Here is a 55,785-nt window from a genome sequence, read left to right as displayed (position 1 = left end):
ATCGTCTCCACCGAGGGCAGCCACAGCAGGTCGCAGCCGGCCGCGCGCAAGCCCTCGGCATCGGCCTCCGGCGTGCGCGGATAGCGGGCGAAGTCCTCGTTGGGACCGAACTGCGTGGGGTTGACGAAGACGCTGGCGACGACGCGGTCGGCGTGGCGGCGGGCGAGCTCGACCAGGGAATGATGCCCCGCGTGCAGATTGCCCATGGTCGGCACGAAGCCGATGCGCAGGCCTTCGCGCTTCCACGCCCCGATGCGGGCGCGCAACGCGTCGAGCGCGGTGACGGTCTCCAGGCTCATTCGTAGGAATGTTCGGGGCCGGGGAAGCTGCCCTCGCGCACCGCGGCGACATAGGCCTTCACCGCGCCGGCGACGGAGCCGCCCTCGCCCAGGAAATCCTTGACGAACTTGGGACGCCGATGGCCGGTGTGCAGGCCGAGGAAATCGTGCAGCACCAGCACCTGGCCGTCGCAATGCGGGCCGGCGCCGATGCCGATGGTGGGGATTACGACGGCGGCGGTGATCGCCTCGGCCAGCCCGGACGGCACGCATTCGAGCACCAGCAGCGTCGCGCCGGCCTCCGCCACCGCGGCGGCGTCCTCGCGCAGGCGCCGCGCCACGGCGTCCTCGCGTCCCTGCACCTTGTAGCCGCCCAGGCGCAGCACCGACTGCGGCGTCAGGCCGAGATGCGCGCAGACGGGAATCTCGCGCTCCACCAGGAAGCGGATGACCTCGAGCTTGTGGCCCGCGCCTTCCAGCTTGACCATCTGCGCGCCGGCCTGGAGCAGGCGCGTGGACGCCTCGAGCGCGCGCTCGGGCGTGGCGTCGGCCTGGAACGGCAGGTCGGCGACCAGCAGCGAGCGCCTGACGCCACGGGCGACGATGGCGGTGTGATAGACCATGTCGTCGACGCTGACCGGCAGCGTCGAACCGTGCCCCTGCACCACCATGCCCAGCGAATCGCCGACCAGCAGGATGTCGGCGCCGCTCTCGTCGAAGACGCGCGCGAACCCGGCATCGTAGGCGGTGAGCATCGCCAGCCTGTGTCCGCCGCGCTTGGCTTCGGCCAGCGCCGGGACGGTCAACGGCTTGCGGTCATCGGGAGCGTACATGGCGACGACATCCGTTTGGTGCGGTGCATCAGAGTACCGCTTCGATGCCCTCGTCCGCCACGGCGACACGCGCGGCACGGACCGTTCCGCGCCCGGGGATGCGCGCCTGCGGCGCGATCTCCGCCAGCGGCACCAGCACGAAGGCGCGCTCGTGCAGGTGCGGATGCGGCACGTGCAGTCCGGGCTCGTCGATCGCCGCCTCGCCGTAGAGCAAAAGATCCAGATCCAGCGTGCGCGGTCCCCAGCGCCCGTCCTGGGCGGCGCGTTCGCGGCCGAAGCCGCGTTCCAGGCCCAGCAGCGCCTCGAGCAGCGCCCGCGCGGCCAGGCCGGTCTCCAGCGCGGCGGCGGCGTTGACGAAATCCGGCTGGTCGCGGCGTCCCCAGGCCGGGGTGCGGTACAGCGCGGAAGCGCGCAGCAGGCGCGTGTGCGGCAGGCCGTCCAGCGCCCGGATCGCCTCGCGCAAGGTGCGCACCGAGTCCCCGACATTGCTGCCGAGGCCGACGTAGGCGACCTGCGCCTGGCTCATTCGGCTGCGGAATGCGCGGCGGCAGGCTTGCGACGGCGGCGACGGCGCTTGCGCGGGCCGGAAGCCGCGCCTTCGGCGCCCTCCTCCTCCGTCTCGGCCGCGTCCTCCACCGGATGCAGGGCGATGGCGTTGTCCGGGTCCTGCTGGGCGTCGCGCCAGAACGCCACGTCCTCGGCATGGCCGTCGGAGGCGGCCTGGCGCAGCACCAGGAAATCGAAGGCGGCGCGGAAGCGCGGGTGCGCAAGCGTGCGCATCACCCGCTTGCGCTGGCGCTGGCCCGAGCGCGCCTGCATCAGCCGCGCCTGCATCAGCCAGATCTCCTGCATCGGCAGCGAGAAGCGGCGCGGCAGCGCGATCGAATCCAGCTGGTGCACGGTGACCCGGTCGGCGGCGCGGCGCTGCGCCTCGGTCAGGTGCACGCCCTGGGATTGCAGGGTCATCAGCGCGCGGCAATAGGCCGGCCACAGCAGCACCGCGAACAGGAAGGCGGGCGAGACCGGCTCGTCCGCGCGCACCCTGGCATCGGTGCTGCGCAGGCCGGCGATCACCATGCGGCGCAGCGCGCCGCTGCGGTTGGCGGCAAGCGCGGCGGCCGTGTCCGGGAACAGCGCCGGCAGCAGGCCGTAGCGCTCCAGGCCCTCGAAACTGGCCTCGGCATGGCCGTACAGGAACAGCTTCAGGCAATCCTCGAACAGCCGCGCCGGCGCGGCCTCGCGCAACAGGGGCGCCAGGCGCGGGATCGGCTCGGCGGTGGCCGGATCGATGCTGAAACCGAGCTTGGCGGCGAAGCGGATCGCGCGCAGCATGCGCACCGGATCCTCGCGGTAGCGGGTCTCCGGGTCGCCGATCAGCTTCAGCACGCGATTGTTCACGTCCTCGAAGCCGCCGACGTAGTCGCGCACCGAGAAATCTTCCACCGTGTAGTACAGGGCGTTGGCGGTGAAGTCGCGCCGGACGGCGTCGTCCTCGATGCTGCCGTAGACGTTGTCGCGCAGCAGGCGGCCGTCGTCGTGGACCTGGCGGTCGCCGCTGCCGTCGTCGCTGTTGGCGCGGAAGGTGGCGACCTCGATGATCTCGCGCCCGAACACCACGTGCGCCAGGCGGAAGCGCCGCCCGATCAGCCGGCAGTTGCGGAACAGGTGCTTGACCTCCTCCGGGGTGGCGCTGGTGGCGACGTCGAAGTCCTTGGGGTGGCCGCCGGTCAGCAGGTCGCGCACGGCGCCGCCCACCAGGTAGGCGTCGAAGCCGCCTTCGCGGAGGCGATAGAGCACGCGCAAGGCGTTGGCGCTGATGTCCTTGCGCGAGATCGTGTGCTGCTCGCGCGGGATGACGCGCTGGGCGATGGAATTGGCTTGGGTCGGGTTGGGCATCGGAGTCTGTTGGATCGGCTGCCCTTCCGGCACCCGCGATGAACGCGGATCCTTCCGCGAGCCCGGGTCGTCAACAACCGGGCTTTCTACGATATACTAACAAGCTGCGCCGGGCACCCGCCCTGCCAGCCGGTCGTCCAACCGGCGTCGGCCTAGCGGCCGGCAACCCCAGCTCCCTTCGTCTAGAGGCCTAGGACGTGGCCCTCTCAAGGCTAAAACACGGGTTCGAATCCCGTAGGGAGCGCCATATCCGCGGATTTCCGCACGCAAGACCCGGCCCCGGCCGGGTCTTGTTTTTTCCGAGGCCGGTTTTCCGCGGCCGGTTTTTGGGCGGCCGACCCGTCGCCGGCCGGCGAGCCTTCGCCGCGCTTCGGACAAGCCGCTAGACTATCCATCAAGCCCGACAGCCATCGCCCCATGCCCTTCGTCGTCACCGAAAACTGCATCAAGTGCAAGTACACCGATTGCGTGGAGGTCTGCCCGGTCGACTGTTTCCATGAAGGCCCGAACTTCCTGGTGATCGATCCGGACGAGTGCATCGACTGCACCCTGTGCGAGCCCGAGTGCCCGATCAACGCGATCTATCCCGAGGACGACGTCCCGGCGGGCCAGGAGGAATTCGTCGCCCTGAACGCCGAGCTGGCCAAGGCCTGGCCGGTGATCACCGCGCGCAAGGAAGGCCTGGCCGACGCGAAGGAGTGGGAAGGCAAGACCGGCAAGCTGCCGCTGCTGGAACGCTGAGCCCAGGGTGCGTTGTTGCATCAAATGACAATGGGCCCGAAGGGCCCATTTGCGTGTGCGGTCCGTGGCGCGGCGATACTGGCTTCGGATCGCCCGGCCCGACCTTCCCTGGCGCGGCATCCGGGCCCACGGGCCGATGCCGGCACGGGCATCGGCCAAGCGTGGCCCTCAGCCGCCCAGCGCGCCCTTCAAGGCGGCGATCAGCTTGGTCGGCGCCTCGCCGCTGGCCGGCAGGCCGCGCGGATCGACGGCGGACACGTACACGCCGGCATCGACCTTGGTGACGCGCACCAGGAACTTGCTGCCCTCGTAATCGACGTCGTAGGTGCCGAGGATCTGCGCCTTGCTGGCGATGACCACGCCCGTGGTGGCCGCCAGCGCGTCGCCGACCTTGGCGAAGACCGCGTCGCGCTCGCCCTGCACGGTGAAGCCGCTGGCGCTGCTCGCCGGCCCGACCGGCGCGGCGGTCGTGGGCGCCGTCGGCAGCGAGGAGCGGCTGACCGACTGGCCCTCGCCGCTGCCCAGCTTCATCGCGCCCGAGGTGTCCGGGAGGTTGAGGTCCGGCGGGACTTCCAGCGGACGGCTCTCCGGGCTCATGGCATAGAGATCGTTCTTCTTGCGGAACCAGCTGCAGCCCGAGCTGCCGAAGACGGCCACGGCCACCAGGGCGACGACGAGGGGACGGAGCGGAACCATCTTGGGGAGGGGCATGGAAAGGCGCATCGGGTTCTCCTGCGGATCAAGCCGCCAGTGTATCGCGAGTGAGGACGGTGCCAGGCTTAACCGATGCCCTCTCGGCGTCGGCCGCGGCGCCGGGTGTCCGTCATGGGCGGCCGGACCGGTCGATCCGAAACCGGCATCGCCCGGCCGCGGACGGCCGGGTCAACGGGTGGCGGCGCCTTCGGCCTCCAGCGCCTGCACGGTCGCCAGCATCTGCTCGGCCAGGGCGGTGTGCCCGGCCGAAAGCGCCGTCAGCGGCAGGCGCAGCCCCGTGCCGATGCCCTGCCGGGCCAGCAGCGCCTTCACCGGGATCGGATTGGGCTCGACGCCGAGGAAGTCGTAGAGCGCGTGCATCCGCGCATCCAGGGCCTGCGCCGACGCCGCTTCGCCGCCGCGCGCCAGATCGCCCAGGCGGCGGAACGCGGCGGGCACCACGTTCGAGGCGACCGAGATCACGCCGTCGGCGCCGGCCAGCATCGCGCGCGCCGCGGTCGGGTCGTCGCCGCTGAGCACGGCGAAGCCGTCCGCGCGCAAGGGCAGCAGCGCCTGCATGCGTTCGGGCTCGTTGCGCGCCTCCTTGAGGCCGACGATGCGCGCGTGCCCGGCCAGCGCGGCGGCGGTCTCCGGCAGCAGGTCGCAACCGGTGCGCCCGGGAACGTTGTAGAGCACGATCGGCAGCGCGCCGTCGTCGGCGAGCGCCCGGTAGTGCGCAAGCAGTCCGGCCTGGGTCGGGCGCACGTAGGGCGGCGTCACCACCAGCGCCGCGTCCGCTCCCAGCGCGGCGGCGCGTCGGGTCTGCTCGATGGTCTTGGCGGTGTTGGACAGGCCGGTGCCGGCGAGCACCGGGATGCGTCCGCCCAGCGCTTCCACCGCGATGCGCAGCAGGCTGTCGTACTCGGAGTCGAGCAGCGCCGCCGCCTCGCCGGTGGAGCCGGCCACCACCACGCCCTGGGTGCCCGCCGCCAGTTGCGCCTGGAGCAGGCGCCGCCAGGCGTCGAGGTCAAGTTCGCCGGCGGCCGTGAACGGTGTCGCCAGCGCAGTGATGCTGCCGGAAATTCGCATATGCGCAGATGCCAAGGTTGGGAGAGGTGACCGGGGAGTCGAGCAACCGATTGAAATTCGCGGCAAATCCCGCCACGCGGCGATCGCGCCCGCCTTCGGCCTCCGGTCTTTCCGCGCCAACTTTACTTGCGGCCCGAAACCGCGGGCAAGTATGCTGATCGCCGTCCCGGTCGCCGTGCCGGACCGCCGCTCATCCCCGTACGCCATACCCATACGCTTCGGACGCCGCCTTGACCGATTCAGACAACGCTGCGCGGCCCGCGCCGAACGAGAACTACCTGCTGATCAACGCCTATTCGACGCATCCGCAGTCGCCGCTGCTTCCGGTCACGCGGCGCATCTCCGACAGCGGCTGCAACCTGGTCGACACGCGCCTGTCCACCGTCGGCCGCGACGTTTCGGTCACCGCGCTGGCGACCGGCTCCTGGGACTCGGTGGCCAAGCTCGAGGCCATGCTGACCCGCCTGGAGCGCGAGGAAGGCCTGAAGCTGGTCTGGTACCGCACCGGACCGAAGCCGGTACAGTCCAACCTGCTGCCCTACGTGGTCGAAGTGGTGGCCTCGGACAAGCCCGGCATCCTGTTCCAGCTGGCCGATTTCTTCGATCGACAGGGCATCACCATCGAGAGCCTGCACTGCTCGCGCTACCGCGCCATGCAGACCGGCGCCGACATGTTCTCGGCCCAGGTCACCATCGGCGTGCCCTCCGACATGCACATCGCCGCGCTGCGCGACGATTTCCTCGAGTTCTGCGACCACCTGAATCTCGACGCCATCATGGACCCGATGAAATTCTGATGTCCCTCGACCGCGGCGACCCGATTCCGAAGAAACTGCGGCTGGCGCTCTCCGGCGGCGACGACGCCACCCTCGAGGACTATGCCGGCGGCTGGCTGGTGCTGTACTTCTATCCCAAGGATTCCACGCCCGGCTGCACCACCGAGGGCATCGACTTCAACGCCCTGCTGCCCAAGTTCAAGAAGCTGGGCGCCACCGTGCTCGGCGTCTCGCGCGACTCGCTCAAGTCGCACCAGAACTTCTGCGCCAAGCAGGGCTTCAGGTTCGAGCTGGTCAGCGATCCCGACGAAACGCTGTGCAAGGCCTTCGACGTGATCCGCGAAAAGAACATGTACGGCCGCAAGGTGATCGGCATCGAGCGCAGCACCTTCCTGATCGACCCCAAGGGACGCATTCGCGAAGCCTGGCGCAAGGTCAAGGTCGCCGGCCACGCGCAGGCGGTCCTCGACGCCCTGAAGGCGGCGCAATCCCAGTGACCCCCCATTCCGTGCCACCGGCCCACTGCCCCGCCCCGCGGGCCGCGGTGGCCCGCGCGCGGGCTTCCCGATGCTTTTCCCCTCAAACGATCCGGACGTTCAGGACGACGCGATGACCAAAGGCAAGCGCATCTACGTGCTCGATACCAATGTGCTGATGCACGATCCGACCGCCTTGTTCAAGTTCGAGGAGCACGATGTGTTCCTGCCGATGCAGGTCATCGAGGAGCTCGACAACGGCAAGAAGGGCACCTCGGAAGCCAGCCGCAACGCGCGCCAGGTCAGCCGCTTCATCAACGAGCTGATCGAGACGCAAGGGGCCGACAAGATCGCCTCCGGCCTGACCCTCACGCGGCCGCAGGGACTGCAGCTGCGCTCGGCCGAGAGCATCGGCCGGCTGCAGTTCCAGACCGGCTCGCTGGAAACGCGCAAGCGCGGGGACGACAAGGCCGACAACGACATCATCAACGCGATCGTCGCGCTGAAGCAGGCCGAGCCGGGCGCGCCGGTGGTGTTCGTGTCCAAGGACATCAACCTGCGCATCAAGGCGGCGATCGCGGGCATCGCCTCCGAGGACTACGAGAACGACCGCGCCCTCGACGACTTCAACCTGCTCTACACCGGCGCCACCGCGCTGGCGGAGGATTTCTGGCAGCGCCACGGCAAGGACCTGAAGTCCTGGACCGACAAGGGCCGCACCTTCTACGAGCTGACGCTGGAGGACGACGAGGACTGGCACGCCAACCAGTTCCTCTACCTGCCCGGCGACGAGCAGACCGAGCTGCGCGTGGCCAAGGTCGAGGGCGGGCGCGCGACGCTGCAGATCGTCGACGATTACCGCAACCAGCAGCACGCGGTCTGGGGCATCAGCGCGCGCAACCGCGAGCAGAACTTCGCGCTCAACGCGCTGATGGATCCGGAGATCGACTTCGTCACCCTGCTCGGCACCGCCGGCACCGGCAAGACCCTGCTGGCGCTGGCCGCGGGCCTGGCGCAGACCATGGACGCGCAGCGCTACCGCGAGATCATCATGACCCGCGCCACGGTCAGCGTCGGCGAGGACATCGGCTTCCTGCCCGGCACCGAGGAAGAGAAGATGACGCCGTGGATGGGCGCGCTCACCGACAACCTCGAAGTGCTGATGCCCAGCAACAAGGAAGGCGGCAGCTGGGGACGCGCGGCCACCAACGACCTGCTCGCCTCGCGCATCAAGATCCGCTCGCTCAACTTCATGCGCGGCCGCACCTTCCTCAACCGCTGGCTGATCCTGGACGAGGCGCAGAACCTCACGCCCAAGCAGATGAAGACGCTAATCACCCGCGCCGGCCCCGGCACCAAGATCGTCTGCCTGGGCAACGTCGAGCAGATCGACACGCCCTACCTCACCGAGACCACCTCCGGCCTCACCTACGCGGTCGACCGCTTCAAGAACTGGGCGCACAGCGCGCACGTCACCCTGCGTCGCGGCGAGCGCTCGCGCCTGGCCGACTACGCCTCGGAAGTGCTGTAGCAGGCGATGGGGGTGTACCTGCCGCGATGGGTGTGGGTCGGCGCGGGAACGCTGGCCTGCATCGCCGGCATGGTCAACGTCACCGGCTTCCTGGGATTCGAGCACCAGGCGATCACCCATCTCACCGGCACCGCCACCCTGCTCGGGGCCGCGGTCGCTGGCGGCGACGCGCGCGGCATGGCGCACCTGGCGGGGATGCTGCTGGCGTTCCTGCTCGGCGCGGCGCTGAGCGGCATGATCGTGCAGGACAGCACCTTGCGCCTGGGGCGCCGCTACGGCGTCTGCCTGGCGCTGGAATCGGCGCTGCTGTTCGCGGCGGTGCCGCTGTTCCACCGCCATTCCCTGCTCGGCGCGCTGTTCGCGGCGGCGGCCTGCGGGCTGCAGAACGCGATGGCGACCGCCTACAGCGGCGCCGTGGTGCGCACCACCCACATCAGCGGCATGTTCACCGACCTGGGGATCGGCATCGGCCACGCCTTGCGCGGCACGCCGCTGCAGACGCGGCGCCTGCTGCTCAGCGCGCTGATCATCTGCTGCTTCTTCGCCGGCGCGGTGGCCGGCGCCTGGCTGTACGCGCGCATCGGGTATGCCTCGCTGCTGATTCCGGCCACGCTCACCGGACTGGTGGGCGCGAGCTACGTCTGCTACCGCCATCTGCACCGCGGCGACGCCTAGCGAGGAACCGCCGCCGGCCATCGGCCGGCATCCGCGAGACACCCTCGACCAGGCACGGCACAATGCCGGCATGACCGCTCCCCGCCCCCTTTCCGTCCTGACCATCGCGGGCTCCGATTCCGGCGGCGGCGCCGGCATCCAGGCCGACCTGAAGACCTTCGCCGCGCACGGCGTGCACGGCCTGTCGGCGATCGCGGCGCTGACCGCGCAGCACACCCGCGCCGTGACCGCCGTGCACGTGCCGCCGGTGGCGTTCCTGCGCGCGCAGATCGACGCCTGCTTCGAGGACTTCGACATTGGCGCGGTCAAGCTCGGCATGCTGGCGACGGCGGAGGTGATCGATGCCGTCGCCGACGCGCTGCAGGCGCACCGTCCCGCGCACGTGGTGCTGGACCCGGTGATGGTGGCGACCTCCGGCGCCAAGCTGCTCGCCGACGACGCGCTCGAAGCCATGCGCGGACGCCTGCTGCCCCTGGCCGGCATCGTCACGCCGAACATCCCCGAGGCGGAACTGCTGCTCGGCACGCCGATCGCCGACGGCGACGCCGCCGACCGCGCGGCCGCCGCGCTGCGCGCGCTCGGCGCGCGCGCGGTGCTGCTCAAGGGCGGCCACCTCGAGGAAGGCGACCAGGTGATCGACCGCTACCGCGACGATGCCGAACGCAGCGTCTTCGCGCATGCGCGCATGCGCATCGACGGCCACGGCACCGGCTGCACGCTGGCCTCGGCGATCGCCGCCAATCTCTGCCGCGGCCTGCCCATCGCCCAGGCCTGCGCGCGCGCCACCGACTACGTGCATGCCGCGCTGCGCGCCGGCTACCGGCCGGGGCACAGCGACGTCCTGGTCCTGGGCCATCTGCACGCGGGCGTGGCGGCATGAACGACGGCGCCTCGCCTGCGGCCCTCGAACTGCCGCTGCAGGCCCGCGACGGCCACCGCTTCACCCTGCTGGCGCGCATTCCCGCCGATGCCCGCCGCAGCCTGCTCTGGCTGCCGGCGCTGGGCGTGGCGGCCAGGCACTACCTGCCCTTCGCCGAATCGCTGGCCCGGCGCGGCGTGGCCGTATTCCTGCACGAATGGCGCGGCCTGGGCAACAGCAGCCTGCGCGCAGGCCGCGCGACCAACTGGGGATACCGCGAACTGCTGTTCGACGACATCCCGCTCAGCGAAGCGGCCGCGATCGAAACGGGCGCCTCGTTGCCGCGGATCGTCGGCGGCCATAGCCTGGGCGGGCAGTTCGCCTGCATGCGCCTGGGATTGGCGCCGGACTACGCGCGCACGCTCTGGCTGGTGGCCAGCGCCGCGCCCTACTGGCGCGCCTATCCGCTGCCGCACCGGCTGGGACTGCCGCTGGCCTACCGCGCCGCGCCCTGGTACGCAGACCGCCATGGCCATCTGCCCGGACACAGGTTCCGCTTCGCCGGCAACGAGGCGCGCCAGCTGATCCGCGACTGGGCCGGCACCGGCCTGAGCGGCCGCTATGCCGTCGCCGGCATCCCCGAGGATCTCGAGGGGCGCATGGCCGCGCGCGGCGACGTGGACGCGCGCGCGGCGGTGATGGACGAGGACTGGCTGGCGCCGGAGCGTCCGGTGCGCTTCCTGCTGTCGAAACTGCCTCGCGCGCGCGCGAGGCTGCAGCATTTCGATGCCGCGGCGCTGGGCGTGCGCGCCGACCACTTCGCCTGGATGAAGGCGCCGGAGCGCGTGGCCGCCTGGCTGTGCGAATGAGGCGGCGCTTGCCGGACGCGATGCCGGCGCGCCGTGCTTGCGGCCAAGCGCCGCCGCAATCTCTTCAACCCTTGCGATTTCGCGTACCCTAGCCGCGCCCATGTCCGCGCACCCGCCCGCCAGAGACGACCTTCGCATCGCCGTGATCGGCCTGGGCTACGTCGGCCTGCCGCTGGCGGTCGCCTTCGGGCGCCGGCACGACACGCTCGGATTCGACATCGATGCCGCGCGCATCGCCGAATTGCGCGCCGGGCGCGACCAGACGCTGGAGGTCTCCGCCGCGGAGCTGGCATCGGCCGCCAGGCTGACCCTGGCCGACGATGCCGCCGCGCTCGCCGGCCGCAACGTCTTCATCGTCACCGTGCCCTCGCCGATCGACGCCTACAAGCGCCCCGACCTGCGCCCGCTGGAAGCGGCCAGCCGCAGCGCCGGCCGCGCGCTCGCCCGCGGCGGCGTGGTGATCTACGAATCCACCGTGTACCCGGGCGCCACCGAGGAGATCTGCGTGCCGATCCTGGAGCGCGAATCCGGGCTGCGCTGCAACGTCGATTTCTTCGTCGGCTACAGCCCGGAACGGATCAATCCCGGCGACAAGCGGCACCGGCTGGAAAGCATCCTCAAGGTGACCTCCGGCTCCACGCCCGAGGCGGCCGACTTCGTCGACGCGCTGTACGCGGACATCGTCGAGGCCGGCACGCACAGGACCTCGAGCATCCGCGTGGCCGAGGCCGCCAAGGTGATCGAGAACACGCAGCGCGACGTCAACATCGCCCTGATCAACGAACTGGCGCTGATCTTCCAGCGCCTCGGAATCGACACGCACGAAGTGCTGGAGGCCGCCGGCACCAAGTGGAACTTCCTGCCGTTCCGGCCGGGCCTGGTCGGCGGGCACTGCATCGGCGTGGACCCCTACTACCTCACGCACAAGGCTCAGCAGATCGGCTACCAGCCGGAGATGATCCTGGCCGGGCGCCGCATCAACGACGGCATGGGACGGCACGTCGCCGAACGCACGGTGAAGCTGATGCAGCAGCGCGGCATCCAGACCGCGGGAGCGCGGGTGCTGGTGCTGGGGTTGGCGTTCAAGGAAAACTGCACCGACCTGCGCAACACCCGCGTGATCGACATCGTCGAGGAGCTGCAGAGCTACAGCATCGACGTCGACGTCCACGATCCCTGGGTGGCGCCCGCGCAGGCGCAGGCCGAGTACGGGCTGGCGCTCGCCGACCCGCGCCCGGGCCGCTACGACGCGGTGATCCTGGCGGTGGCGCACGAGCGCTTCGTCGCCCTGGGCGCCGACGGCATCCGCGCCTTCGCCAAGCCGGGGGCTGTGCTCTTCGACGTCAAGCACGCACTGCCGCACGGCAGCGCGGACGCTAGCCTCTGACCTCCGAGATCGCGGCCGGGCGGCGCTCCGGCGACTGATCCGCGCCACGGCGGCCGTGCCCGGGGCTTACAATCGGCGGCAATCCCCCTTCGCGTCCTTTCATGCGCATCCTGGTCACCGGCGCCGCCGGATTCATCGGTTCCAAGCTCAGCGAATGCCTGCTCGCGCGCGGCGACGAGGTGCTGGGCTACGACAACCTCAACGACTACTACGATCCGCGGCTGAAGCAGGCGCGGCTGGCGCGGCTGCAGCCGCTGGCCGGCTTCCGCTTCGCGCACGCCTCGCTCGAGGATCGCGCCGCGCTGGAGCGCGCCTTCGCCGATTTCGCGCCGCAGCGCGTGGTCAACCTGGCCGCGCAGGCCGGCGTGCGCTATTCGCTGGAGAATCCGCGCGCCTACGTCGACAGCAACGTGGTCGGCTTCCTCAACGTCCTGGAAGCCTGCCGCCACGGCGGCATCGAGCACCTGGTCTATGCCTCGTCCAGTTCCGTATACGGCGCCAACCGCAAGCTGCCGTTCTCGGTGGAGGACAGCGTCGACCACCCGGTAAGCATGTACGCGGCCACCAAGAAGGCCAACGAGCTGATGGCGCATACCTACAGCCACCTGTTCGGCCTGCCGACCACGGGCCTGCGCTTCTTCACCGTCTACGGACCGTGGGGCCGCCCGGACATGGCGCTGTTCCTGTTCACGCGCAACATCCTTGCCGGACGGCCGATCGACGTCTTCAACCAGGGCCGCCACAGCCGCGACTTCACCTATATCGACGATATCGTCGAGGGCGTGGTGCGCACGCTCGACCGCGTCCCCGGGCCCGATCCGCAGTACGACCCGATGGCGCCCACGCCCGCGAGCTCGGACGCCCCCTACCGCGTGTACAACATCGGCAACCACCGCCCGGTGGAGCTGCTGCGCTACATCGAGGTGCTGGAAGATTGCCTCGGCCGCAAGGCGACGATGCGCCTGCTGCCGATGCAGCCGGGCGACGTGCCCGACACCTACGCCGACGTCGAGGCGCTGCGCCGCGACACCGGCTATTCGCCGTCGACGCCGATCGAGGTGGGCATCGAGCGCTTCGTGGCCTGGTACCGCGAGTTCTACGGGGAATAGGAGTTCTGCGGAAGCCACAAAACGAAAACCCGGCCGAGGCCGGGTTTTCGTTTTCGTATATGGCGCGCCCGGAGAGATTCGAACTCCCGACCCCCAAGTTCGTAGCCTGGTGCTCTATCCAGCTGAGCTACGGGCGCGTGATGCAGAAGCGGAATTGTGCCGAATCGGTGGCACCTCCGTCAATCCGTCTTTTTCGTCTGGACCTCCGCGCCTGGGTGGCGGGGCGTCCGGCGGAGCAACCCGCCTGAGTGGCGGAGACTGAGGGATTCGAACCCTCGATGGAGCTTTTGACCCCATACTCCCTTAGCAGGGGAGCCCCTTCGGCCTCTCGGGCAAGTCTCCGGGTGCGGTGCGCATGCCGGACGGCATGCGTCCGAAACGCGTGCGAAGAATACCGGTTCAGTCGGAATGCGGCAAACCCTGGTGAGGGGCGCGTTCCTCTCCGCGCTGGATGCGCTCGTAAATCTCTTCCCGGTGCACGGCCACGTCTTTGGGCGCGGTGATGCCGATGCGCACCTGGTTGCCTTTCACACCGAGCACCGTCACGGTGACGGTATCGCCGATCATCAGGGTCTCACCGACGCGGCGAGTCAAAATCAACATTGCTTGGAATCTCCATGGGTCGGCGGGAAACGTTCTCGCCAGACGGCTTTCGGACACGGGCAGCCGAAAAACGCTTGCAACAAACGGAGGATGTTACCGGTTGCTGACGGGCCTCAGCAAGCAAAAAACCGCTGTTCCGGCAGGGGTTCAGGCGCGGTTCGCCCGGACCCAGTCGGGTACCTGCGTGAGGGCAGCATTCAGGTCCGGGCCGTCCGGACCGCCCCCTTGCGCGAGGTCGGGTCGGCCACCGCCCTTGCCGCCGATTTGCTTGGCGATGTGCGACAACAGATCGCCCGCCTTGAGTCGGCCGAGCGCCGCGCCGCTGACGCCGGCCACCAGCGCCGCCTTGCCGTCGTCGGCACCGGCCAGCACGATCACCGCATCCCCCAACTGCTGTTTGAGACGGTCGATTGCATCGCGCAGCGCCTTGGCGTCGAAGCCCTCCAGGCGCACCGCCAGCACCTTGATGCCGTCCACGTCCACCGCGTTCGCGGCCAGGTCCGCGGCGGCGCCGCTGGCGGCCTTGGCCTTGAGCGATTCCAGCTCGCGTTCGAGCTTCTTCTGCCTGTCCAGCAGCGCGCGCAGCTTGTCGTTGACCTCGGCCGAGGTGCCGCCCAGCAGGCGCGCGGCATCGGACAACTGCCGCTCCACGGCGGCCACGTGTTCCAGCGCGTCGTGTCCGGTCAAGGCCTCGACCCGGCGCACGCCGGCGGACACGCCGCCTTCGGACACCAGCTTCAGCAGGCCGATCTGTCCGGTGCTGGCCACATGGGTGCCGCCGCACAACTCGACCGAATCGCCCATCTTCACCACGCGCACGCGTTCGCCGTACTTCTCGCCGAACAGCGCCATCGCGCCGGAGTCCAGCGCCTGCTGCATGTCCATCTGGCGGATCTCGGTGGGATGGTCGGCGCGCACCTCGACATTGATGCGGCGCTCGATCTCCGCCAGCTCCTCCGCCGTGACCGGCTGGAAGTGGGAGAAGTCGAAACGCAGGCGGTCGGGCGCCACCAGCGAGCCCTTCTGCTGCACGTGGGTGCCGAGCACGCCGCGCAGCGCGGCATGCAGCAGGTGCGTACCGGAGTGGTTGAGCACCGTGGCGCCGCGGCGGGCGCCGTCGACCGAGGCGACCAGGCGATCACCGCGCTTGAGGCCGCCGGCCTCCAGGCGGCCGACGTGGCCGTGGTACTGGCCGGCGTACTTCTGGGTGTCGGCGACGCGGAAGCGCACGCCCTGCTCGTCCAGTTCACCGGTGTCGCCGACCTGGCCGCCGGACTCGGCGTAGAACGGCGTGCGGTCCAGGAAGACCACGCCCTCCTCGCCGGCCTCGAGAGCGTCGACCGGACGGCCGTCGCGCAACAGCGCGACCACTTCCAGTCCGCCCGCGGTCAACAGGTCGTAGCCGAGGAATTCGGTGGGCTGCAGCTGCGCCACCAGATCGGCCGGCAGACCGGTGCCGGCGGAGAATTTTCCGCTCTTGCGCGCGGTCTCGCGCTGCTGCGCCATCGCCGCGTCGAAGCCGTCGGTGTCCACGGTCAGGCCGCGCTCGCGGGCGATGTCGGCGGTGAGGTCGAGCGGGAAGCCGTAGGTGTCGTACAGGCGGAAGGCGTCGGCGCCCGGGATGGCGCCGGCGCTGCGCTTGGCGACCTCGTCGAAGATGCGCATGCCCGAGTCCAGCGTCTCGGCGAAGCGCTCCTCCTCCGCCTTCAGCGCGCGCTCGACCAGTTCGCGCTTGGCGCGCAGTTCCGGATAGGCCTCGCCCATCAAGGCATCGAGCGTCGCCACCAGCCGGTGGAAGAACGGCTGGCGCGTGCCGAGCATCCAGCCATGGCGCAGGGCGCGGCGGATGATCCGGCGCAGCACGTAGCCGCGGCCCTCGTTGGAGGGCAGCACGCCGTCGACGATCAGGAACGAGCAGGCGCGGATATGGTCGGCGATCACGCGCAGCGACTTGTTTTCCAGGTCCTGCGTGCCGGTGAGCTCGGACGCCTTCCTGATCAGTGCCTGGAACAGGTCGATCTCGTAATTGCTGTGCACGTGCTGCAGCACCGCGGCCAGGCGCTCCAGGCCCATGCCGGTGTCCACGCACGGCGCCGGCAGCGGCACCAGGGTGCCGTCGGGCTGGCGATCGAACTGCATGAACACCAGGTTCCAGATCTCGATGTAGCGGTCGCCGTCCTCGTCCGGCGAACCGGGCGGACCGCCTGCGATGTGCTCGCCGTGGTCGTAGAAGATTTCCGTGCACGGCCCGCAGGGCCCGGTGTCGGCCATCTGCCAGAAGTTGTCGGAGGCGTACGGCGCGCCCTTATTGTCGCCGATGCGCACGATGCGCTCGGCCGGCAGGCCGATCGTGCGATGCCACAGATCGTAGGCCTCGTCGTCGGTGTGATAGACGGTGACCAGCAGCCGCTCCTTGGGCAGCTTCCAGACTTCGGTCAGCAGCTCCCAGGCCCAGGCGATGGCGTCCTTCTTGAAGTAGTCGCCGAACGACCAGTTGCCGAGCATCTCGAAGAAGGTGTGGTGGCGCGCGGTGTAGCCGACCGAATCGAGGTCGTTGTGCTTGCCGCCGGCGCGCAGGCAGCGCTGCACGTCGGCCGCGCGCACGTAGCTGCGCTTCTCCGCGCCCAGGAACACGTCCTTGAACTGGACCATGCCGGAATTGGTGAACAGCAGGGTCGGATCGTTGCCGGGCACCAGCGGCGCCGAAGGCACGATGGTATGGCCCTTGGACTGGAAGAAGTCGAGGAAATCCCGGCGGATGTCGGAGGTGGTCTTCATGAAGCTCGGTTTGGAAGATGGACGGCAGGCCGGCGCCGACCTCGTGTCCGCGCCGGTCGCGCCCGCAAACGCCCGGCCGCGACGCCGGGCGGGATGCCCGAAGCCGGCCCGCGCGCCGAGGGACGACGAACGAATCCCGCAATGGGCGCGATCAGGCCCGCGATACCGACAAGATGCGGCCGCGGGGGCATGAGGGCAACCCGGGGATTCAATAGGTTAACAGGCGTGAACGCCCTGTGCTCGGCCCGCATCCGGGGCTTGGCGTCTGCGGCCGCGGCATCGGCGCGCGGCGAAGGGAATGCCCGCCCGAGGCATCGATCCCGGCGCAGGAGGCGGCGCTTTTCCGGTCGCCCCGCCGGACCGGGAGGAGCCTCGGGCGAGCGCCCTACTCTTCGATGTCCTCGCTCACCGCCGCCCGGATGTGCTCGGCGGCAAATCCCCGCCGCAGCAGGAAATCGGCGGCCTTGCGCCGTACGGCAGGGTCATCGACGGCGGCCGGGCCGTAGCGGCGGCGGACGAGGTCGCGCGCTGTCTCGGCCCAGCCGCCGTCGAGGTCTCCCAAGACTTGGCGGATGGCGTCTTGCTCCAATCCATGGGTGGCCAGCTCGGCGCGGATGCGCACCGGTCCATAGCCGTTGCCGGCGCGGCTGCGCGCCAGCATTTCCGCGAAACGGCTGTCGTCCTGCCAGCCGTCCTGCGCCAGCCGGTCGACGGCCGCCGCGGCCGCGCCGGCATCGATGCCGCGCGAAGCGAGTTTGCGGGCGAGCTCCTTGCGGGAGTGCTCGCGGCGAACCAGCATGCCCAGCGCCTGCTGGACCGGGGTCCGTTCGCCCGCCGGCCGGCGCTGCGCTTTCGGCCGCCGGCGTTCCTCCTCCGTCATCCTTCCTCTCCCGCGCGCCGGGGTGAAATCCGGCACGCACTCAGTCCCTGGGGGCCGCAAGCGCGCACTCGTGGAGGAGTCGGCGCGACCCTCCCTCCGGCAGCAGACGCGACGAAGAAGGACTCAACGGGGGAAGAGCGGAGGCTCAGGCCTCCTCCTCTTCCTCGGCGTCCTGCTGCGAGGCTTCCTGCGGCACGAACCTGGCGCGCAGCTCGGCTTCCAGCCGGGTGGCGATGGCCGGGTTGTCCTTGAGGAACTGGCGGGCGTTCTCCTTGCCCTGGCCGATGCGCTCGTCGCCGTAGCTGTACCAGGCACCCGCCTTCTCCACCAGCTTGGCGTCCACGCCCATGTCGATCAGCTCGCCTTCGCGGCTGATGCCCTCGCCGTAGAGGATCTCGGTGACGACCTGCTTGAACGGGGGCGCCATCTTGTTCTTGACCACCTTGATGCGGGTCTGGTTGCCGATGATCTCCTCGCCCTTCTTGATCGAGCCGATGCGGCGGATGTCCAGGCGCACCGAGGCGTAGAACTTCAGGGCGTTGCCGCCGGTGGTGGTTTCCGGGCTCTGGCCGGGCATCATGATGCCGATCTTCATGCGCAGCTGGTTGATGAAGATCACCAGGCAGTTGCTGCGCTTGATGTTGCCGGTGAGCTTGCGCAGCGCCTGGCTCATCAGGCGCGCCTGCAGGCCGGGCAGCTGGTCGCCCATCTCGCCCTCGATTTCGGCCTTCGGCGTGAGCGCGGCGACCGAATCGATCACCACCATGTCGACGGCGTTGGAGCGCACCAGCATGTCGGCGATCTCCAGCGCCTGCTCGCCGGTGTCCGGCTGCGAGACCAGCAGGTCGTCGACGTTGACGCCGAGCTTCTGCGCGTAGGTCGGATCGAGCGCGTGCTCGGCGTCGATGAAGGCGGCGGTGCCGCCGCCGCGCTGGCACTGGGCGATGGCCTGCAGGGTCAGCGTGGTCTTGCCGGAGGATTCCGGGCCGTAGATCTCCACGACGCGGCCCTTGGGCAGGCCGCCGATCCCCAGCGCGATGTCGAGCATCAGCGAGCCGGTGCCGACCACCTCGGTGGCCTCGACCGTGCGATCGCCCATGCGCATCACCGATCCCTTGCCGAACTGCTTCTCGATCTGTCCCAGGGCGGCGGAAAGCGCGCGCTTCTTGTTCTCGTCCATCGTGGCGGTCCTCGTCATGTGTTTTGAATCATGTGTTTTGAATCTGGGCGGCAGTGTGGCTGCGGCGGATCGCAAAGGCTGCGACTGCCGCGTCCGTCGCCGAAAAATTTACCGGGGCGGCGCATGGCGGCATATCGGAAGCCGCGGGCGCCGCCCGTCGGGAAAGCCCGTACCGGGCCGTCGGCGGATCGAACGCCGCCCTCACCGGTTCGGCCTGACGAGGCCGCAGTACAGGCCTTCGATGGCGAAGTCCTGGCCCGGCTGGATCTCGATCGGGGCGTAGTCGGGATTGCGCGGCAGCAGGCGGATCTTCTGTTGGCCCGCGGGGTCCTTGCCGATCTTCAGCAGCTTGACCGTGACCTCCTCGTCGATGCGCGCCACCACGATCTGGCCCGAACGCGCGTCGCGGGTACGGTGCACGCCGATCAGGTCGCCGTCGAAGATGCCCTCGTCGCGCATCGAGTCGCCCCTGACCTTGAGCAGGTAGTCGGGCGCCGGCGCGAAGAAGGTGCGGTCGAGCAGCACCACCTGCTCCGAGCCGATGTCCGCGCCGATCGGCACGCCGGCCGCGACCTGGCCCAGCACCGGCAACTGCAGCACGTCGTCCCCCGCCGCCGGCAGCGGCAGGGCCTGCTGCGGCGGTTCGGGCATGCGCACCACGCGGATGCCGCGGGCGCGGCCGGGCATGCGCTCGATGACGCCGGCCGTCTCCAGCGCCTCCAGGTGGTACTGCGCCGCGCGCACGCCCTTGAAGCCGAAGGCCTTGGCGATCTCGGTCTGCGACGGCGGCAGGCCATCGGCTTCGATGCGCTCGGCGATCATCTCGAGAATCGCCTGCTGGGTGTCGGTGAGCTCCATGGTTAGTAGTAATACTACTAAGCGCCGACGCTGGCAAGGCCCGCAAGCCGGGCATATAGTTGACTCAGTCAATCAATTGGCGGAGCCGCCATGTCGCCCGACGCGCTGGAATTGCAGGTCGACGAGATTCGCGATTTCAACCGCTTCTACACGCGCCGCATCGGCGTGCTGCAGGAACACCTGCTCGACAGTCCCTACCCGCTCACCCAGGCGCGCGTGCTGTTCGAGCTGGCGCGGCGCCAGCCGGTCGCCGCGCGCGACATCGGCGCGACCCTCGGGCTCGATCCCGGCTACCTCAGCCGGATCGTGCAGGGCTTCGCGGCCGAAGGCCTGGTCGAACGCTCGCCCTCGACGCGCGACGGGCGCAGCATCACGCTCCGCCTCACGCCCGACGGCGAGGCCGCCTTCGCGCGGCTCGAGCACGATTCCCGCGCGGCCGTCGCGGCGATGCTCTCGGAGATGTCGGCGCCGGCACGGCGGCGCCTGACGCGCGCGCTGCACGAGGCGCAAGCGCTGCTTTCGCCCGCCGGCACGGCCTCCGGCCTGAACATCCGCACGCATGCTCCCGGCGACATCGGCTGGGCGATCGAGCGGCACGCGCGCCTGTACACCGACGAGTACGGCTGGAACGCCGAGTTCGAGGCGCTGGTCGCCACCCTGTTCGCGCGCTTCGCCACCGACCACGACCCGGAGAAGGAGCGCTGCTGGATCGCCGAGCTGGACGGCGAACGCGTCGGCTGCGTGTTCGTCGTGCGCAACGCGGACGACGCCGACACCGCGCAGCTGCGCTGCCTGCTGGTGGATCCGGTCGCGCGCGGGCATGGCGTGGGCCGGCGCCTGGTCGAGGAATGCCTGGCCTTCGCCCGCGCCGCCGGCTACCGCAGGATGCTGCTGTGGACCAACGACATCCTCGTTGCGGCGCGCCGCATCTACGAAAGCTGCGGCTTCGCGCTGGCCGAGGAGTATCGCCACCACAGTTTCGGCCATGACCTGGTCGGCCAGGTGTGGACGCTGGATCTGGCCTGACGCGGTCGTCCGCCGCTTCGTTGCGCCCGCCCCGCGCGCCAGCCGGCCACGCCGGCGGCACTCCGGACGACGCGCCGGCTAGGCAATCAGCCCATCGAGCCCGCGCAGCGCGGCGGCCACCGACTGCCGGCGCACCTGCTCGCGATCGCCGTCGAAGCGGAACACTTCCGCGCGCGCGTAGCCGCCGCGGCGCTTCCAGCCGATCCAGACCGTGCCCACCGGCTTGTCCTCGCTGCCGCCGCCGGGGCCGGCGATGCCGGTGACCGCCACCGCGACGCTGGCGCCGGAATTGACCAGTGCGCCGGAGACCATCTCGACCACCGTTTCGCGGCTGACCGCGCCGAAGCTCTCCAGGGTCTGCGGGCGCACGCCCAGCAGCGCCTGCTTGGCCTCGTAGCTGTAGGCGACCATCCCGCAGTCGAACCAGTCGGAGGAGCCGGCGATGTCGGTGGCGGTCTTGGCGATCCAGCCGCCGGTGCAGCTCTCGGCCGTGACCAGCCGCTCGTGCGCGGCGCGCAGGCGCGCACCGAGCGTTTCGGCCGAGGCGCGCAGTTCGGAATCGGTGGGAATGGACATCGGCGTTTCTGTCGTGGGGAGCCCGCCTTGTAGCCGAAATCGGCGCAAATGTCTGCACGCCGAAAACGCGACGGCCCGCCGCATGCGCGGCGGGCCGCCGTCATCGCCCCGAGCGAGGGGTCAGTAGTGCACGCGCAGCGTCATCCCGTAGGTGCGCGGCGCCCCCAGGAAGGCGTTGTAGGTGTTGGTCGGATCGCCGGGCGTGGGCGAGAAGTTCTGCAGCGGCGCGTCGAAGCCCACCTGCTGGTAGGTCTTGTCGGTAAGGTTCTCGCCCCACAGCTCCACCGACCAGCGCCTGTTCTTCGCGCCGATGCCCACGCGCGCGTTGACCAGTGTATAGCCCTTCTGGATCTTCTCCACGTCCAGGTCGGAGCCGGTGTTGTGCTCGGACAGGTACTTGGCGCCGATGTTGAAGCGGCCGACCAGGTTCGCGCCGATGTCCCGTTCGTAGCTCAGCGCCGCCGAGCCCGACCACAGCGGCGCGAAGCTGATGCGGTTGCCGGGCAGCTTGTACAGGGGACCGGCGGGCGCGACGAATTCCGACGTCGGTTTGTCCTTGCCGTAGCGCGTATCGGCATAGGTGATGCCGGCCTGCACCATCAGGCCGTCGATGCCGGTCTGCCACAGCAGTTCGGTGTCGATGCCCTTGGACACGACCTGCGGGATCGAGCGCACGACGTAGCTGGTGCCGAGGAAGCTGTTGAGCTGGAAGTCGGTGTACTCCTGGTAGAACACGGTGCCGTTGAGCAGCAGGTTGCCGCCGAGCCAGGTGGTCTTGGCGCCGAGCTCGTAGCTGTCGACGAATTCGCCGGGGAAGGACGTGTCGTCGACCGGGACGATGCCGGCGGTGCCGGAGGATAGGCCGGTGTTGGACTGCACGCGGTCGAGGTTGAAGCCGCCGCCCTTGTAGCCGCGCGCGCCGGACAGGTAGGTCATCACCTGCTCGTTCCAGCGATAGGCCAGCTTGAGCGTGCCCGACCATTCGCTTTCGGTGCGATCCTGGTCGGTGCGGCGGCCGTTGTGGCGGATGTTGGCCCAGGGCAGGCACATGTAGCCGATGGTGGTGGGCGCCAGCTGCTGCGCCACCGGTACCGGAATGCCGCGTCCGGCCAGCGCGGCGACGACCTGCGCCGGGTTGCCGAGCGCCGAGAGGCAGCCCAGGCTGCCGTTCGGATTGGTGTAGCGCGACTCCAGCTCCTTCTCCTCCCGGGTGTAGCGCAGGCCCAGGGTCACCGAGAATTGGTCGGTGGCGCGCCAGGTGTTGTTGGTGAACAGCGCCAGCGACCGGGCCTTCTGCTCGTAGGTATCGTGTGCGCCTTCGCTGTCGGCGGCGAAACTGGTGCCGTAGGGACGCCCGGTCGCCTGCGAGGCGAACAGGAAGGGATTGGCGGTGTTGACGTTGATCCCCAGCGGCGCGAGCTGCCGCGCGAACAGGCTGACCAGGGCCGTGGACAGGTAGGCCTCGTAATGGCGTCCGATCACGTACTGGTCGTGTCGCTCCAGGTCCTCGTCCGAGTAGAAGCCGCCCACCATCCAGTCGAAGCGGTCGCTGCTGCCGGTCAGCCGCAGCTCCTGGCTGAAGCTCTTGAAGGCGGTGGACGAATCGTCGAACTCGTTGCGGCGATACAGCAGGTCGGCGCCGCTGAAGTCGAAGTCGAGCGCGTTGATCGACTTCCAGTCGCGGCCGGCGGTGATCGAGGTCAGGGTCGCGCCGCCGAACCAGGGCGAATTCCAGTTCAGCTCCATCGACAGGCCCTTGTCCTTGACGTCCTGTTGGGTGCCGCGATTGGCGTAGCCCAGGCGGCGCTGCGGATCGGCCGTCGGGATCACCGCGCGCCCCGCCCCGCCGGCCAGCGCGTCGAGGATCGCCGCCGTGGCCCCGCGCACCGTGGTCACGCCGACGCAGCAGTTCTCCTCGCGGCTGCTGTAGTCGGCGATGAAGTTGATGTCGAGGTTCTCGTTCGGCTCCAGCAACAGTTGCCCGCGCACGGTGTGGAAGTTGCGGTCGCTGTCCTCGCGCTCCTCGCGCGGGCCGACGCCGGTGTTGATGTCGATCACGCCGTCGCGCTTGCGCTTGGCGGCATAGACGCGGAACGCTGCGTTCTCCCCCAGGTTGTCGTTGTAGGCGCCGGAGACGCCGACCTCGCCGTAGTTGCCGACGGTCAGCTCGGCGTCGGCGCTCTGCGTGTAGCTCGGGCGCCGGGTGATGACATTGATCACGCCGGCCGAGGTGTTCTTGCCGAACACCGTGCCCTGCGGCCCTTTCAGCACCTCGATGCGCTCGATCTCGCCCAGGTCGCCGAAGCCCACGCCCACGCGCGGCCGGTAGACGCCGTCGATCACCAGGCCCACCGCCGACTCCAGGCCGGCGTTGTCGCCGTTGGTGCCGACGCCGCGGATGCGCGCGGTGGTCTGCGATTCGTTGGTGGTGGAGCTGACGTGCAATCCCGGCACCAGCATCTGCACGTCCTTGATGTCGGTGACGCCGATGTCCTGCAGCAGCTGCTCGGGCAGGGCCGTGAGCATGATCGGCACGTCCTGCAAGGCCTCCTCGCGCTTTTGCGCGGTCACCACCATGGTGTCCAGGGTGGTGGCTTCCTTGTCGCGCTGGGATTTGCCCTCCCTGGCTTCTTGCGCACCGGCTTCCGACATCACACTGCTCGCGGCGAGGACGGCGAGCGTCAACGCGCGGTGTTGCGGTTTTGCAGCGATCATGGTGTCCCCCTCAGGCCATCAGATTGCGTGGATTGGAAAGCGCCGATTGGCTGTCTTGCGGTTGTTCTCCGTACCGAATGCAGGCGCCCCGACGCCTTCACGGGAAATTAACACCAATTCGCCGCAAGGCATTGTGCGTTGCAGTAGAGGTCGGGAACGGACTCGATTCGTCGGTATTCGTGCACCCCACGGCAGGTCGGCTTCCTATCGAGGGCATCGCCGCCGCTGGCGCGGACGCCCGTGCCCGGAAAGCGCGGCTTCGGCGCCCGGCCACGAACGCCCGCCGGGTGGAACGCACGATCCCGCGCGACACCTTCCGGCCGCAGCCGCCAGGCGATCCGCGCGACGCAGGCGATGGGCGTCGCCGCGCCACGGCACCACGGGCGATCCGCATATAATTTGCCGTCGTTCCGCCGACGCCCGTCATGGCGGAACATTGGCGCCCCATCCTCACGCAAGCCGCGAAGGCCGCCCGGCCCGCATGATCCACGGGATCGCCCCGGCGGATCCGATGCGGACGGTACGCGCCCCCGCGGCCTCGGCATCCGCTGCGCCCGGCCGGCGAACGGCCCGCCGCAATGGAGGCAAGGCGAGCAAGACCGGAGATCCATGAACAAACCCGACACCTCTTCGCACACGCCGCTGATGCGCCAGTTCTTCGCCGCCAAGGCGGAACATCCGGACGTGCTGCTGTTCTTCCGGATGGGCGATTTCTACGAACTGTTCTACGACGATGCGCGCAAGGCCGCGCGCCTGCTCGACATCACCCTGACCCAGCGCGGCGCCTCCGCCGGGCAGCCCATTCCGATGGCCGGCGTGCCCTTCCATGCGGTGGAAGGCTATCTGGCGCGGCTGGTGGCACTGGGCGAATCGGTGGCGATCTGCGAGCAGATCGGCGACCCGGCGGCGAGCAAGGGCCTGGTCGAACGCAAGGTGGTGCGCATCGTCACCCCCGGCACGGTCACCGACGAGGCGTTGCTGAGCGAGCGCCGCGACACGCTGCTGCTGGCGATCGCTCGCGGCGGCACAAAAAGCGGCGGCTACGGCCTAGCCTGGGCGGACCTGGCCGGCGGCCGCTTCCTGGTCAACGAGGTCGCCAACGACGACGCCCTGGAAGCCGAGCTGGCGCGCCTGGAGCCGGCCGAGCTGCTGCAGCCCGACGAGGAAGGCTGGCCGGACTTCGTCACCGCGCGCACCGGCGTGCGCCGCCGCGCGCCGTGGCTGTTCGACGCCGACAGCGGGCGCCGGCAACTATTGCAGTTCTTCGGCCTGCACGACCTCACCGGCTTCGGCATCGAGGACCGGCCGCTGGCCATCGCCGCGGCCAGCGCCCTGCTCGGCTACGTCGAGGAAACGCAGAAGCAGCGCCTGCCGCACCTGACCGCGATCGCGGTGGAATCCAGCGACGGCGCCATCGCCATGAACGCCGCCACGCGCCGCCACCTCGAACTGGACATGCGCGTGGACGGCGAGCAGAAGCACACCCTGCTCGGCGTGCTCGACACCACCGTCACGCCGATGGGCGGACGGCAGCTGCGGCGCTGGCTGCACCGGCCGCTGCGCGACCGCGACCTGGTCGGCCGCCGCCACCACGCCGTCGCCACGCTGATCGACAACGGCGCCGGCGATACGCTGCGCGAGACCTTCCGCGCGCTCGGCGACGTCGAACGCATCCTCTCGCGCATCGCGCTGCGCTCGGCGCGCCCGCGCGACCTGAGCACGCTGCGCGACGCCCTGGCGCTGCTGCCGCGGGTGCGCGAGGTCCTGCAACCGCTCGACTCGCCGCGTCTGCAGGCGCTGGCCGCCGAACTGGGCGAGCACGACGCGCAGGCCGCGCTGCTGGCGCAGGCGCTGGTCGAGCAGCCGCCGCTGCTGGCCCGCGACGGCGGCGTCTTCGCCGAGGACTACGACGCCGAACTCGACGAACTGCGGCGCCTGTCCACCCATGCCGACCAGTTCCTGGTCGACCTGGAACAGCGCGAGCGCGAGGCCAGCGGCATCCCGACGCTCAAGGTCGGCTACAACCGCGTCCACGGCTACTACATCGAGATCAGCAAGGCGCAGGCCGCGCGCGCGCCCACGCACTACACGCGCCGGCAGACGCTCACCGGCGCCGAGCGCTACATCACCGAGGAGCTGAAGAATTTCGAGGACAAGGTGCTGTCCGCCCGCGAACGCGCGCTGGCGCGCGAACGGCTGCTCTACGAACAGCTGCTGGACGGACTGAACGAGCATCTGGAATCGCTCAAGCGCTGCGGCGCCGCGCTGACCGAGCTCGACGTGCTGGCCTGCTTCGCCGAGCGCGCGCAGACGCTGGACTGGTCGCGCCCGCGGCTGGTCGACGAGCCCTGCCTGCGCATCGAGCGCGGCCGCCATCCGGTGGTGGAGGCCGTGCGCACCGAACCGTTCGAGCCCAACGACCTGTCGCTGGACGGCGACTCCGGTCAGGGGCGGCGCATGCTGGTGATCACCGGCCCCAACATGGGCGGCAAGAGCACCTACATGCGCCAGAACGCGCTGATCGTGCTGCTCGCCCACATCGGCAGCTTCGTGCCCGCCGCCAGCGCGACGATCGGGCCGATCGACCGCATCCTCACCCGCATCGGCGCCGGCGACGACCTGGCCCGCGGCCAGTCCACCTTCATGGTGGAGATGGCCGAGACCAGCTACATCCTGCACCACGCCACCGCGCAGTCGCTGGTGCTGATGGACGAGATCGGCCGCGGCACCTCGACCTACGACGGCCTGGCGCTGGCCGAGGCCTGCGCGCGCCACCTGGCCGCGCACAACCGCTGCTACACCCTGTTCGCCACCCACTACTTCGAGCTGACCGCCCTGGCCACCCCGGGCAGCGGCATCGCCAACGTGCACCTGGACGCGGTCGAGCACCACGACAGGCACGGCGGCGAGACCCTGGTCTTCATGCATGCGGTGAAGGACGGCCCGGCCGACCGCAGCTTCGGCCTGCAGGTGGCCGCGCTGGCCGGCCTGCCCAAGGCGGTGATCCGCGAAGCGCGCGGCCGCCTGGCCGAACTGGAGCGGCAGACCCGCGACACCGCGCCGCTGTCGCCGGCCACGCTCGACTCGCCGCAGCAGTTCGGCCTGTTCGCGCCGGCTTCGGCCGCGCTCGATGCGCTGGCCGCCGTCGACCCGGACGAACTCACGCCCAAGCAGGCGCTGGAAGCGCTGTACCGGATCAAGGCGCTGACGTAGGGCGCCACGCGGAAGACGGCGCGGAAGAAACCGTCTTCGCGGCGCCGCGCCGGGCACGGTGGTGACGGCTGTCCGAACCCGTCGGCGATGCCCCGAATGCCGGCTCGAAGGCAGTCGGACCGATGGCGCCGTCTGCTGCGTCCTTTGAAGCACGAACCCGTCTTGACCGGCCCCGGACCGGCGCCGGCCGCCCGGACACAAATCTAACGCTGGCGCGCTACCATGCGGCCCCCGTCACACTTCCAGCAGGTAGACCCGCCATGAGCAACAGCCTCGCCGACGAACTCTTCCAGCAGTTGCAAGGCGCGCCGCTGCAGCAGCTCTCGCAGCAGCTGGGCACGGACCAGTCGCAGACGTCCAGCGCGGTCGGCGCGGCGCTGCCGCTGCTGCTCGGCGCGCTGGGCAAGAACACCGCGCAGCCGGGCGGCGCCGAAGCCTTGCTGGGCGCGCTGCAGAAGGACCACACCGGCCTGGATCTGGGCGGCGTGCTCGGCGCGGTGCTGGGCGGCTCGCTCGGTGGCGGCAGCCGCCAGACCGACGGCGCGGCGATCCTCGGCCACATCTTCGGCGGCAACCAGCCGCGCGCGGAAGCCGGCCTCGGCCAGGCCACCGGGCTGGGCAACGATCGTGCCGGGCAACTGCTGCAGATGCTGGCGCCGATCGTGCTGTCCTTCCTCGCCCAGCGCTTCCTCGGCCAGGGCGGCAATGCCGATGCCGGCAGCCTGGGCCAGGTGCTCGGGCAGGAACGCCAGGTCGCCCAGCAGCAGGGCGGCGCCGGCGGCGGACTGCTCGGTGCCGTGCTGGACCAGGACGGCGACGGCCAGCTCGGCATCGGCGACCTGCTCAAGATCGGAGGCGGACTGCTCGGCGGCAAGAGCTGACCGCTTGCAGACGGGTCGTGAAGAAAGGCGGGCCTCGGCCCGCCTTTTTGTTTGCCTGCCACGATAGCCGAAATCTATCGATAGCTTCATTTAATTCGATTTTTCCTCTTCGTAGGCCGAGTGTATGGTCGTTGGCACCTCACAACCTGCGGAGCCGCCAGCGATGCGCCAGCCCTCATCTCCTCGAAGACCGCTCCGCCTCCTCCCCTCGCCGGCGCACGCGCCGGATCCGGTTTACGACCGGCCCACACCGGGCGTGCTGCGCTAGCGCCCGCCCGCCGATCCGGAGCGGGCATCGCGAATGCCCAGCCCTCTTTCCTCCACGGATCCGCGCCGCGCACGCGCGGACCGCAGCCAAGGCAGACCTTCCCATGTCAACCGCAACGAAGTGCCCGTTCAACCATGTCGCCGGCAGCGGCACGTCGAACCGCGACTGGTGGCCGAACCAGTTGAACCTGAAGTTCCTGCACCAGCAGTCTCCGCAATCCGATCCGATGGGCGAGGCCTTCGACTACGCGGAGGAATTCAAGAGCCTCGACCTCGCGGCGGTGAAGCGGGACCTGCTGGCGCTGATGACCGACTCGCAGGACTGGTGGCCGGCCGACTTCGGGCACTACGGCCCGCTGTTCATCCGCATGGCCTGGCATAGCGCCGGCACCTACCGCATCAGCGACGGCCGCGGCGGCGCCGGCGCCGGACAGCAGCGCTTCGCGCCGCTCAACAGTTGGCCGGACAACGGCAACCTGGACAAGGCGCGGCGCCTGCTGTGGCCGATCAAGCAGAAATACGGCCGCAAGATCTCCTGGGCCGACCTGATCGTGCTCACCGGCAACGTCGCCCTGGAATCGATGGGCTTCAAGACCTTCGGCTTCGCCGGCGGGCGCGAGGACGTGTGGGAACCCGAGGACGTCTACTGGGGCGCCGAAACCACCTGGCTCGGCGACAAGCGCTATACCGGCGACCGCGTGCTGGAGAACCCGCTCGGCGCCGTGCAGATGGGCCTGATCTACGTCAATCCGCAAGGACCGAACGGCAACCCGGACCCGGTCGCGGCGGCGCGGGACATCCGCGAGACCTTCGCGCGCATGGCGATGAACGACGAGGAGACCGTCGCGCTGATCGCCGGCGGCCACACCTTCGGCAAGACCCACGGCGCCGGCCCCGAATCGCACGTGGGACGCGAGCCCGAAGGCGCCGACCTCGAGGAGCAGGGCCTGGGCTGGCGCAGCAGCTTCGAGAGCGGCATCGGCGGCCATGCGATCACCAGCGGCCTGGAGGTCACCTGGTCGAGCACGCCGACCAAGTGGAGCCACTACTTCTTCGAAAGCCTGTTCGGCAACGAATGGGAACTGAGCAAGAGCCCCGCCGGCGCGCACCAGTGGAAAGCCAAGAACGGCGCGGGCGACGGCACCATCCCCGATGCGCACGATCCCTCCAAGCGGCATGGACCGACCATGCTCACCACCGACCTGTCGCTGCGCTTCGATCCGGCCTACGAGAAGATTTCCCGGCGCTTCCTCGAACATCCGGAACAGCTCGCCGACGCCTTCGCCCGCGCCTGGTTCAAGCTCACGCACCGCGACATGGGACCGCGCGCCCGCTATCTCGGTCCCGAGGTGCCGGCCGAGGAACTGATCTGGCAGGACCCGGTTCCCGCCGTCGACCACCCGCTGATCGACGAACAGGACATCGCCGCGCTCAAGGGGAAGATCCTGGCCTCCGGCCTGAGCGTTTCGGAGCTGGTGTCCACCGCCTGGGCCTCGGCCTCCACCTTCCGAGGCTCCGACAAGCGCGGCGGCGCCAACGGCGCGCGCATCCGCCTCGCGCCGCAGAAGGACTGGGAGGTCAACCAGCCGGCGCAACTGGCGAAGGTGCTGCAGACGCTGGAAGGCATCCAGCAGGACTTCAACGCCGCGCAATCCGGGGCATCCGCGAAACGCGTCTCGCTCGCCGACCTGATCGTACTCGCCGGCTGCGCGGGCGTCGAACAGGCGGCGAAGAATGCCGGCCACCCGGTCAAGGTGCCCTTCGTCCCCGGACGCACGGATGCCTCGCAGGCGCAGACCGACGTGGACTCCTTCGAGGTGCTCGAGCCGATCGCCGACGGGTTCCGCAACTACCTCAAGGGCAAGTTCACCGTCACGCCCGAGGCGCTGCTGGTCGACAAGGCGCAACTGCTGACCTTGACCGCACCGGAGATGACCGTCCTGATCGGCGGGCTGCGCGTGCTCGGCGCCAACGCCGGGCAGAGCCGGCACGGCGTCCTCACCCAGCGGCCGGAAACCCTGAGCAACGATTTCTTCGTCAACCTGCTCGACATGGGCACGCAATGGAAAGCCGTCTCGGAGGACAAGGACGTGTTCGAGGGACGCGATCGCGCCTCGGGCGCGCCCAAGTGGACCGGCACCCGCGTCGACCTGATCTTCGGTTCGCATTCGCAGTTGCGCGCACTGGCCGAGGTCTACGGCAGCTCGGACGCGCAGGAGAAGTTCGTGCAGGACTTCGTCGCCGCCTGGAACAAGGTGATGAACCTGGACCGCTTCGACCTGGCCTGAGCATCCTCGGCGGGAGGGGCATCGCCCCTCCCCGTCCGCGGGAGCTTCGCGCCGCGCCGATCGCGCGGCACGAGGGGTCGAGCGAGGGCCCGGCCTGCCAATATCCCCTCGCTCACGTCGCCGGCCGCTGCTCCACCTTCGGCTCGGCGATCTCCTTGCCGACCCGCGCCCGCCCGGACATCTCCGCGCCGGCATCGCGCGGCAGCCGCCACATCATCCACGCCGAGCTTGCCGAGATCAGCCCGACCACGGCGAAGGCGACGTAGAAGTTGTGCACGTCGGTCGCCGGCCGCTGCCCGATCAGCCCGGCGAACTCCAGCACGTAGCCGCCCACCGCCACGCCCATGCTCAGCGAGAGCTGCTGCATCATCCCCGACAGGCTGCTGGCCTGGCCCATCCGCTTCGCATCCACGTCCGCGAAGCTGATCGCGTTCAAGCTGGTGAACTGCAGCGAGCGGAAGCAGCCGCTGACCAGCAGCGTCGCCACGATGTAGGCATGCGGCGTGTCCGGCCGGAACAGTCCGAAGCCGCACAGCATCAGCGAGGCGATCACGGCATTGGCGACCAGCACCCTGCGGAAGCCGAAGCGGCGCAGCACGCTCGCGGCGATGGTCTTCATGAACATCGCGCCCAGCGCGGAGACGAAGGTGAGCAAGCCCGACTGCACCGCGCTCAGGCCGAAACCGAGCTGCAGCATCAACGGCAGCAGGAACGGGGTCGCGCCGATGCCGATGCGGAACAGCGAGCCGCCGAGCACGCCGGCGCGGTAGGTCGGCAGGCGGAACAGGCCGAGATCGAGCAAGGGATGCGCATGCCGCCGCGCATGCCAGACGTAAGCGGCCAGCGCGCCGACGCCGACCACCAGCGCGCCCACCGACAGCGGCAGCGACACCAGGTGCCGGCCCAGCGTGGAGAAACCGAACATCGCCAGTCCCAGCCCCAGCCCGGTCAGCAGGAAGCCGGTCCAGTCCAGCGGCGGCGCCGCTTCGCGGATGTCGGGAATGAAGCGCCTGGCCAGGACGATGCCGAGGATGCCCATCGGGATGTTGATCAGGAAGATCCAGCGCCAGTCGAAATAGGTGGTGATGAAGCCGCCCAGCGGCGGCCCGATCACCGGCCCGACCAGCGCCGGGATGGTAAGCCAGCTCAGGGCCTGCACCAGTTCGCTCTTGGGCACGGTGCGCAGCAGCACCAGGCGCCCCACCGGTACCATCATCGCCCCGCCCATGCCCTGCACGAAGCGCGCCGCCACCAGCGTCTCCAGCGAACCGCTGGCCGCGCAGCCGACCGAGCCGAGCAGGAACACGCCGATCGCGGCCATGAAGGTCGGCCGCGCGCCGAAGCGGTCGGCCACCCAGCCGCTGATCGGAATGAACACCGCCAGCGCCAGCAGGTAGGTGGTCAGCGCCAGCTTCAGCGCGATCGGATCGGTCGCCAGATCGCGCGCGATTTCCGGCAGCGACGTCGAGATGACCGTCGAATCCATGTTCTCGATGAACAGCGCGCAGGCAACGATCAGCGGCAGCAGGCGTCCCTGCCTCATGCGTGTCCGCCCCGCTCAGGCCGCATCGATATCGCCCAGCGCACGGATCAGCCGCCGCGCGCGCTTGTCCGGCTTGGTGTCCGGCGGCTGGTAGCCCGCGCGGGCAGCGCGCAATTCGGCGCGCCGGTTCTCGCGCTCGGCGCGCGAGGCCTCCGACTCCCGGTACAGCGCCTGCGCCCGGCTGGCGGGGCCGCGCGCATCGCTCAACCCCAGCACCTCGACGACGAACGTCTCCTCGCCGCGCGCGATGCGCAGCGCATCGCCCGGGCGCACGCCGCGCGAGGGCTTGGCGCGCTGTCCGCCCACCTCGATCTTGCCGGTTTCGATCGCCTGCTTGGCCAGGCTGCGGGTCTTGAAGAAGCGCGCGGCCCAGAGCCAGACGTCGAGCCTGACTTCGGAGGCGCCCGAAGCGTCTTCCATGGTCGTTCCGCGTTGGGAGGATTCCACTGCGATGGCATAGTGTAGCGCCGCCGGCATCGCCTCTCCGCGAAGTCGCTGTCCCGATCCTGACTGGAAGGACGCGCAAGGAAAGGCATTCGGAAAGAGGCCGCCGAATGGCGCACCGGCAGCAATGAAAAAGCGCTCGGCTTTTCTTCCCCGTTGCGAACATTATCCATCAATCCAGGTTAATCGCCACCCACATGCCGCGCGGCCGGCGCGGAAAACCCGCGATTCGCTCTGGCATCATGCCGCCGATGAAAGCTCCCCGCGATCTTACCCAGGGCCCGATCGGCTCCACCCTGTTCCTGTTCGCGCTGCCGATCCTGGCCGGGAACGTGCTGCAATCGCTCAACGGCTCGGTCAACGCCGTCTGGGTCGGGCGCTTTCTCGGCGAACAGGCGCTCACCGCGACGGCCAACGCCAACAACATCATGTTCTTCCTGATCGGCGCGATCTTCGGCGTCGGCATGGCCGCCACCATCCTGGTCGGCCAGGCGATGGGCGCCAGGGACCCGGCCCAGGCCAAGCGCGTGATCGGCACCAGCGCCACCTTCTTCCTCGGCGTCTCGATCGCGGTGGCGCTGATCGGCATGCCGCTGGCGCGCCACGTCCTGGTCTGGATGCACACGCCGCGCGATGCGCTGCCGCTGGCCGAGGACTACCTGCGCATCGTCTTCCTGGCCACGCCGCTCCTGTACATGTTCGCCTTCCTCTCGGCAATCCTGCGCGGCGCCGGCGACACGCGGACGCCGTTCGCGTTCCTGCTGCTGGTCGTGCTGCTGGACATCGTGTTCAACCCGCTGCTGATCTTCGGCATCGGCCCATTCCCGGAACTGGGCATCGCGGGCTCGGCCACCGCCACCCTGATCGCGAACGCCGTGAGCCTGGCGGCGATGATCCTGTGGCTGCGCCATCGCCGGCATCCGCTGTGGATCAGCCGCCACGAGAAGGCCGTCTACGTGCCCGACCGCGCGATCCTGCGCGCGCTGATCGTCAAGGGCGTGCCGATGGGCGTGCAGATGATCCTGATCTCGCTGTCGATGATCATGATGATCAGCATGGTCAACGGCTACGGCGTCGACACCACCTCCGCCTACGGGGCGGCGCTGCAGCTGTGGACCTACGTGCAGATGCCGGCCATGGCGATCGGCGCGGCATGCTCGTCGATGGCCGCGCAGAACGTCGGCGCGCGGCAATGGGGGCGCGTCAACGCCACCGCGCGCACCGGCATCGCGTTCAATTTCCTGCTCACCGGCGTGCTGATCCTGCCGATCGTGCTGTTCGACCATGCCACGCTGTCGCTGTTCCTGCCCGAGGCCAGCGGCGCGCTGGCCAACGCGCGCCACCTCAACCACATCGCGGTCTGGTCCTTCCTGTTCTTCGGCGTGACCTTCGTGGTCTCGGGCGTAGTGCGCGCCACCGGTGCGGTGCTGCCGCCGCTGCTGATCCTGGCCGGGGCACTGTGGGGCATCCGCGTGCCGTTCGCGCTGCTGCTGCAGCCGTACCTGGGCGCCGACGCGATCTGGTGGAGCTTCCCGGTCAGCTCGATCTGCTCGATGCTGATGGCGCTGGCCTACTACAAGTGGGGCGGCTGGCGGCAGGCGCGCATGCTGGCGCCGGCCGGCGACCGGATGGCGACGCCCTCGGAAGTGCCGGCGCAGCCGCCTTCGCCCGTCGCCGACCCCGCGCCGCGGATCGAGGCATCCGGCGGGCGGACCGGAACATCCGCGTAGCGAATGTCCTATCGGGCGGCGTCGTTTTCCGGTTGCGAAGCAACCACGCAATCGGCCTCGATCTCGACCAGCCATTCCGGGTCGATGAAGCGCCCCACCTGCACGAAGGTGCAGGCCGGGCGGATCGAGCCGAACAGTTCGCCGTGCGCGCGCGCCGCCTCGCGCCAACGCTCGATGTCGGTCAGCATGATGCGGGTGCGGACCACCTGGGAAAGGTCGCCCCCGGCCTCCTCGATGGCGCGCGCGGCGATCTCCAGGCACAACCTGGTCTGGGCATACACATCGCCCGGATGGGCGGCGCGCCCGTCGGCACCGATGGGCGCGGTCCCCGCCACGGCCAGGTGGGAACCGACGCGCACGGCGCGGCTGAAACCGATCTCGGGTTCCAGAGGAGAACCGGACGACACGAGCTGGCGCGTTTTCATGCGTTGATCGCCTTCGGGTACGAGGGCGCACGATACCGGCATTGCATGGCGCCTGCTCGGCGCGCAAGACCAAGCCGGCGCGTCTGCGCGCGCCTTCTCCCGCCAGGGGATTGGCGGCGGACGGCCTATTCCTCGAACCGGCCCGAGGCGTCGCGGTCGCGCTCGTACCGTTTCGCGAGCGCAAACGCCGGCAGCCAGGATTCGCGGCGGACGGTCCAGCTTTCATAGGTCGGCCGCAGCTGGTCGGGCGCATCCAGGGAGCCGAGGTTCACCTCGACTTCGTCGCCCGTGCGCGCGAACACGGACGAACCGCAGCGCGGGCAGAAGAACCGTCCGGCGTAGTCGCGCGTCTCGCCCTCGATCGCGACCGCATCCTGGGGAAAGATCGCGGAGGCCTGGAAGAGCGCGCCATGATGCTTGCGGCAGTCCAGGCAATGGCAAAGCCCGACCCGGTACGGGCGTCCCGAGGCCACGATGCGCACGCCGCCGCACAGGCAACCGCCGGTAAATCGTTCCATGCCGCGTCTCCTTTTTTGGATCGTGTCGTCTTGGATCGTGTCGTCTTGAGTCGAACCGTCATGGATCGTATCGCCGCAAACGCGAAAGGCCGCCTCGCGGCGGCCTTCCGGGCGGACAGCTTGCGTGCCGATTACTCGGCGGCGGCAGCGGCGGCGGCCTTCGCCTTGGCGTGGGCGGCCAGGTCTTCCTTGATGCGCGCCTTCTTGCCTTCCAGGCCGCGCAGATAGTACAGCTTGCCCGAGCGCACGTCGCCGCGGCGCTTGACCTGCACCGAATCGATGGCGGCGCTGTGGGTCTGGAAGACGCGCTCGACGCCGTAGCCGTGCGAGATCTTGCGCACGGTGAAGGCGGAGTTGAGGCCCGCGTTCTTCTTGCCGATCACCACGCCTTCGTAGGCCTGCACGCGTTCGCGGTTGCCTTCCTTCACCTTGACGTTGACGACGACGGTATCGCCGGGACCGAAGTCCGGGAGCTTGCGCTGCACCTGTTCGGTTTCGAAGTTCTGCAGCAGCGTGTGGATCGATGGCTTGTTCATGGCACGAGTCCGGGTTGTATTTGCCTGTTGTTATCGAAGTCCGTCTGCCGGGGGCAGGCGGCGGTTGTTGCGCGAGTGCACGTGGACCCGCGTCATGGCTTGGGTGGAACGAAGCCGCGAATTATAACGGCATTTTTCTTTATGCGGCAAGCAGTTACCGCATCTTTCCAAGGCCCTGGCGGCGAATCCCCCCTTGCCCCGCGCCCGTTCAGCCGGTTTCGGCCTTGTAGGCCTCCAGCAACCGGCGGTCGGCCGGCGACAGGCCGGCCTCGTCCAGCAGGTCCGGCCGCCGGGCCCAGGTCCGGCCCAGGGCCTGCTGGCGGCGCCAGCGGGCGATCTGGGCGTGGTTGCCGGACAGCAGCACTTCCGGGACCGCCCCCAGCGCGTGCTCCACCGGCCGGGTGTAGTGCGGGCAGTCCAGTAGGCCGTCCTCGAAGCTGTCCTGGGCGGCCGATTCGGCATCGCTCAGGGCGCCCTCCTGCAGCCGGGCCACGGCATCCACCACCACCGCCGCGGCCAGCTCGCCGCCGGACAGCACGTAGTCGCCGATCGACACCTCCTCGTCCACCTCGGCCGCGACCAGGCGCTCGTCGACGCCCTCGTAGCGGCCGCACAGCAGCAGCAGCCGCTCGCGCGCGGCCAGTTCGCGGACCTTGGCCTGGGTCAGCGGCCGGCCCTGCGGGCTGAGGTAGATCGTCGCCACCGGGCGCGGGTCGGCCGCGCGCGCGGCCTGCAGGGCGGCGCGCAGCGGGTCGATCAGCATTACCATGCCGGGGCCTCCGCCGAAGGGGCGGTCGTCGACGCGCCGGTAGTTGCCCTCGGCGTGATCGCGCGGGTTCCAGCCGTGCAGGCTCAGCAGCCCCCGCTCCTGCGCACGCCCGACCACGCCGTGGCCGGCGAGCTGGGCGACGAATTCGGGGAACAGGCTGACGAGATCGATGCGCATGGAAGCCGGGTTCGGGGATGGAGGACGCGATGGCGGCTCCCGTCGTCGCCGACGAAAGCCGGACCCCATTGTGCTTGATCCATTGCGCCGGTGCGGCGCCGCCCGGCCTCAGAAATCCGCGTCCCAGTCCACCGTCACCACGCCGGCCTCGAAGTCCACCGAGACCACGTAGTCCGGTTCGACGAAGGGAATCATGCGTTCGCGCTCGCCGCGCGCGACCAGGACGTCGTTCACGCCGGTGGAGAACAGGTGCGAGACCGTGCCGAAATCGGCGCCCTCGCTGTTCACCACCCGCAGTCCTTCCAGGTCGACCCAGTAGTACTCGCCGGGCTTGGGCGGCGGCAGCGCCGAGCGCGGCACCCAGACCTCGGTGCCGCGCAGCGCCTCGGCCGTGTCGCGGTCTTCCACGCCGGGAAAGGTCGCGACCAGTCCCTTGGCGGTCTCGCGTCCGCGCGCGTCAGCCAGCGCACGCTCGCGCCCCTGCGCGTCGCGCAGGGTCCAGGGCTGGTAGCGGAAGATGGCCCGCTGCGGCTCGGTGAAGGACTCGAGCTTGAGCTCGCCGCGCACGCCGAACGCGCCGTGGATCTTGCCCATCAGGATCATGCCCATACAAGCATCCTGTTCAACGAGGCATCGTGCTCATCGGAGCATCACGTCGATCGGAACGGGCCCGACAGCGGCGGGCACGTCGCGGAATCCAGCGATGGACGGGCAGCCGCGCCGGGCGCGGCCGCGGGCGTCAGGCTGCCGCTGCGGGAGCGGCTGCGGCGGCCTTGGCCGCTTCCTTGTAGAGGTTGCGGACCTTGTCGGTCAGCTGGGCGCCCTGCCCGACCCAATGGTCGACGCGGGCGATGTCCAGCACGACGCGCTGTTCGTTGCCGGCGGCGACGGGGTTGTAGTAACCCACGCGCTCGATGTTGCGGCCGTCGCGCGCGCTGCGCTGGTCGGTGACGATGATGTGGTAGAACGGGCGCTTCTTGGCGCCGCCACGGGTGAGGCGAATTTTGACCATGAGAGGAGCTTTCCTGTGTTGCCCAGTCGCCAGGACGGCGAGGTAAGCCAGAAAGTATAAGGCATTCAGCCGGTTATGGGGAACCGCCGGCCCGCCGGTTCAGACAGGTTCCCAGGGCTGCGTCGCCAGGGCCCGCGCCAGGCGCTCGGGCAGCCCCGCCCCGCCCTCGAAGGCGACCCCGTCGACGGCCGCCAGCGGATGGATCCCCCGGGAATAGCTGGCGAACGCCGCTTGGAACCCTGGCAGATCGCCCAGGCCGATCTCCCTGCGGACCTGCGCCACGCCCGTCTCCCGCAGGCCGGCCTCCAGCAACTGCTGCATGATGCCGTGCAGCGCCGGGGCCTGCGGCCAGACCACGCGGGCACCGTCCCAGAAGCCGACGTTCCAGATCGAGCCCTCGCTGATCCGCCCCGCCGCATCGACGAACAGGGCGTCGTCGTAGCCGGCCAGCCGCGCCTGGCGCCGGAAATGGAACAGCGGCAGGGTCCCCGCATGCTTGATGTGCGGCAGCGTGCGCTCGTGGCGGTAGCTCTTCACCCGCAGCGGCGCGCCGCCGGCCGTCGACGGCGGCGCCAGGGCGATCAGTACGTCCAGGCCGATCGCACGCGCCGGATCGTCGATGTCGAACTCGCGGGAGAACACGGTGATCCGGACCGAGCAGTCGCCCATGCCGGCGGCGGCCAGCGCATGGCGCAGCTCGGCCACGATGCGTCCGGCCTCCAGCTCGGCGCCGAAGAGCTCGCGCGTGGCCGCCTGCAGCCGCGCCAGATGGGCATGCAGCCCCTGCGCCGCGCCGCCGCGCACCTGCATGACGGTGAAGTGGCCGTAGTTGCGCAGCGCCAGGGCGCGCAGATCCTCGCTCGTGGCCGGCAGGCCGTTGCAGAACATCGCCGTCATGCGCCCAGCAAGGCCTCGGCTTCGTCCCACCACTGCGCCAGGCATTGCGCGGCCGGCAGCGCGGGCGCCAGCCATGCCGACTGCCCGGCCCAGGCCTGCATGCGCGAAACGTCGTCCGCCCGCGTGGCGGCCTCGCGCATCGCGGCGGTCAGCCCGCGCTGCACCGGGTAGGCGGCCGGCGGCGGCGCATTCCCGGCCGCGGCCGCGCGTACGTAATCGGTGGCCAGCGAACGGCCCAGCCGCCCGGAGAAGGCGCGCGTGGGCCAGGTGTCGTGCGGTTCGGCGGCGGCGATGGCGTCGGCCCAGCTCGACGGGATCGCCGCCTCCGGCGTGCGCAGCAAGCCGGTCCCGATCTGCACCGCGCTGGCCCCCAGCGCCAGCGCCGCGGCCACGCCGCGGCCGTCGGCGATGCCGCCGGCGGCGATCACCGGCACGCGCAGCCGATCGGCCAGGCGCGGCAGCAGCGCGAACAGTCCGGTGGCCTGGTGCTCGGCGTCGGCGGCGTCGAAGGCGCCGCGATGGCCGCCGGCCTCGAAGCCCTGCGCGACGATGGCGTCGGCACCGGCGGCCTCGGCGCGCATGGCTTCCTCCAGGGTGGTCGCGCACGCGAACCAGGCGATGCCCGCCTTCCTGGCGCGCGCGGCGACATCGGCGGGAAACACGCCCATGATTGAGGACATCGCGGCGGGGCGCGCCTCCAGGATCGCCTCGCATTGCGCCGCGAAGTCCTGCAGCCGCGCATCGCCCGCGTCCTCGGCGACCGCCGGCCCCCACGCGCCGAGGAAGGCGCGCATCGCGGCTTCGGCCGCGGCGTCGCGCCGCGGCGCGGGATCGGGAATCCAGAGGTTGATCTGGCAGGGTCCCGCGCTGCGCGCGCGAAACTCCCGCATCCAGGCCGCGATCTGCGCCGGCGCCATCGGCAGCGCGCCCAGCGCGCCCATGCCGCCGGCGTCGGCGACGGCCGCCGACAGCGCGACCGGGCTCGTCCCGGCCATCGGCCCCAGCAGCAGCGGCACGCGCACGCCGAAGCGGGCGCAGAAATCGGCGGCTCGGGCGCGCGGCGAAGGCATGGCTCGGACTTGCCGGATCGCGGCCGGCGCGCTCAGCGGAACGGCATCCCGCCGCCCATCATCCCGCGCATGCCGCGCAGCATGCCCTTCATGCCGCCGCGGCCGAGCTTGCCCATCACCTTTTCCATCTGCATGTACTGCTTCATCAGGCGGTTGACGTCGGCCGGGGTGGTGCCCGAGCCCTGTGCGATGCGCGCGCGGCGCGAACCGTTGAGCAGCGCCGGGTTGCGGCGCTCCTTCTTGGTCATGGAATTGATGATCGCGATCAGGCGCGGCACTTCCTTGCCGGTGACCTGGTTCTTCACCGCCTCGGGAATCTGTCCCATGCCCGGCAGCTTGTCCATCAGGCCGGTGATGCCGCCCATGTTCTGCATCTGCTCGAGCTGGTCGCGCATGTCGTTCAAGTCGAACTTCTTGCCCTTGGCCACCTTCTCGGCGAGCTTCTGCGCCTTGTCCTTGTCGACCTGCTGCTCGACCTGCTCCACCAGCGAGAGCACGTCGCCCATGTCCAGGATGCGGCTGGCGACGCGGTCGGGATGGAACACGTCCAGGCCGTCGGGCTTCTCGCCCACGCCGATGAACTTGATCGGCCGCCCGGTGACGTAGCGCACCGAGAGCGCGGCGCCGCCGCGGGCGTCGCCGTCGGTCTTGGTGAGCACCACGCCGGTCAGCGGCAACGCCTCGGCGAAGGCCTTGGCGGTGTTGGCCGCGTCCTGGCCGGTCATCGCATCGACCACGAACAGGGTCTCGACCGGCTTGACCGCGGCGTGCAGCGCCTTGATCTCGGCCATCATCGCCTCGTCGATGGCCAGGCGACCGGCGGTGTCGACGATCAGCACGTCGGCGAAGGACTTCCTGGCGTCGTCGATCGCGGCACGGACGATGGCCTCGGGCTTCTGCTCGGCGCTGGACGGGAAGAACAGCACGTCCACCTGCTCGGCCAGCGTCTTCAGCTGCTCGATCGCGGCCGGCCGGTAGACGTCGGCCGACACCACCATCACCTTCTTCTTGCGCTTTTCGCGCAGGTGCTTGGCCAGCTTGGCGACCGTGGTGGTCTTGCCCGCGCCCTGCAGGCCGGCCATCAGGATCACCGCCGGCGCCGGCACGTTCAGGTTCAGGTCGCTGGCCGCCGATCCCATCACCGCGGTCAGCTCGTCGCGCACCACCTTGATCAGGGCCTGGCCGGGCGTGAGGCTCTTGAGCACCTCCTGCCCCACCGCGCGCACCTTGATGCGCTCGATCAGCGCCTGCACCACCGGCAGCGCCACGTCGGCCTCCAGCAGGGCGATGCGCACCTCGCGCGTGGCCTCGCGGATGTTGTCCTCGGTGAGCCGGCCGCGGCCGCGCAGGCGTTCGATGGTGCCGGACAGGCGCTGGGTAAGGGATTCGAACATATATCGTCGCAATGAGAGGCAAACTCGCAAAAGTATAGCTGCACAGGCTCAATGACCGCCGCGGTGTATACTCCCCCCCACTATTTACCGAGAGCTGCCGTGAGCGCCACCGCCGAGTTGATCCACCGCTATTACCAGGCCTTCAACCGCGCCGACTGGGAGGCGATGCTCGCCTGCCTGACCGAAGACGTGGCCCACGACCTCAACCAGGGCGAGCGCCAGGTCGGCATCGATGCGTTCCGCGCCTTCCTCGCCCGCATGGACCGCAGCTACGCCGAGCAGTTGCGCGACATCGTGGTGATGGTGTCCGAGGACGGCGCGCGCGCGGGCGCCGAGTACGTGGTGCACGGCACCTACAAGGTCGGCGACGAGGGGCTGCCGCCGGCGCATGGGCAGCGCTACGTGCTGCCGGGCGGCGCCTTCTTCGAGATCCGCGACGGCAAGATCGCCCGCGTCACCAACTACTACAACCTGCAGGACTGGATCGCGCAGATCTCGGCATAATCGCCGCATGAGCGTTTCCGCCGCGCCGCGCATCGACCGCTTCCGAGGCTCCGAGGTCGCCGGGCACCTGGGCGCGGTGGCGCGGCTGCGCATCGCCGTCTTCCGCGACTACCCGTACCTGTACGACGGCGACCCCGCCTACGAGGAGCGCTATCTGGCGACGTATGCGCAGTCGCCGGACAGCCTGTTCGTGCTGGCCTTCGACGGCGGGCGGGTCGTCGGCGCTTCCACGGGGGTCCCGTTGGCGCATGAGGGCGAAACGTTCCGGCAGCCGTTTCTCGCGCGCGGCATGTCCGCCGAGGACGTGTTCTATTTCGGCGAATCCGTGCTGCTGCCCGAATACCGCGGCCTGGGCGTCGGGCATTGCTTTTTCGACGAACGCGAGGCGCATGCGCGCGCGCTCGGCCGTTTCCGCCACGCCGCCTTCGCCGCCGTGGACCGCGCCGCGGACGATCCGCGCCGGCCGTCCGGGCATCGCGACAACGACGCCTTCTGGCAGGCGCGCGGCTACCGGCGCCAGCACGGCATGACCATGCGCCTGGCCTGGCGCGAGATCGGCGAGGAAGGCGAAAGCGAAAAACCGCTGACCTTCTGGCTGCGCGCGCTGGAGGCCGCGCCATGAGAGTCTCCGTCGCCAAGTATCCGATCCAGGCGCCCCGCGACTTCGACGCGTTCGCCGCCACGCAGGCGCGACTGCTGGAAGAGGCCGCGGCGAACGGCGCGCGCGTGGCGATCCTGCCCGAGTACCTGGCGCTGGAACTGGGCGCGACCTTCGACGCGCGCACGCGTGGCGACTTCCGCGCCTCGCTGGCGGCGCTGCAGCCGCTGCATGCGCGCTGGATGACACTGTTCTCCGGCCTGGCGCAGCGCCTGCGCTTGCACGTGCAGGCCGGCAGCTTCCTGCTGGAGGCCGGCGAGGGCCGCTACCGCAACCGCGCCTACTGGTTCGCGCCGGGGGGCGGTCACGCCTTCCAGGACAAGCTGCAGCTCACCGGCTTCGAGAAGCAGGCAGGCGTGATCGAAGGCGGCGACGCGCTGAAGGTATTCGACGTCGGCGGCATGCGCGCCGGCATCGCGGTCTGCTACGACAGCGAATTCCCGCTGCCGGTGCGCGCGCAGTGCGAGGCCGGCGCGCGGCTGATCGCCGTACCCAGCTGCACCGACACCGAGGCCGGGGCCACCCGCGTGCGCGTGGGTTGCCTGGCGCGCGCGCTGGAGAATCGCTGCTTCATCGCCCAGGCGGTGACCGCCGGCGTCGCCGAGTGGAGCCCGGCGCTGGACGCCAATACCGGCGAGGCGACGGTCTACGCGCCGATGGATCGCGGCCTGCCCGACGACGGCGTGCTGGCGCGCACGCGCGGCGACGCGGTCTGGGCCTATGCCGATCTCGATTTCGCCGCGCTGGATGCCTCGCGCGCCCGGGCGCAGGTGGCCAACGACCGCGACTGGCCGGGACAGCTGCGGCCGGCGCTGCGCGGCGCCCGGGTCGAGACCCTCTGACCGCACGCGGCAAGCAGCCCGCCGAAGGCGACGACACCGACGGGGGCCGCGGTTCGGTGCCCAGGAGAGGACTCGAACTTTCGCGGCATCGCCAGTTCCCGTGCCCGATGGCGTGTGCGACACTGACCAGATGACAATCGTTCTCATCGCCGTCGTGGCCTACCTGCTCGCGGCGCTGCTGCTGGTGCGCGGCGTCGCCCGCGGCGGCGAGCGGCGCTCGCGCCTGTGGCTGCTGCCGGCGTTGGCGGCGCTGGCCGCGCACGGCGCGTTCCACCTGCTGGCCTGGCGCCAGGCCGGCGGCACCGACATGCATTTCTTCTCGGCGCTGTCGCTGGTCACCCTGGGCATGTCGCTGCTGACCCTGCTCGTGGGCACGCGCGGCGGCACCGCCGCGCTGGGCGTGGTGGTCTTCCCGATCGCCGCCGCGATGCTGGCCGGCTACGCCTGGTACGGGCACCACCCGGCCGAGGGCCTGGACTGGCGGCTGCAGCTGCATGCCTGGTGCGCCCTGCTCGCCTACGCCACGCTGGCGATCGCGGCGCTGCTGGCGATCATGCTCTGGGCGCAGGAACGCGCGCTGCGCCGGCGCGAATTCCACGGCTGGCTGCGTGCGCTGCCGCCGCTGACCGAGCTGGAGATGCTGCTGTTCCGCACCATCGCGGTCGGCTTCGTGCTGCTCACCGCGACGCTGCTCACCGGCCTGCTGTTCGTGCAGGACCTGTTCGCCCAGCACCTGATCCACAAGACCGTGCTCAGCGTGCTGTCGTGGCTGGCCTTCGGCGCCCTGCTGTTCGGGCGCTGGCGCTACGGCTGGCGCGGCGCGCTGGCGGTGCGCTGGACCCTGGCCGCGATGGCGCTGCTGGTGCTGGCCTTCTTCGGCAGCAAGTTCGTGCTCGAACTGGTCCTGCGTCGCATCTGAAAGCGACCGGCGGCACGCACGCCCATCACTTTCCGCACGTGCGCGGCGCGCCGCGGCCATGCAGCATCCGGCCTTTCCTTTCGGACAGGGCTCGACGCCCAGGGGCAGCGATCATGCGCAGCAGGATTCTCACGGTCGCCGGACCCATGCTGGCGATCGTCGGATTGTTCGGGGCGGCGGCGTTCGACGGCGCAGCCTCGGCCGCGGATGGCGCGCCCGCGCCCGCCGAAGCGGCGCTCGCGCAGGCCAAGCGACAGCTCGCCCTGCCGCCCGGCACGACGGCGATGGAACTGCGCATGCGCGGCAGCACCTACCGGCCCGAGCAGGCGCGCGAAGCGACGGCCGCCTTCGCCGAGGTCGCCGCCGAGCAGACCGTGGTGCTGGCCGACGAGGGGCGCTTCCGGCTGCGCACGCGCTCGCGCTATCCGGGCGGGATCGTGTTCGGGTTCCTGGGGGTCGGCTCGCCCGCGGGCTCGGCCACCATCGACGAGCTGCAATGGCGCGACGGCGTCGAGATCGAACGCGAGGATGCGGCCTCCGCGCGCGGGGACTACGCCGACCTGCTGTTCCTGTCGCCGGCGCTGCTGCTGCGCGACGCCTTGGCGCGCAATCCCGTCGCGCGGGCCGCCTCCGGCCCGGACGCGGCGCGGCGCATCGAATTGCGCTACCAGGACGCCGTCGATCATCCCGTCGTCCTGGTCCTGGATGCCGACTCCGGCCGCATCGAGTCGGCCACCTCGGGCAAACGCCGCTACGTCTACGCGCGGTACCGGCAGCAGGGGCAGCTGCTGCAGCCGGCCCATGTCACCGTCTATAACGGCGAGGCAGTGGCCGCGCGCTGGAACGAAGTCAGCGCGCATGCCCTGCCGGCACCCGCGGCCGATGCCTTCCGCCTCCCCGAGGGCTACCGCGAACGCGCCGATCGCGGGCCGCTGCGCGCCACCGACCTCGGCAACGGCGCCTACCGCATCGACGGCGCGCCTTCGGGCTACCACACCGGCTTCGTCGCGGGCGAACGCGCGGTGGCCGTCTTCGACGCTTCCATCGACGCGGAGGAAGCCGGACAGGTCAAGGCGATGATCGAGAAGACCGTGCCCGGCCGGCGCATCGCCTATGTCGTGGTCTCGCATCCGCACGGCGACCACGTGGCCGGATTGCCCGCCTACCTCAAGGACGGCGTCGAGGTCGTGACCGGCGTCGGCGCGGGCGCGGCGCTGCGGCGCCAGCTCGGCGCGGCGGCCCCGCGCAAGCTGCGCGAAGTGAAGGATGTCGCCGAGCTCGACCTGGGCGGGCGCACGCTTCAGGTCCGCGCCCTGGCGAGCAGCCACGCCTCGAGCATGCTGGTGGCCTATGCGCCCGCCTCGCGTACCCTGTTCCAGGGCGATCTGTTCTATCTGCCCGAGGTCGGCCCGACCCCGGCCGCCTTCGAGGGCGCCGGTGAACTGGCGGCACTGATCGCCGGCCCGCCGGCCTTGCCGGTCGACCGCATCGTCGGCGTCCACGGGCGTTCAGGCGACATCGGGGACCTCCGGCAAAGTATCCGGCTGCGCCAGGAGGGCGAAAAACCCGGCAAATAGCCGATGGGCGGCCGGGAGCCCGCCGGAAGCACCTGCTGCAACGCGGCATTCCGTTGCTGAAACAATATTTGCATTGACAAATATTGCGCAGAGCAGCAACATGCCGCGCCATGAACGCCGCCGGCTCCCCCGCGACCCCCGCCCATTCGGGCTCGACCCTCGGCCTGCTGATCCGCCAATTGCGCGACGGGATCTGGGCCCGGATGGAGCACGAACTGGCCCTGGCCGGTCACGACCTGACCTTCAGCCAGTACGTGACCATCAAGAAACTGGCGATCGGCGCGACCAGCGTGACCGAGCTGGCGCGCAGCGCCGAGCTCAACCCGGGCGCGATGACCCGGCTGCTGGACAAGCTCGAGACCAAACGGCTGGTCACCCGCACCGCCGATCCGGCCGACCGCCGCGCCCTGCACATCTACCTCACCGACGCCGGGGTGAGGATCTGGCGCGATATCGAGAAGTGCGGCGAGCGGGTGCGCGAGCACGCGCTCACCGGCCTATCCGACGACGAGCGCGCGCGCCTGATCCATCTGCTCGAGCGCGTGCGCGACAACCTCTCCCCCACGGGTGATTGAACGATGCCCAAGATTGCTTCCACCTCCCCCCGTTCCGCCCTCGCCGCGGCGCTGCTCCTGAGCGGAGCGCTGCTGGCCGGCTGCGCCAGCACCCACGGGCTCGCCCCGGAGGGCAAGCTGACCCAGGCCGACGAACTGGCGACCTCGCGCAGCCTGGATGGGTTCCGCTTCACCGATGCGGCCTTCCCCACCCGCGACTGGTGGACCGCGCTCGGCGATCCGCAGCTCGACGCCCTGATCGGCGAAGCGCTCAAGGACAGCCCGTCGCTGGCCGCCGCCGACGCGCGCCTGCGCCAGGCGCAGGCGCAGGTCCAGCTCGCCAATGCCGAACGCAAGCCCACGCTGGGCGGCAGCGCGCAGTACTCGGGCGTGCAGCTGCCGGAGACCCTGGCCCCGCCGCCGATCGGCGGCGAGTACATGGGCAGCACCGTGCTGATGCTCAACTTCAAGTGGCCGCTGGACCTGTGGGGCGGCAAGCGCGCGCAGTACGAGGCCGAGGTCGGCCTGGCGCGCGCCGCGCAGATCGACGCGCAGGCCGCGCGGCTGACGCTGTCCTCCAACGTCGCGCGCGCCTACATCTCGCTGGCGCAGGCCTTCGACGCGCTCGACGTCGCCCAGCGCGAGGACAAGCGCGCCTCACACCTGTTCGACCTGAGCCAGCAGCGCGTGAAGGCCGGCCTCGACAACCAGTTGCAGCTGCGCCAGGCCGAAAGCACCATCGCCTCGGCCAGGCAGCAGGCGCAGGCCGCGCAGCAGCAGATCGACGCGCTGCGCAACGGCCTGGCCGCGCTGCTCGGCAAGGGCCCCGATCGCGGCCTCGACATCGCGCGCCCGCAATTGCTGGACGCGCCCACGCCGGCCGTGCCGCAGGTGCTGCCCAGCGAGCTGCTCGGCCACCGCGCCGACGTGGTCGCCGCGCGCTGGCGCGTGGAAGCGGCCAGCCGCGGTATCGATGCCGCCAAGGCTTCCTTCAAGCCCAGCATCAATCTCAACGCGATCGTCGGCCTGGCCTCCTCGGGCCTGTCCGACCTGTTCGGCAGCGACGCCCTGCTCGGCCTAGGCGGCCCCGCCATCAGCCTGCCGATCTTCGACGGCGGCCGCCTGCGCGGCAACCTGGCCGCGAGCGATGCGCAATACGACCTCGCCGTCGCCAACTACAACCAGGCGCTGGTCGGCGCGCTGCACGAGGTCACCGACGCGGTGCAGAGCGCGCGATCGCTCGACGCGCAGCTCGCCTCCGTCACGCAGGCGCGCGACGCCGCGCAAGCGGCCTGGAAACTGGCCGATACGCGCTACCGCGCCGGCCTCGGCACCCAGCTCGACGTGCTGGGCGCGCAGCGCCCGCTGCTGCAGCTCGACCAGCAACTGACCGCGCTGCGCGCGCCGCGCTACGCCGCCACGGTCGATCTCGACCGCGCGCTCGGCGGCGGTCTCGAACTCGCCGGCCCCGCAGCGGCGGACGCCGACTCCTCCTCCAAAGATCTTGCCAAGGCCTCCACGCCATGACCACCGAACCCAATCCGCAAGCTTCCGCAGCCGCGGCCGCACCGGCCGCGCCGAAGAACGGCAAGCGCCGACGCGCCTTGCTGATCCTGGCCTTCGTCGTGATCGCGGCCGGCCTCGGCTGGCTGGCCTACTACCTGCTGTACGCGCGCTGGTACCAGGACACCGACGACGCCTACGTGCAAGGCAACATCGTCAGCATCGTGCCGCAGACCGCCGGCACGGTGATCAGCATCGACGCCGACGACGGCATGAAGGTCGAAGCCGGCCAGCCGCTGGTGCACCTGGATCCGAACGACGCCCAGGTCGCCTATGACCAGTCCATCGCCAACCTCGCCAACACCGTGCGCCAGGTGCGCGGCCTGTACAGCAGCGTCGACGCCGGACAGGCCGAGCTGCAGGCACGCCAGGTCGCAGTGGAACAGGCGCGCGCGGACGTGAAGCGCCGCGAGGGACTGGTCGCCAGCGGCGCGGTCTCGCGCGAGGAGCTCGCGCATGCCCGCGACATGCTCGCCTCGGCCGAGGCGGCGCTGTCCTCCTCGCGCGGACAGCTCTCGCGCAGCCGCGCCCTGGTCGACGCCACCACCCTCAGCAAGCAGCCGCAGGTCGAGGCCGCCGCCTCGCAGCTGCGCCAGGCCTATCTCAACCTGCAGCGCTCGGCGATCGTCGCCCCGGTCTCCGGCTACGTCGCCAAGCGCCAGGTGCAGCTTGGCCAGCGCGTGCAGCCCGGCGCCACGCTGATGACGATCGTGCCGCTCGAGCAGGTCTGGGTCGAAGCCAACTTCAAGGAAACCCAGCTCGGCAACATGCGCCTGGGCCAGCCGGTGGAGCTGCACGCCGACCTCTACGGCGACGACGTGAAGTACGACGGCAAGGTCGCCAGCCTGGGCCTCGGCACCGGCTCGGCGTTCTCGCTGCTGCCGGCGCAGAACGCCAGCGGCAACTGGATCAAGATCGTGCAGCGCGTGCCGGTGCGCATCGAGATCGATCCCAGGCAGCTGGCCGAGCATCCGCTGCGCATCGGCCTGAGCATGAGCGTGGACGTGTCGGTCCGCGATCAGGACGGCCCGGTGCTCGCCGCCGCCAAGCAGTCGTCGAAGCCGCTGTTCGCCACGCAGGCCTACGCCAAGCAGCTGGCCGACGCCAACGCGCTGATCACCGGCATCATCGAGCAGAACCTGCCCGGCAAGCAGTAGGCGACGTCTCTTCCCGCGCGCGGGGAGAGGCCGGCGCGCCTTCGATCCCGCGCGATGCGAACCGATCGAGGCCCCTGCCCTCCCGCGCAGCGCGCAGAAGACGCCTGACCCCGCAGCCTAGGACTCCCCCATGTCCGCAACAGCCTCCGCCGCCGCACCGCAGGCCGGGTTCCGCCCGCCGAACATGGCGCTGACCACGATCGGTCTGGCGCTGGCCTCGTTCATGCAGGTGCTCGACCTCACCATCGCCAACGTGTCGCTGCCGACCATCGCCGGCAACCTCGGCGCCAGCGCCGACCAGGCGACCTGGGTGGTGACCTCCTTCGCCGTCAGCAACGCCATCGCGCTGCCGCTGACCGGCTACTTCACCCGCCGCTTCGGCGAGCTGAAGCTGTTCGTCTGGGCCACGCTGGCCTTCTCGATCGCCTCGCTGCTGTGCGGCCTGGCCGAGAGCATGGGGATGCTGGTGGCCGCGCGCGCCCTGCAGGGCTTCGTCGCCGGCCCGATGTACCCGGTGACGCAGGCGCTGCTGATCTCGCTGTATCCGCCGCACAAACGCGGCCAGGCCATCGCCTTGCTGGCGATGGTGACGGTGGTGGCGCCGATCGCCGGCCCGATCCTCGGCGGGTGGATCACCGACAACTACAGCTGGGAATGGATCTTCTTCATCAACATTCCCATCGGCATCTTCGCCAGCACCGTGGTGGCCAGCCAGCTGCGCGGCCGCCCGGAAATCCTCGAGAAGCCGAAGATGGACTATGCCGGCCTGATCTCGCTGATCATCGGCGTCGGCGCCCTGCAGACCCTGCTCGACCTCGGCAACGACGACGACTGGTTCAACTCCACCCGCATCGTGGTGCTGGCGATCGTCTCGGTGATCGCGCTGACCTTCTTCGTGATCTGGGAGCTCACCGAGAAGGACCCGATCGTCAACCTGCGCCTGTTCCGCCACCGCAACTTCGCCAGCGGCACGGCGGCGATGGTGGTCGCCTACTCGGCCTTCTTCGCGGTCGGCCTGCTGGTGCCGCTGTGGCTGCAGCGCAACCTCGGCTACACCGCCATCTGGGCCGGCTTCGCCACCGCGCCGCTGGGCATCCTGCCGGTGCTGCTGACGCCGTTGGTGGGCAAGTACGCGATGCGCTTCGACCTGCGCGTCCTCGCCTCGTTCGCGTTCGTGGTGATGGCCGCCACCAGCTTCCTGCGCAGCGCCTTCAACCTCGACGTGGACTTCCAGCACGTCGCCGAGGTGCAGCTGCTGCAGGGCCTGGGCGTGGCGCTGTTCTTCATGCCGGTATTGACCATCCTGCTGTCGGACCTGGAACCGCGCGAAATTGCGGCAGGCTCCGGCCTGGCCACGTTCGTGCGCACCCTGGGCGGCAGCTTCTCGGCCTCGCTCACTACCTGGGCCTGGAACAACCGCACCACCGTCCACCATGCGCAGCTCACCGAACATATCGGCGCCTACGATCCCTCGATGCAGGAGACCGTGGCCGCACTGGGACGCGGCGACCTGCAGCGCGGCGCGATGCTGCTGGACCGCATGATCATCCAGCAGGCCACGCAAATCGGCTTCAACGAGATCTTCCACCTGCTCGGCATCATCTTCCTGGTGGTGATCGCCTTCGTCTGGATTGCCAAGCCGCCGTTCGTGGCCAAGGCCGGCGCGGCGGCAGCCGGCGGGCACTGAGGCGGCGGCGCATGAAAAAAGGGCCGGTTCTTCCGGCCCTTTTTCCTGGCTGCGACGGCAATACATCCGCGCAGGGACCCGCGGTCAGCCCATGCTCGGCGCCGCGCGCCCGCGTTCGGGTTCGGCCATCGCCAGCACCTGCGTTTGCGACTGTTCGTTGCCGCGCGCGGCATCGATCTCGGCCACGCGCCGGCTGCTGTCGGCCAACGGCGTGGTCATCGCCACGGCGGTCTCGACGCTGACGCGGCGATGCCCCGGATCGTCCAGCGCCCCCTGCACCGCGAAGGTGAGCCGGCCGTCGCGGCTGGGCAGGACATGCGAGGCCTGGTCAAGGCCGGAGCGCGCCATCTCCACCGTCAACGCGCCCGCCAGCTGCTCGCTGCGCTGGTCGGACGGGCGGTTGAAGCTCGCGTCCAGCCGGTGCACGCCGTCGCTGGCGCTGCGGAAGGTCGAATGGCGCGGATTGCCCGGATCGTCCAGCAGCGCGGCATGGTCGCCGCGCTGCTGTCCGCGCATGCGCTGCAGCGCCTCGGCCTCCATCTCGCGGGTGCGGAAGTCCATGCTCGGCAGCACCGTCTCGCGCATCAGGTGGCGTTGCACCGCCTCGCCGGCGCCGCCCGGCCCGTTGCCGAAGAAGATGCCGCTTTCCACGATGTTGCGCACGCCTTCGGGCGTGCTCGGGTTGTGCGTGGCGGCCACGCCGACCGCGGTGCCCAACAGCGCGCCGCCGGCCGCGCCCACCGTCGGCGCCATCGCGGTGGTCCGCTGCACGCGCTCGCCGGCGGCGTCGAAAGCGGCGTTCGCGGCCTCGCCGGCACGGTCCGCGCCGCGACGGAAGTCGGCGCCGGCCTCCACGGTGACGCGTTCGATGGCCGCCGCGCCCTGGCCGGCGGTGCTGCGGATGTCCTGCGCCGAGGTGCGCGCGGACGCGAGCTCGGTGCCGGCCTGCCGCATCTGCTCCTGGCAATACAGCGCGGTCTCTTGATCGCGCGCGTCGGCGAGATCGCGCAAGGCCGGCACCCAGCGGCCGGCGCCGCGCAACAGCGCATTGGTGGTGGCATTGCTCCAGCGCGCCGAGACGCACTGCGCCATGTCCACGCCGGCGGCCAGGTCTCCGCCCACCAGCCGCACCTGCGCCGCCACTTCGCCGCCGGCACGCACCTGCATCCCGGCGATCTGCCCGACGGTCTGCGCGCCGGCCTGTCCCACCATGCCGGTGACCTGCAGGCCGGCGCGATGGCCGTCGCCCACCAGATCCAGGCCGCGGCCGGCGAGATCGCCGGTGGCCGCGACGCCCTCGCCGAGCGTGCGTCCCGCGCGCGCGCCGCTCATCGCGGCAGAGGCGACGTCCAGCAGCGGCCTGCCGAACTGCGCCACTTCGCTCAGCGCCATTTCCTGCGGACGGTCCACCAGCCGGTTGTCCTGCCACATCATCGGCGTGAGCAGCGGCTGCGCGTGGCCGGCCGCCACGGGCATGTTGCGCAGGCCCTGCTGTCCGGCCGGACTGGCGAGCTGCGTCACCAGGTCGGCGGCCTCCTGGCGGGCGGTTTCGCTATACGGCAGTTGCTGGCGAAGCTGGCTGTCGAGCAGCTCGCGCGCACCGGGCAGCTGCGCCATCGAGGCGGCCTGGCTGGCCACGTCGTTGAGTTGCTGCCGGCGCGCGGCGTCCATGCGCTGCATGCCGGTCTGCGCGTCGGTCAGCACTTCGCCGGAGACCTGGTACGCGGTCACGGCGCCGCCGGTGTCGTGCAGGCCGACGCCGTGCTGCTGCGCGTAGCGCTGCGCGGTGGCCGGATGCAGCCCGGAAGCGTTGAAGGTGATGGTCGGCGCGCCGGTCACCGCCGCCGCAGCCGAAGCCATGCCGCCGCCGAGGGAGTGGCCGGTGATCTCGAAATTCCTGCCCATGCCGCCAAACTGCAGCGTGCTGGCCACGCCCATCGCCCGGTTGTAATAGTCGGTTTCCAGCCCCAGGCCCTGGCGACCGTTGGTCACCCAATCCTGCGTCTCGGAACGGCGCACCACCGTCTGTCCGTTCTCGTTGGCGACCACCGGCCCGTTGGAGCCCTTGAAGGCCAGCACCGGCCGCGCATCCGTGCCCATCACGGCGGGGTCCGGGATGTAGATTTCTGCGCGGAAGGCCGAATCGCCGGGTTGCAGCATGCTCCTGATGGCATTGTCATCGAGCGTCATGCCGTAGCGCTGGCGCAGCAGCTCGGGATGCTCGCTGGCGCGCAGCCAGCCGACCGGCGGCGCGCCGCGGTGTTCGGCGGCGTCGTAGACGTCGGTGGCCAGCCCGCCGATCTCCCGGGCGTGATACTGCCGCTGCAACCCGTCCGCGCGCTCGGCCAGGCCGGGGTCGCCCTGGACCCTGGCCTGCTCGCGGAACATGCCCACGAACTCGCGTTGCTGCGTCAGCAGCCGCGTCTTCTCCTCCGGAGTTCGCGGCGCCGGCGACCCCACCAGCATGTCCTCGGTCGGTTCCGTCACGGCAGCTCCTTCCCCTGGGCAGCGTCCATTCCAAGCTGCCACCGGGGTGGCGGCCCTGTCAATGGCTGCTACATTGACGCCAGCCGATCAAGGGGATGCGGGATGACAGCCCACCACTTCCAAGCCTTCGCCCTCGCGCTGCTGCTGGGCACCCTGACGGCCTGTTCGGCGCAACCGTCGGCACCGCCCGCTCCCGGCGGCTGGAACGCGGCCCACGACTTCGACGAGCCCGCCCAGCGCCTGATACGTGCGGTCGAAAAGCGGAAAACCGACGAAATCCAGCGACTGGTCCGACAGGAAGGCATCGATCCCGACCGGACCTTCACCGCCAATGGCATGCCGCTGGTGGCATGGCCGGTCCTCGCCCGCGATCCGGAAGGCCTGCGCCTGCTGCTCGAGGCCGGAGCGGACCCCAACGCGCGCCAGTACGCGGCCGACGGCAGGCCACGCAACAATGCCATGGTGCTCGCCGCCAGGGAGGAGGACCCGCGCTACCTGCGCATGCTGCTCGACCACGGCGGCGATCCCAACACGCTCAGCACCAACTACGAACCTCTGACGTACGCCGCCTTCCTGCAAAACCGCTGGCAGAACGTGCAGTTGCTGGTGCAGCGGGGCGCGCACATCGATCGGAGCCTGTCGCGGGACATGTCCGGCACCAATTCCGACGTCAACCTCGGCTTCGACAGCCTGATGAGCTGGTACTCGTCGCTGGGCGATTTCGACAAGGTCTACTGGCTGCTGCAACAGGGCGGCAACCCGGCATTGCGGCTGAACAAACCGCCGGGCAAGCAGTGGGACGCCGATCGCGGACGCATGCCGATCCTGGAATCCATCTTCTGGCTGCCGGTGCAGCCGCGCATGGGCCAGTGGCAGGTCAAGTGCCAGCAATTCGTCCTGGACAAGGGACTGAAACGGCCGCCGATGCCCCAGTTCCTCCGCGAGCGGCGCGCCGACTTCGGCCTGCCGGTCGACGAAAAAGCCGTCCCCGTGCCATCGGCGCAGACGGTGCCCTCGCCCGCGCCTTCACGCTAGGCCGCCCTCCAGCCGTGCCGCGATGCCGGCGCGGCGGACGAAACGCATTTCCCGGCGCGCTCCCGCGAAGCCTTGCGACGCCGATGCGGTCAATCGGCGCCAGCGCGGATGCTTCAACGCGCGGCGTCGATCGCATCCGCCAGGCGCTCCACCGCCACCACTTCCATGCCCTTGTAGCTGCCCGCCTTCGGCGCGTTGGCCTTGGGCACGATCGCGCGCAGGAAACCGTGCGTGGCCGCCTCCTTCAGGCGCTCCTCGCCGTTGGGCACCGGGCGGATCTCGCCGCTCAGGCCGACCTCGCCGAAGGCGATGGTCTTCTCCGCCAGCGGGCGGTCGCGCAGCGAAGAAAGCACCGACAGCAGCACCGGCAGGTCGGCGGCCGTCTCCTGCACGCGGATGCCGCCCACGACGTTGACGAACACGTCCTGGTCGCCGACCGCCACGCCGCCGTGGCGATGCAGCACCGCCAGCAGCATGGCCAGGCGGTTCTGCTCCAGGCCGACCGCGACGCGGCGCGGATTCGACAATGGCGAGGCGTCCACCAGCGCCTGCACTTCCACCAGCAAGGGCCTGGTGCCCTCGCGCGTGACCATCACGCAGCTGCCGGGCTGCGGCCCGTTGCCGCCGGAGAGGAAGATCGCCGAAGGATTGGGCACCTCGCGCAGCCCCTTGTCGCCCATCGCGAACACGCCCAGCTCGTTGACCGCGCCGAAGCGGTTCTTGAAGGCGCGCAGCACGCGGAAGCGGCTGCCGCTGTCGCCCTCGAAATACAGCACGGCATCGACCATGTGCTCGAGCACGCGGGGACCTGCGATGCCGCCCTCCTTGGTGACGTGCCCGACCAGGAACACCGCCGTGCCCGTTTCCTTGGCGTAGCGCACCAGGCGCGCGGCGGATTCGCGCACCTGGCTGACCGACCCGGGCGCGGCGGTCAGCGATTCGGTCCACAGCGTCTGCACGGAATCGGCGACGATCAGTTTGGGACGCAGCGCCGAGGCGTGCTCGAGGATGCGCTCGATGCCGGTTTCGGCCAGCGCGCTCAGCCCGTCGAGCGGCAGGCCGAGCCGTGCCGCGCGGCCGGCGACCTGGGCCAGAGACTCCTCGCCCGTGACATAGAGGCCGGGCAGCACGCCTCCCATCAACGCCAGCGCCTGCAACAGCAGCGTCGACTTGCCGATCCCGGGATCGCCCCCCACCAGCACCACGGCGCCCTCGACCAGGCCGCCGCCGAGCACGCGATCGAACTCGCCGATGCCGGTCGATACCCGCGCTTCCTCGCTGTGGCGCACGTCCTTGAGCGCGGTCACCCGCGGCGCATCGACCTTGCCGGCCCAGCCCGCGCGCCGCGCGGCCGGCGCCTCGCTGGCGCGGCCGAGGGCGACCTCGCTCAGGGAGTTCCAGGCCCCGCATTCGCCGCACTGCCCTTGCCACTTGCTGTACTCGGCGCCGCACTCGCCGCAGACGTAGGCGGTGCGGGTTCTGGCGGCGGATTTCGGCGTGGGCTTGCTCATCGGGGCGACGGATACGGCGACAGGCGCCACTGTAACGGCAAGCCGTCGCTCAGGGCGAGACGCGAGAAACGCCCAGCAGCCACCCCGACGCCCGGAACTGAACGCGCGGCAGCCGGCCGGCTGCGACGGGCGTCGCGAGCGATGCGCATCGGGATCACGAAACGCACATACGCCCGGCCCCGCACGCGCCTCGCGCGCATCGCTGTCATCGTCCACCGCCTACACTCGCCGCTCCCCCAAGCAGGACATCCCCCATGTGCGGCATCGTCGGCGCGATCGCGGATCGCGATGTGGTTCCC

The 55,785-nt window shown here is 70.2% G+C and carries 49 protein-coding genes, 3 tRNA genes and 1 pseudogene (1 of these 53 only partly in view); 25 read left to right on the top strand and 28 right to left on the bottom strand.

The genetic code is table 11. The features are described 5' to 3' along the window. From panC to pcnB, 4 genes and pseudogenes are all read right to left on the bottom strand, one after another. Window positions 1-299: the start of a pantoate--beta-alanine ligase gene (gene panC, locus MD221_RS00265; protein WP_242106870.1), read on the bottom strand. The gene continues 562 nt to the left of window position 1, outside the view; the window shows 299 of its 861 coding nt (coding positions 1-299); it begins with the start codon at window positions 297-299; the stop codon falls past the left edge of the window. Further along, entirely contained in the window at window positions 296-1,111 is an 816-nt protein-coding gene (gene panB, locus MD221_RS00260; protein ID WP_242106869.1) for a 3-methyl-2-oxobutanoate hydroxymethyltransferase, read from the bottom strand. The genes panC and panB overlap by 4 nt, the downstream gene beginning before the upstream one ends. 28 nt (window positions 1,112-1,139) lie before the next feature. Continuing rightward, window positions 1,140-1,637, bottom strand: a complete 498-nt coding sequence (gene folK, locus MD221_RS00255) for a 2-amino-4-hydroxy-6-hydroxymethyldihydropteridine diphosphokinase (protein ID WP_242106868.1) — start codon at window positions 1,635-1,637, stop codon at window positions 1,140-1,142. After that, window positions 1,634-2,974: pseudogene (gene pcnB, locus MD221_RS00250) on the bottom strand (polynucleotide adenylyltransferase PcnB); the annotation flags it as partial. The gene folK and the pseudogene pcnB, both read right to left, overlap by 4 nt. A 204-nt stretch (window positions 2,975-3,178) precedes the next feature. Between pcnB and MD221_RS00245 the strand changes: the two are divergent. Together MD221_RS00245 and fdxA are read left to right on the top strand one after the other, a co-directional pair. Further along, window positions 3,179-3,254 (top strand) — tRNA-Glu (locus tag MD221_RS00245). A 170-nt stretch (window positions 3,255-3,424) separates the two neighbouring features. Then, complete coding sequence (gene fdxA, locus MD221_RS00240; protein ID WP_242106867.1) at window positions 3,425-3,748, top strand: ferredoxin FdxA; 324 nt, start codon at window positions 3,425-3,427, stop codon at window positions 3,746-3,748. Between the two features lie 168 nt (window positions 3,749-3,916). On the opposite strand, the gene MD221_RS00235 is transcribed toward fdxA, so the two are convergent. Both MD221_RS00235 and dapA read right to left on the bottom strand, forming a co-directional pair. Then, on the bottom strand, window positions 3,917-4,471 hold the full coding sequence (locus MD221_RS00235; protein WP_242106866.1) for a hypothetical protein: 555 nt from the start codon (window positions 4,469-4,471) through the stop codon (window positions 3,917-3,919). Window positions 4,472-4,630: 159 nt separating this feature from the next. Beyond that, a complete protein-coding gene (dapA, locus tag MD221_RS00230) occupies window positions 4,631-5,530 on the bottom strand; it encodes a 4-hydroxy-tetrahydrodipicolinate synthase (RefSeq protein WP_242106865.1) in 900 nt (299 codons plus the stop codon). 230 nt (window positions 5,531-5,760) lie between these two features. Between dapA and MD221_RS00225 the strand changes: the two genes are divergently transcribed. From MD221_RS00225 to MD221_RS00190, 8 genes are all read left to right on the top strand, one after another. Beyond that, window positions 5,761-6,327 (top strand): glycine cleavage system transcriptional repressor, encoded by a 567-nt coding sequence (locus MD221_RS00225; protein ID WP_242106864.1) that lies wholly within the window; start codon window positions 5,761-5,763, stop codon window positions 6,325-6,327. Then, on the top strand, window positions 6,327-6,803 hold the full coding sequence (locus MD221_RS00220; RefSeq protein ID WP_242106862.1) for a peroxiredoxin: 477 nt from the start codon (window positions 6,327-6,329) through the stop codon (window positions 6,801-6,803). The genes MD221_RS00225 and MD221_RS00220 overlap by 1 nt, the downstream gene beginning before the upstream one ends. A gap of 112 nt (window positions 6,804-6,915) precedes the next feature. Then, entirely contained in the window at window positions 6,916-8,313 is a 1,398-nt protein-coding gene (locus MD221_RS00215) for a PhoH family protein (RefSeq protein WP_242106860.1), read from the top strand. A gap of 6 nt (window positions 8,314-8,319) precedes the next feature. Next, entirely contained in the window at window positions 8,320-8,988 is a 669-nt protein-coding gene (locus MD221_RS00210; protein WP_242106858.1) for a YoaK family protein, read from the top strand. 70 nt (window positions 8,989-9,058) lie between these two features. After that, window positions 9,059-9,868 (top strand): bifunctional hydroxymethylpyrimidine kinase/phosphomethylpyrimidine kinase, encoded by an 810-nt coding sequence (gene thiD, locus MD221_RS00205; protein WP_242106856.1) that lies wholly within the window; start codon window positions 9,059-9,061, stop codon window positions 9,866-9,868. Then, on the top strand, window positions 9,865-10,716 hold the full coding sequence (locus tag MD221_RS00200) for an alpha/beta hydrolase family protein (RefSeq protein ID WP_242106854.1): 852 nt from the start codon (window positions 9,865-9,867) through the stop codon (window positions 10,714-10,716). Before thiD ends, MD221_RS00200 begins: the two co-directional genes overlap by 4 nt. Window positions 10,717-10,816: 100 nt before the next feature. Beyond that, on the top strand, window positions 10,817-12,103 hold the full coding sequence (locus MD221_RS00195) for a nucleotide sugar dehydrogenase (RefSeq protein WP_242106851.1): 1,287 nt from the start codon (window positions 10,817-10,819) through the stop codon (window positions 12,101-12,103). A gap of 101 nt (window positions 12,104-12,204) precedes the next feature. Then, window positions 12,205-13,212 carry an NAD-dependent epimerase gene (locus MD221_RS00190; RefSeq protein WP_242106849.1) on the top strand — a complete coding sequence of 336 codons (1,008 nt, stop codon included), beginning with the start codon at window positions 12,205-12,207 and terminating at the stop codon, window positions 13,210-13,212. Window positions 13,213-13,272: 60 nt separating this feature from the next. Here MD221_RS00190 and MD221_RS00185 read toward each other — a convergent pair. The 7 genes from MD221_RS00185 to lexA all read right to left on the bottom strand — a co-directional run bounded on the left by MD221_RS00185 (window position 13,273) and on the right by lexA (window position 19,511). Continuing rightward, window positions 13,273-13,349 (bottom strand) — tRNA-Arg (locus MD221_RS00185). 112 nt (window positions 13,350-13,461) lie between these two features. Next, window positions 13,462-13,554 (bottom strand) — tRNA-Ser (locus MD221_RS00180). Window positions 13,555-13,611: 57 nt separating this feature from the next. Then, complete coding sequence (csrA, locus tag MD221_RS00175; protein ID WP_242106847.1) at window positions 13,612-13,815, bottom strand: carbon storage regulator CsrA; 204 nt, start codon at window positions 13,813-13,815, stop codon at window positions 13,612-13,614. A 147-nt stretch (window positions 13,816-13,962) separates the two neighbouring features. Continuing rightward, a complete protein-coding gene (gene alaS / locus MD221_RS00170; protein WP_242106845.1) occupies window positions 13,963-16,593 on the bottom strand; it encodes an alanine--tRNA ligase in 2,631 nt (876 codons plus the stop codon). Between the two features lie 385 nt (window positions 16,594-16,978). Further along, window positions 16,979-17,473, bottom strand: coding sequence for a regulatory protein RecX (locus tag MD221_RS00165; RefSeq protein ID WP_242106843.1), 495 nt, complete (start codon window positions 17,471-17,473; stop codon window positions 16,979-16,981). A gap of 145 nt (window positions 17,474-17,618) precedes the next feature. Then, window positions 17,619-18,653: a recombinase RecA gene (gene recA / locus MD221_RS00160; protein ID WP_242108548.1), complete on the bottom strand. Its 1,035-nt coding sequence runs from the start codon at window positions 18,651-18,653 to the stop codon at window positions 17,619-17,621. Window positions 18,654-18,854: 201 nt separating this feature from the next. Beyond that, complete coding sequence (gene lexA / locus MD221_RS00155; RefSeq protein WP_242106841.1) at window positions 18,855-19,511, bottom strand: transcriptional repressor LexA; 657 nt, start codon at window positions 19,509-19,511, stop codon at window positions 18,855-18,857. A gap of 90 nt (window positions 19,512-19,601) precedes the next feature. Between lexA and MD221_RS00150 the strand changes: the two genes are divergently transcribed. Next, on the top strand, window positions 19,602-20,537 hold the full coding sequence (locus MD221_RS00150) for a bifunctional helix-turn-helix transcriptional regulator/GNAT family N-acetyltransferase (protein ID WP_242106839.1): 936 nt from the start codon (window positions 19,602-19,604) through the stop codon (window positions 20,535-20,537). 78 nt (window positions 20,538-20,615) lie between these two features. On the opposite strand, the gene MD221_RS00145 is transcribed toward MD221_RS00150, so the two are convergent. Further along, window positions 20,616-21,113, bottom strand: a complete 498-nt coding sequence (locus MD221_RS00145; RefSeq protein ID WP_242106837.1) for a CinA family protein — start codon at window positions 21,111-21,113, stop codon at window positions 20,616-20,618. A gap of 120 nt (window positions 21,114-21,233) precedes the next feature. Then, a complete protein-coding gene (locus tag MD221_RS00140) occupies window positions 21,234-23,828 on the bottom strand; it encodes a TonB-dependent receptor (protein ID WP_242106834.1) in 2,595 nt (864 codons plus the stop codon). Between the two features lie 609 nt (window positions 23,829-24,437). On the opposite strand from MD221_RS00140, the gene mutS reads away from it, so the two are divergent. The 3 genes from mutS to katG all read left to right on the top strand — a co-directional run bounded on the left by mutS (window position 24,438) and on the right by katG (window position 30,477). Further along, window positions 24,438-27,041 carry a DNA mismatch repair protein MutS gene (gene mutS, locus MD221_RS00135; RefSeq protein ID WP_242106833.1) on the top strand — a complete coding sequence of 868 codons (2,604 nt, stop codon included), beginning with the start codon at window positions 24,438-24,440 and terminating at the stop codon, window positions 27,039-27,041. A gap of 260 nt (window positions 27,042-27,301) precedes the next feature. After that, window positions 27,302-27,922 carry a DUF937 domain-containing protein gene (locus MD221_RS00130; RefSeq protein ID WP_242106831.1) on the top strand — a complete coding sequence of 207 codons (621 nt, stop codon included), beginning with the start codon at window positions 27,302-27,304 and terminating at the stop codon, window positions 27,920-27,922. Window positions 27,923-28,293: 371 nt separating this feature from the next. Beyond that, a complete protein-coding gene (katG, locus tag MD221_RS00125) occupies window positions 28,294-30,477 on the top strand; it encodes a catalase/peroxidase HPI (protein WP_242106828.1) in 2,184 nt (727 codons plus the stop codon). Window positions 30,478-30,589: 112 nt separating this feature from the next. On the opposite strand, the gene MD221_RS00120 is transcribed toward katG, so the two are convergent. Together MD221_RS00120 and MD221_RS00115 are read right to left on the bottom strand one after the other, a co-directional pair. Further along, window positions 30,590-32,020: a DHA2 family efflux MFS transporter permease subunit gene (locus MD221_RS00120; RefSeq protein WP_242106827.1), complete on the bottom strand. Its 1,431-nt coding sequence runs from the start codon at window positions 32,018-32,020 to the stop codon at window positions 30,590-30,592. Window positions 32,021-32,035: 15 nt separating this feature from the next. Continuing rightward, window positions 32,036-32,440 (bottom strand): RNA-binding S4 domain-containing protein, encoded by a 405-nt coding sequence (locus MD221_RS00115; protein WP_242106826.1) that lies wholly within the window; start codon window positions 32,438-32,440, stop codon window positions 32,036-32,038. 275 nt (window positions 32,441-32,715) lie between these two features. On the opposite strand from MD221_RS00115, the gene MD221_RS00110 reads away from it, so the two are divergent. After that, entirely contained in the window at window positions 32,716-34,194 is a 1,479-nt protein-coding gene (locus MD221_RS00110) for an MATE family efflux transporter (protein WP_242106825.1), read from the top strand. Window positions 34,195-34,202: 8 nt separating this feature from the next. On the opposite strand, the gene MD221_RS00105 is transcribed toward MD221_RS00110, so the two are convergent. From MD221_RS00105 to ffh, 9 genes are all read right to left on the bottom strand, one after another. Further along, on the bottom strand, window positions 34,203-34,619 hold the full coding sequence (locus tag MD221_RS00105) for a RidA family protein (RefSeq protein WP_242106824.1): 417 nt from the start codon (window positions 34,617-34,619) through the stop codon (window positions 34,203-34,205). Between the two features lie 125 nt (window positions 34,620-34,744). Continuing rightward, the gene (locus tag MD221_RS00100; protein WP_242106823.1) at window positions 34,745-35,137 is read right to left on the bottom strand and encodes a GFA family protein; all 393 of its coding nucleotides are present in this window, start codon (window positions 35,135-35,137) and stop codon (window positions 34,745-34,747) included. Window positions 35,138-35,268: 131 nt separating this feature from the next. Further along, window positions 35,269-35,673: a 50S ribosomal protein L19 gene (rplS, locus tag MD221_RS00095; protein WP_242106821.1), complete on the bottom strand. Its 405-nt coding sequence runs from the start codon at window positions 35,671-35,673 to the stop codon at window positions 35,269-35,271. 208 nt (window positions 35,674-35,881) lie between these two features. Then, a complete protein-coding gene (gene trmD / locus MD221_RS00090; protein ID WP_242106819.1) occupies window positions 35,882-36,619 on the bottom strand; it encodes a tRNA (guanosine(37)-N1)-methyltransferase TrmD in 738 nt (245 codons plus the stop codon). A 108-nt stretch (window positions 36,620-36,727) separates the two neighbouring features. Continuing rightward, window positions 36,728-37,228: a ribosome maturation factor RimM gene (rimM, locus tag MD221_RS00085; RefSeq protein ID WP_242106817.1), complete on the bottom strand. Its 501-nt coding sequence runs from the start codon at window positions 37,226-37,228 to the stop codon at window positions 36,728-36,730. A 130-nt stretch (window positions 37,229-37,358) separates the two neighbouring features. Continuing rightward, entirely contained in the window at window positions 37,359-37,631 is a 273-nt protein-coding gene (gene rpsP / locus MD221_RS00080) for a 30S ribosomal protein S16 (protein WP_242106815.1), read from the bottom strand. 99 nt (window positions 37,632-37,730) lie between these two features. Further along, the gene (locus tag MD221_RS00075; RefSeq protein ID WP_242106813.1) at window positions 37,731-38,528 is read right to left on the bottom strand and encodes an aminotransferase class IV family protein; all 798 of its coding nucleotides are present in this window, start codon (window positions 38,526-38,528) and stop codon (window positions 37,731-37,733) included. Further along, complete coding sequence (locus MD221_RS00070) at window positions 38,525-39,598, bottom strand: NAD(P)H-dependent flavin oxidoreductase (protein ID WP_242106810.1); 1,074 nt, start codon at window positions 39,596-39,598, stop codon at window positions 38,525-38,527. The genes MD221_RS00075 and MD221_RS00070 overlap by 4 nt, the downstream gene beginning before the upstream one ends. A 32-nt stretch (window positions 39,599-39,630) precedes the next feature. Beyond that, on the bottom strand, window positions 39,631-40,992 hold the full coding sequence (gene ffh, locus MD221_RS00065; RefSeq protein ID WP_242106808.1) for a signal recognition particle protein: 1,362 nt from the start codon (window positions 40,990-40,992) through the stop codon (window positions 39,631-39,633). A gap of 99 nt (window positions 40,993-41,091) precedes the next feature. Between ffh and MD221_RS00060 the strand changes: the two genes are divergently transcribed. The 9 genes from MD221_RS00060 (at window position 41,092) to MD221_RS00020 (ending at window position 50,453) form a co-directional block, all read left to right on the top strand. Beyond that, entirely contained in the window at window positions 41,092-41,496 is a 405-nt protein-coding gene (locus tag MD221_RS00060) for a ketosteroid isomerase-related protein (protein WP_242106805.1), read from the top strand. 7 nt (window positions 41,497-41,503) lie between these two features. Further along, a complete protein-coding gene (locus MD221_RS00055; protein ID WP_242106804.1) occupies window positions 41,504-42,118 on the top strand; it encodes a GNAT family N-acetyltransferase in 615 nt (204 codons plus the stop codon). Next, complete coding sequence (locus MD221_RS00050; protein WP_242106802.1) at window positions 42,115-42,996, top strand: carbon-nitrogen hydrolase family protein; 882 nt, start codon at window positions 42,115-42,117, stop codon at window positions 42,994-42,996. Before MD221_RS00055 ends, MD221_RS00050 begins: the two co-directional genes overlap by 4 nt. A gap of 130 nt (window positions 42,997-43,126) precedes the next feature. After that, window positions 43,127-43,915, top strand: coding sequence for a cytochrome C assembly family protein (locus tag MD221_RS00045; protein WP_242106799.1), 789 nt, complete (start codon window positions 43,127-43,129; stop codon window positions 43,913-43,915). Window positions 43,916-44,028: 113 nt separating this feature from the next. Beyond that, entirely contained in the window at window positions 44,029-45,492 is a 1,464-nt protein-coding gene (locus MD221_RS00040; protein WP_242106797.1) for an MBL fold metallo-hydrolase, read from the top strand. A 203-nt stretch (window positions 45,493-45,695) separates the two neighbouring features. Then, entirely contained in the window at window positions 45,696-46,067 is a 372-nt protein-coding gene (locus tag MD221_RS00035; protein ID WP_242106796.1) for a MarR family winged helix-turn-helix transcriptional regulator, read from the top strand. A gap of 3 nt (window positions 46,068-46,070) precedes the next feature. Next, on the top strand, window positions 46,071-47,573 hold the full coding sequence (locus MD221_RS00030; protein ID WP_242106795.1) for an efflux transporter outer membrane subunit: 1,503 nt from the start codon (window positions 46,071-46,073) through the stop codon (window positions 47,571-47,573). After that, window positions 47,570-48,766 (top strand): HlyD/EmrA/EmrK family protein, encoded by a 1,197-nt coding sequence (locus tag MD221_RS00025; protein WP_242106794.1) that lies wholly within the window; start codon window positions 47,570-47,572, stop codon window positions 48,764-48,766. Before MD221_RS00030 ends, MD221_RS00025 begins: the two co-directional genes overlap by 4 nt. A gap of 130 nt (window positions 48,767-48,896) precedes the next feature. Beyond that, window positions 48,897-50,453 carry a DHA2 family efflux MFS transporter permease subunit gene (locus MD221_RS00020; protein ID WP_242106793.1) on the top strand — a complete coding sequence of 519 codons (1,557 nt, stop codon included), beginning with the start codon at window positions 48,897-48,899 and terminating at the stop codon, window positions 50,451-50,453. An 84-nt stretch (window positions 50,454-50,537) separates the two neighbouring features. Here MD221_RS00020 and MD221_RS00015 read toward each other — a convergent pair whose 3' ends face one another. After that, entirely contained in the window at window positions 50,538-52,940 is a 2,403-nt protein-coding gene (locus MD221_RS00015) for a Tle-like phospholipase domain-containing protein (protein WP_242106792.1), read from the bottom strand. A 102-nt stretch (window positions 52,941-53,042) separates the two neighbouring features. Here MD221_RS00015 and MD221_RS00010 point away from each other — a divergent pair, with 102 nt between their 5' ends. Continuing rightward, on the top strand, window positions 53,043-53,975 hold the full coding sequence (locus MD221_RS00010; protein ID WP_242106791.1) for an ankyrin repeat domain-containing protein: 933 nt from the start codon (window positions 53,043-53,045) through the stop codon (window positions 53,973-53,975). A 113-nt stretch (window positions 53,976-54,088) separates the two neighbouring features. On the opposite strand, the gene radA is transcribed toward MD221_RS00010, so the two are convergent. Further along, a complete protein-coding gene (gene radA, locus MD221_RS00005) occupies window positions 54,089-55,486 on the bottom strand; it encodes a DNA repair protein RadA (RefSeq protein ID WP_242106790.1) in 1,398 nt (465 codons plus the stop codon). Window positions 55,487-55,785 lie beyond the last annotated feature (299 nt).

The organism is Luteimonas aquatica (assembly GCF_022662575.1).
GTDB classification, from domain to species: Bacteria; Pseudomonadota; Gammaproteobacteria; order Xanthomonadales; family Xanthomonadaceae; genus Luteimonas; species Luteimonas aquatica.
Note: the sequence above shows the minus strand (reverse complement) of the source record. Positions and strands in the feature narration are given on the sequence as shown.

Excerpts from the sequence above, each read along its gene's own strand:
- MD221_RS00215 (WP_242106860.1), top strand. The coding sequence starts at position 6,916 with ATGACCAAAGGCAAGCGCATCTACGTGCTCGATACCAATGTGCTGATG.
- MD221_RS00110 (WP_242106825.1), top strand. The coding sequence starts at position 32,716 with ATGAAAGCTCCCCGCGATCTTACCCAGGGCCCGATCGGCTCCACCCTG.
- MD221_RS00195 (WP_242106851.1), top strand. The coding sequence starts at position 10,817 with ATGTCCGCGCACCCGCCCGCCAGAGACGACCTTCGCATCGCCGTGATC.
- MD221_RS00050 (WP_242106802.1), top strand. The coding sequence starts at position 42,115 with ATGAGAGTCTCCGTCGCCAAGTATCCGATCCAGGCGCCCCGCGACTTC.
- katG (WP_242106828.1), top strand. The coding sequence starts at position 28,294 with ATGTCAACCGCAACGAAGTGCCCGTTCAACCATGTCGCCGGCAGCGGC.
- folK (WP_242106868.1), bottom strand. The coding sequence starts at position 1,637 with ATGAGCCAGGCGCAGGTCGCCTACGTCGGCCTCGGCAGCAATGTCGGG.
- MD221_RS00025 (WP_242106794.1), top strand. The coding sequence starts at position 47,570 with ATGACCACCGAACCCAATCCGCAAGCTTCCGCAGCCGCGGCCGCACCG.
- MD221_RS00030 (WP_242106795.1), top strand. The coding sequence starts at position 46,071 with ATGCCCAAGATTGCTTCCACCTCCCCCCGTTCCGCCCTCGCCGCGGCG.
- MD221_RS00200 (WP_242106854.1), top strand. The coding sequence starts at position 9,865 with ATGAACGACGGCGCCTCGCCTGCGGCCCTCGAACTGCCGCTGCAGGCC.
- csrA (WP_242106847.1), bottom strand. The coding sequence starts at position 13,815 with ATGTTGATTTTGACTCGCCGCGTCGGTGAGACCCTGATGATCGGCGAT.
- lexA (WP_242106841.1), bottom strand. The coding sequence starts at position 19,511 with ATGGAGCTCACCGACACCCAGCAGGCGATTCTCGAGATGATCGCCGAG.
- MD221_RS00035 (WP_242106796.1), top strand. The coding sequence starts at position 45,696 with ATGGAGCACGAACTGGCCCTGGCCGGTCACGACCTGACCTTCAGCCAG.
- MD221_RS00145 (WP_242106837.1), bottom strand. The coding sequence starts at position 21,113 with ATGTCCATTCCCACCGATTCCGAACTGCGCGCCTCGGCCGAAACGCTC.
- MD221_RS00150 (WP_242106839.1), top strand. The coding sequence starts at position 19,602 with ATGTCGCCCGACGCGCTGGAATTGCAGGTCGACGAGATTCGCGATTTC.
- recA (WP_242108548.1), bottom strand. The coding sequence starts at position 18,653 with ATGGACGAGAACAAGAAGCGCGCGCTTTCCGCCGCCCTGGGACAGATC.
- radA (WP_242106790.1), bottom strand. The coding sequence starts at position 55,486 with ATGAGCAAGCCCACGCCGAAATCCGCCGCCAGAACCCGCACCGCCTAC.
- panB (WP_242106869.1), bottom strand. The coding sequence starts at position 1,111 with ATGTACGCTCCCGATGACCGCAAGCCGTTGACCGTCCCGGCGCTGGCC.
- thiD (WP_242106856.1), top strand. The coding sequence starts at position 9,059 with ATGACCGCTCCCCGCCCCCTTTCCGTCCTGACCATCGCGGGCTCCGAT.
- MD221_RS00235 (WP_242106866.1), bottom strand. The coding sequence starts at position 4,471 with ATGCGCCTTTCCATGCCCCTCCCCAAGATGGTTCCGCTCCGTCCCCTC.
- mutS (WP_242106833.1), top strand. The coding sequence starts at position 24,438 with ATGAACAAACCCGACACCTCTTCGCACACGCCGCTGATGCGCCAGTTC.
- MD221_RS00045 (WP_242106799.1), top strand. The coding sequence starts at position 43,127 with ATGACAATCGTTCTCATCGCCGTCGTGGCCTACCTGCTCGCGGCGCTG.
- rpsP (WP_242106815.1), bottom strand. The coding sequence starts at position 37,631 with ATGGTCAAAATTCGCCTCACCCGTGGCGGCGCCAAGAAGCGCCCGTTC.
- MD221_RS00120 (WP_242106827.1), bottom strand. The coding sequence starts at position 32,020 with ATGAGGCAGGGACGCCTGCTGCCGCTGATCGTTGCCTGCGCGCTGTTC.
- ffh (WP_242106808.1), bottom strand. The coding sequence starts at position 40,992 with ATGTTCGAATCCCTTACCCAGCGCCTGTCCGGCACCATCGAACGCCTG.
- MD221_RS00115 (WP_242106826.1), bottom strand. The coding sequence starts at position 32,440 with ATGGAAGACGCTTCGGGCGCCTCCGAAGTCAGGCTCGACGTCTGGCTC.
- MD221_RS00130 (WP_242106831.1), top strand. The coding sequence starts at position 27,302 with ATGAGCAACAGCCTCGCCGACGAACTCTTCCAGCAGTTGCAAGGCGCG.
- MD221_RS00140 (WP_242106834.1), bottom strand. The coding sequence starts at position 23,828 with ATGATCGCTGCAAAACCGCAACACCGCGCGTTGACGCTCGCCGTCCTC.
- MD221_RS00020 (WP_242106793.1), top strand. The coding sequence starts at position 48,897 with ATGTCCGCAACAGCCTCCGCCGCCGCACCGCAGGCCGGGTTCCGCCCG.
- rimM (WP_242106817.1), bottom strand. The coding sequence starts at position 37,228 with ATGGGCATGATCCTGATGGGCAAGATCCACGGCGCGTTCGGCGTGCGC.
- MD221_RS00070 (WP_242106810.1), bottom strand. The coding sequence starts at position 39,598 with ATGCCTTCGCCGCGCGCCCGAGCCGCCGATTTCTGCGCCCGCTTCGGC.
- MD221_RS00190 (WP_242106849.1), top strand. The coding sequence starts at position 12,205 with ATGCGCATCCTGGTCACCGGCGCCGCCGGATTCATCGGTTCCAAGCTC.
- fdxA (WP_242106867.1), top strand. The coding sequence starts at position 3,425 with ATGCCCTTCGTCGTCACCGAAAACTGCATCAAGTGCAAGTACACCGAT.
- MD221_RS00165 (WP_242106843.1), bottom strand. The coding sequence starts at position 17,473 with ATGACGGAGGAGGAACGCCGGCGGCCGAAAGCGCAGCGCCGGCCGGCG.
- MD221_RS00210 (WP_242106858.1), top strand. The coding sequence starts at position 8,320 with ATGGGGGTGTACCTGCCGCGATGGGTGTGGGTCGGCGCGGGAACGCTG.
- MD221_RS00055 (WP_242106804.1), top strand. The coding sequence starts at position 41,504 with ATGAGCGTTTCCGCCGCGCCGCGCATCGACCGCTTCCGAGGCTCCGAG.
- MD221_RS00040 (WP_242106797.1), top strand. The coding sequence starts at position 44,029 with ATGCGCAGCAGGATTCTCACGGTCGCCGGACCCATGCTGGCGATCGTC.
- MD221_RS00105 (WP_242106824.1), bottom strand. The coding sequence starts at position 34,619 with ATGAAAACGCGCCAGCTCGTGTCGTCCGGTTCTCCTCTGGAACCCGAG.
- MD221_RS00075 (WP_242106813.1), bottom strand. The coding sequence starts at position 38,528 with ATGACGGCGATGTTCTGCAACGGCCTGCCGGCCACGAGCGAGGATCTG.
- MD221_RS00010 (WP_242106791.1), top strand. The coding sequence starts at position 53,043 with ATGACAGCCCACCACTTCCAAGCCTTCGCCCTCGCGCTGCTGCTGGGC.
- MD221_RS00220 (WP_242106862.1), top strand. The coding sequence starts at position 6,327 with ATGTCCCTCGACCGCGGCGACCCGATTCCGAAGAAACTGCGGCTGGCG.
- trmD (WP_242106819.1), bottom strand. The coding sequence starts at position 36,619 with ATGCGCATCGATCTCGTCAGCCTGTTCCCCGAATTCGTCGCCCAGCTC.
- alaS (WP_242106845.1), bottom strand. The coding sequence starts at position 16,593 with ATGAAGACCACCTCCGACATCCGCCGGGATTTCCTCGACTTCTTCCAG.
- rplS (WP_242106821.1), bottom strand. The coding sequence starts at position 35,673 with ATGAACAAGCCATCGATCCACACGCTGCTGCAGAACTTCGAAACCGAA.
- dapA (WP_242106865.1), bottom strand. The coding sequence starts at position 5,530 with ATGCGAATTTCCGGCAGCATCACTGCGCTGGCGACACCGTTCACGGCC.
- MD221_RS00100 (WP_242106823.1), bottom strand. The coding sequence starts at position 35,137 with ATGGAACGATTTACCGGCGGTTGCCTGTGCGGCGGCGTGCGCATCGTG.